The following is a 54,242-nucleotide window of genomic DNA, read 5'->3' on the forward strand; positions in this document are numbered from 1 at the left end:
GCGTCCTTCACTGCGGGGGTAACGTTCGAGGACGCGACGTTCGGTGGCGTCGCCCAGTTTACTGAGGCGTCCTTCGGCGACGATACCTCGTTCGAGAACTGCCTGTTCGAGTCGGCGGCCGTGTTCCCGGGCGTCGAATTTGCGGGTGGCGACAACGTCGAGGACGACGACCTCACGTTCAGGGACGCCACGATCAAGGGGCCGGTCGATTTCCGGCGGGGACAGTTCCAGTACGCGAACTTCGGTGGCGTGACGGTCGACGGGCCTGCCGACTTCTCGAACGCCGTCTTCGAACTCGAGGGTGATTTCTCGACGACGACGTGGAGTGACGAGGTGACGTTTCTGGAGGCGCGCTTCCGGAACGATGCTGACTTCGCCGGCGTCGCGTTCGCGACTGCCGCGGAGTTCCGCGGCACCGAGTTCCAGGGCGGGGCGAACAGTGAAGCGGACGATCTCTGTATGGCGGAGGCGACGTTTGGCGGCGTTGCCGACTTCGAGGCGGTCGAGTTCCGCTATGCCACCTTCCGGAACGCGGCATTTCACGGGACTGCAGAGTTCGCTGAATCGCGGTTCGGCGACGATGCGCAGTTCGAGGGCGCCGTCTTTGCGGGGGAAGTCGTCTTCGACGAAGCCCGGTTCACCGACGATGCGAGCTTCACGGACGTGCAGGTCCAGGGCGATGCCAGGTTTCGGGGCGCCGAGTTCCGTGGCGGCGCAAACATGCTTGACGACGATGCGACGTTCACCGACGCCGCCTTCGAGGGGAACGTAACCTTCGAGCAGGCGCTGTTCGGCTATGCGGATTTCACGAACCTGACGGTGGCGGGCGACGCCGTGTTCAGAGCCGCGACGTTCGACGGCGTCGCGACGTTCGAACACCAACGAGTTGCGGGGAAAACGGACTTCGACAGGGCGACGTTCACCGAGAACGCGACGTTCTCAGGCGTCCGGTACGGCGGAGAAGCACGGTTCGACCAGTGTCGCTTCGAAACCAACGTCGACTTCACCGCTGCGAGGTTCGAGGGACAGACGCTGTTCACCGGCACGAAGTTCGAAGGCAGTCCAACGGTACTGGCTGACGACGCAGACTTCCGCGAGGCCACCTTCGAAGCCCAGGCCGACTTCGACGAGGCCGAGTTCAAGTACGGGAACTTCGGCGACGCGACGTTCGAAGCGGCCGTCTCGTTCACGCGGACCGGGTTCGAGGACGGGGGTGCATACACCGATGCTGTCGTCCAGGGGGCGTTCGAGATGAGCTATGCGCAGTTCGCCGGTGACGCCGCTATCGACGACGTCGTGTTCCACGACGACGCGACCTTCGAAGGAGCGAAGTTCACCGGTGGCTCGAACACGCAGTCGAGGGACGCTGTGTTCGACAACAGCGAGTTCCGCTCCGGCGCGACGTTCTCCACTGCGGAATTCAACACGGTGAGCTTCGACGGGACGCGGTTCCATGCGGAGCCCGATTTCGACCGGGCCCGGTTCCTCGACAGGATGTACCTGCAGATCGCGCCGGCCGCCGACGCGATCAAAGTGAACCTGAGCCACGCCGAGCTCAACGGTGGCCGGATCGTCCAGCCAGCGAGCGGCGGGACGTTCTACGACCTCACGGCGGCGACGGTACGTGATGTACGGTTCGAGCCGAACGACAGCGAGCTCGAACTCCTCGACTACTTCCTGTTTCGGGAGACCGACTTCGACGGGTTCGATTTCTCCGAGCACTTGGAACTGCTGAGCCGGAACGACTGGAACATTCACGGCTTCAAGTACCACGAGTTCGCGGCCGACACGGACGAACTCGTGTTGGATCCGGCGACGCTGGAGCGGACCTACCTGATGGCAAAAAACAGTGCCAACGAGTTCGGCCACCGCAAGGCGGGCTCCGAGTTCTACATTAAGGAGTTCATCTACCGCCGCAAGAAAAACAAGGCAGTCTTTCAGGACGGGTCAGTGGACACACAGTCCCGCCTGAAAGCCAGCGGGAAGTGGTTCGGTAACTGGCTGCTCTATGAGACGTGTGGGTACGGCGAACGCCTCTGGCGTATCGTCTACATCTCCGGATTGGTTGTGGTAACGTGGGCACTGCTGTACGCGACAGTGACAAGGGGGACTCGTGGGCCGGGGAGTATCACCACTGAGGGGTTCGACACCGTTGCGGGGATCGTCAGCCCGGAGGGGATCCAGATTTTGGGGCGGACGTTGTACTTCAGCCTCGTCACGTTCACGACACTCGGCTACGGTGACGTCCAACCTGTTGGGCCCGTAGCGAGGACCCTCGCGAGTCTCGAGTCGTTCATCGGGGCGCTGTTGGTCGCACTGGTCGTATTCGTCATCGGTCGGCGGATGGCTTAACCGGTGACCTCTTCGTCCTCCTCGCCAGCGGCGTAGATGTTGAACTCGGTTTCGGCCTGAATGTGGTGGATGACGTAGAACGCCGCGATCAGGATCACCATCAAGAGGCCGTACGCCAGTGCCGCCATGATCGCATCGTCCTTCGTCGCGTACTTCCCGGTCCGGAAACTGATGATCTTTCGAGACATCGCGATGAGCGCGACGTTCAACACGATCGGCAGGATGTTGAGGTCCTCGACGTACGCGATGACCGTCCGGTAGATCTCGACGATGATCAGGAGGAGCAGGGCAGTGTCGATGATCTTCAGCACAGCATTGGGGTTAGTGTACTCGCCAGAGGTGATGAGGGTGACAAGTTTGAGCCCGAGATCGTACACCCCGATCGCGAACAGGATGATCATGATGACCGCCGTCGCCAACTCCAAGATGTCCATGAGTACGTCGGTCCGCTTCCCGGTTCGTTCGAGCACGCTCTCGAAATCCAGAATATTTCGATCGATTGTACTCTGAGTCTCTTGACTATCGGCCATGCTCAGGGGCTTAGCTGCCGAACAGAAATAACTGATCCCAGGATGACAATATCGCCTGGAAATTGTGCGTCGCTGGCTCCGATTTTGGAACTCCTGCTTTAGGAGCTAACGAACTGTTGTGTTGCGTAGAAGCCTATCGCATACATCCCAAACGCGAACGGCCCAACAGCAAAAATCCCGATCGAGAATATCCCGACTGAGAACACGCCGACTGAGAATACTCCGACCGAAAAAATCCCGGCGGACAACACACCGAGACTAAAGTTCCCAGCGGCGAGGAACCCGAACGCCGTTTGGCCGGCAGCTAACACCTCGTATCCGGCGATTGTTTCGATACCTGCGAGTGTCAACACCAACGCAATCACTAACAGGCTGATTGCGACGAGACCCCCGAATCCTGCCAGTCAATTCCCATATGTGAGAGAAACCGACAGTAACAACATTAATGTTCGTTATATTCCGAGTCGTTGGGAATACCCACAATCACTTACCGGGTGTTTCACCGCGAATAGTGCCGAAGTAATTAGGGGTTCAATAGAGCCGGAGTGAAGACCTACTCACGGTCTGGGGCACAGTCGAGTTCGTGACTGGGCGACAGGGACACCGCGAGGCGAGCAGCCAGTTTTTTGTACGCCCTGATGGGTGCGGCGCGTCCTGCACTGCCGGACACGCCGTGTTCAGTGGTGATTCCGATGGAGACCACCAGCGACGCATCGGTCTCCTTCGACGAGTCCGACACACGATCGGACAAGATGCACAGTACGATCGAGACGTTGGTCGACGGCACCGACCGATCGTAACACAAGGGCGAGCGCGAACCCGACGCGGATGTCGACGGGCGCTCCTGCGGACTCGACACTAGTGGCTCGACGTTCTACTTGGCCGCGTGGGAGCCGGTCGCCCCGAAGATTGGGCGTGATCGACGAGAACGCAGTAGTCAGATAATGCAGGAGGTCACTGACAAACTCATACGGAGGCGTCCGTTGTGTGCAATCGGCTCCTCCGGAACCTGGGTTCCGAGGCCGTCCGGAACCGCTCAGAACACGACGGGCGCCCCCTCGACGATCTCCAGCGTCGTTCGGTCGCCGACGGTGACGTCGGTCTGTCTCCCTTGAACGACCGCCTGAACCTCGTCGATCTCGGCGTCCGGTTCGACGACGTAGTTCGTCTGGTCGCCCTGGAAGTACCGCTCGCGGACGGTCCCTTGGAGTGCGCCCGAGTCGCCGAGTTCGAAGTCCTCTGGGCGGACCGAGACGGTCCCCTCTGTCGTCGAACCGGAGGCTGGGACAGTGAACCCGTCGTCGCCCCCGACCGTGGCGACCGTTTCTCCACCTTGCTCGTGGATCTCCGCGTCGAAGAGGTTCGTGTCCCCGATGAAGTCGGCGACGAAGGGGGTAGCGGGCTCGCGATAGATCTCTTCGGGACTGCCGATCTGCTCGATGTGGCCATCGTTCATCACGGCGATCCGATCGGAGAGCGTCATCGCGACCTCCTGGTCGTGAGTCACGTAGAAGAAGGCGCCCTGCGTCTTCTCGTGGATCTTCCTGAGTTCGACCTGCATCAGCTTCCGCAGCTTCCGGTCGAGCGAGGAGAGCGGCTCGTCAAGCAACAATACGGCGGGTTCGTTAACCAGCGCACGGGCGAGTGCGACCCGCTGTTGCTGCCCCCGGACAGCTCCGTGGGGTTGCGGTCCTCGAAACCAGAGAGGTCCACGAGATCGAGGTACTCCGAGATGCGCTCCTCGCGAATCTCCGCCTCCGAGCGGTCGTCGTCGACCGTTCCCGGCAGGCCTTTCTTTTTCAGCCCGTAGCCAACGTTCTCGGCGACGCTCAAGTGCGGGAACAGCGACAGGTGCTGAAAGACGAGGTTGGTGTCGCGGGCCTCCGGCGGGACCGCCGCCATTGAGAGCCCGCCGATACGCACATCGCCGTCGGTGGGCTGCTCGAAGCCACTGATCATCCGGAGGGTCGTCGTCTTGCCACAGCCCGAGGGACCGACGAGCGTGAAGAACTCGCCCTGGCGAACGGTAAAGTCGATCCCCTCAACCGCGACGAGGTCGCCGAACTCCTTGCGGACGTTATCTAACTCGACGAGTGTCTCGTCCCCTGTAGCGGTTTTCCCTTGTGACGACATGCCACGGGCTTTTCGAGGGGCGGTAATGAACTTACCGAATTTGTGAGTAGTGGTGACACAGGGCATAGCTTTATGAGCGAGGCGAAAAACCGCCTCGTTGAAATGTCTGACCAGCAGATTGACGGCGACCACGCAGCGGACAGTGACAGTCGAGTCTCGCGTCGGGCCTACCTAGCAGGCGCCGGTGCGGTAGGGTTGACGGGGACCGCAGGCTGCCTGGGCAGTATTACTGGCGGTGGTTCACAAACGATCAACATCCTGACCTGGGAGGAGTATGCGGACCCGGACATCAAATCCAGGATCGAGGACGAGCTGGGGGTCACCCTGGAGATTACGAAGTCGACCTCGTCCTCGAAGATGTTCTCCTCGTGGAACTCGGGCCAGCACGAGCAGTACGACATCGCGATCCCGAACAACAACTACGTGCCGAAGATGATGGACGCGGACCTGGCCGCGCCCGTCAACGAGGACGTGATGACCAACACCGGCGACATCTATGAGGTGTTCAAAGGCTTCCAGGACTCACAGTTCAGCAGCGGCGGTGACGTGTACGGGGTGCCGATCCGCTTCGGATGGTACGGCTACTCCTACGACTCACGGGAGATCTCTGAGGATCACGAGCAGAGCTACGACATGCTGTTCGATGAGGAGTACTCGGGGACATCATCATGTACGACAACCACTTCAAAGCGATGTCGGCTGCTGCGCTGTACCTCGGGTACCGCGATGCCTTCGACGGGTCTGCGGTCTCTCTCTCGGAGGACCAGATCGAGGAAGTGAAAAACACGATGATCGACCAGAAGGAGATGCTGCAGGGGTACATCGCGGCGGACCCGACCTACATCAAGCAGTTCAATCAGGAGAACTTCGTCATCGGCCAGTCCGGTCGCAACGAGATCGTCGAAATGTGGTCGAACGGCAAATCCTGGCCCAAGATGGCGGCACCGAAAGAGGGGTCGCTCGCGTGGTTCGAGTCCGCAGTCGTCTCGGAGGCATCCGACAACAAGGAGACCGCGTGGGAGGTCGTCAACGAGTACATTTCGCCACAGAACGGTGCGAAGCTCGCCGAAGTCGGGTTCTCCCCGTCGGTCAACCCGGAGACCCAACAGCACCTGAGCGACGAGCAGAACGATATGTTCGGCGCTATCGATCCCGCCCAACTGGAGTCGATGATCCCGTTCAAATCCGTCGAGAACGAGGACGCCTGGCTCACCGCGTGGGAGGAGATCAAGTCCGCGTAAGATGGCCACAAGCACGGACTCGGACGACCGGTCGCTGCTCCGCACGGCCAGGGGAAAGCTTGCGCTGACGGCCGGGCCGTCGACGATCTGGCTCGGCCTGCTGCTGTTGGCACCCCTGATGTTCATGGTGACGGTGAGCTTTATGAGCATCAACGAGGCGTACAACATCGTCTGGCAGCCGTCGCTAGACAACTACGGCCAGCTTGTCGGCCCTGGACAGCCCTGGGACGCCTCGTTCTGGAACACCTCGTTCATGGGGTCGCTGCTGCTCTCGTATCAGATCGCGATCGTGACGACCGTGCTGTGTTTCACACTCGCTTTCCCGCTCGCCTATCTGCTCGCGCGGAAGGGGGGCGGCTGTTCAAGGTCGTCATCTTCCTCGTGCTTCTCCCGTTTTTCACCATGTATCTGGTGCGGGCCTACTCGTGGCTGTTGATGTTCGGTCCCAACGGGGTGCTCAACGCGACGCTGCTGCAACTCGGGGTGATCTCCGAGCCCCTCGCCATGTTCAACTTCGGCGTCCCGGCCATCATCGTCGGCCTGACTCACGCGTACTTCCCGTACATGCTGCTGTCGCTGTACGCGAGTCTCGACGGCATCGACTTCTCGCTCGTCGAGGCGGCACGTGATCTCGGTGCGTCGCGTCCGGCGGTGCTCAAGGACATCATCCTCCCGCTCGCGCTGCCGGGAATCATCAGCGGAAGTCTGTTCGTGTTCGTTCCCGCCCTCGGGGCCTTCATCACCCCACGCTTCCTCGGGCAGGGGAAGGTGCTGATGATCGGCCAGCTGATCGAGGAGCGCATCAACTCGCTGTACGCCATCGGCTACGGCAGCGCCGGCTCGATGTTCATCGTCGTGACCATCGTCGTCGCGTTCGCGCTGGCGTTCCGCTACGTCGACGTCGACGAACTGGGTGGTGTCTGAGATGGGGACGAAAACCGAGAATACGGCCGACGTGACGACGGTCGAACGGTTCTTTGACCACCGGACCCGGGAGCGCTGGCTGCGCCGGGGGCTCTACGGGATCGCAGGGCTATTGCTCGTGTTCCTGTGGATTCCGCTCGCAGTGATGGTGCTCCTCTCGGTCGCACAGAACGCGAGCACGCTGTTCCCGTTCGAGGGTTTCACGCTCCAGCACTACGCCGCGACGTTCTCCGACCCCGGGTTGATGATGGCACTGTTCAACAGTGTTCAAGTCGCGACGGTCGCGGCATCCATCGCGACGGTGTTGGGTGTGCTCGCCTCGTTCGCGTTAGCGCGTCGTGAGTTCCCGCTGAAGCCCGCGTTCCGGACCTTCGGCATCCTGCCGATGATCGTCCCTGGCGTCGTTCTGGGCATCGCGTTGCTGATCTACTTCCGGACGTTGCTGTCCTCGATCCCGATTGTGGGCGATCTGTTCATCCCCGGGTTCGCGACGCTCGTGTTGACCCACTCCGTGTACGGGTTCCCGTTCGTCCTGCTCATCGTCTCTGCCCGGCTGTACACCTTCGACGAACAGCTGGAGGAAGCAGCGCGGGACCTTGGTGCGGGTCCGCTAGAGACGTTCCGGGAGGTGACACTACCGATCATCGCCCCGGCGGTCGGCGCAGGGTTCCTGTTCGCGTGGATTCGTTCGTTCGAGGACTTCATCCGCGCGTTCTTCGTGAAGGGAACGATGGACGTGCTGACGACCGCGATGTTCTCGATGATCAAGTACGGCGCCGCGCCGAAGATGAACGCGATCTCCGCGTTCATCGTCTTCGTCATCGCGATCATCCTCGCGGTGGCGATGAATCTCGGCAACGTCACCGACTACGTTGCCGGCGGGCCCGACGAGTAGGACTGGGCGTCCACTTCCTTTTTCGATTCAGCGAGGCACAGAGGTCACCGATGACGAACAGCAGTGTTGCGACCACGCTCTCTCCGGCGACGTTTCGGTCTCCTCCGACGTGCCCGACACACGATCCGACGAAATGCACAGCACGATCGAACAGTAGATCGACGGCCGATCAGGAACTGTCGCCACCCAGACCCGCTTGACCGACCACCGCTTTCTTGCCCGTCTGCCGAGAGAGTCGAGTCACGATGGTCCCGCCCTCCACCCCTCCCGCCGAGCGCTGCTGGCCGGCGTCGGCGCCGGCATCGCGACCGGGCTCGCCGGCTGTAGCGGTACAGAAACCAATCAGTCGTCGCCCGAGGACGGCACGCTCGTCACCGACTACGCCGCTGCGATCGCGCGGTTGAGCACCGACCGGCCGCCGATCACGCACGGGCCGACCGACGGCGACGAGGACGGCGACGACGCCGCATCGACGCCCAATCCGGTTTCCAACCGTGTCCTCGAGAGCGAGGACGACGCGTCGGAACTCGTGTACGCCGAGGACGCGACGAACGTCGACGCCATTCGGCGACTCGTCACGGAGACGACGTACGACAGCGAGTCCGTGTTCGTCTACCAGCGACCGATCGGCGAGTGTTACGAACTGCAGGTGAACTACGTCACCAGAGACGCCGACGGCGACCCGAGCGTCCAGCTCTGCCGCGTGATCCGCGACGCCGAGGTCGACTGCGAGCGCGACGTGCGGGATCACGTCGCCGTCGCGGTGCGGCTCCCCTTCCCCGCCGACGAGTACGGCGGGTTCAGTATCGGCAGCGGTGAGAGCTGTGACCCGGTCCCCGAGCGGTACCGAAACGAGAGTGATTCGGCATGAGTCGGCAGACGCGCCGTTCGCTGCTCGCCGCCGTCGGCACCGCACTCACCGGCGCGCTCGCGGGCTGTGGCGACCTGAACCCGCTTTCGGAGGAGACGCCCGTCGAGTACGACGACGACGCCATCGCCGCCCTCGCCGGCGACATCCCCGAGATCCCGCCCGCGGTCCCGGTCCAGCCGACCGACGAACACGTCGAGACTGCTCGTGAGCGGATCCGGACGCTGCTCGCCGACACGGATCTCTCCCGGATCCCGAACGCCGTCGTCCGCGACGTGCTTGCTCGGGAGCGCGAGGTCGCCCGGGACGCCCTCTCGGAGGACGAGGGGGAACATCGCATCGACGTGCTCCCGGGCCTCACGCACCCACGCTCGGAGGCGATGTTCGTCGACGCCGGCCTCGCCGCGTTCGACGACGAACTCACTGCGGCGGGCGTCGAGTCGCGCCGCGAGCGCCACCACCGCGACGCCGCGTCGTTCCTCGACGACTACTCGCCCGTCGGCCCCGCAGCCGATCCCGTGGCCGCGTTCGCGGAACACGCCCGGATCACCGACTGGGCCCGGACCGGCGCCCGGCTCACCGAACCGGCGACCCACCACGAGTACGAGAACACGGTCCTGCACGTCGCCGAACTCGCCCAGCGCCTCGAGTGGGGGCGGGCGTACGCCGCCGACGCCCGGCGGCTCCACGACCACTACGTGTCGACGCTGGAGGAGCCGCACGACTACGCGGAGCGGTTCGCGAGCGTCGCGGCGTCGCTCGTCGGCGATGTCGAAGCACACGCGACCCCGCCCGACTGGGACGAGTTGGCCAGCGATCTCGAGCGCGACGTGTCGGAGACGCCCGCCGAGCGACTGCTCGAAGAACTCGCCCGCAGCCGGTGGATCGGCGCCCAGAGCGCCGTCGAACACCACGAGGCGGGCGAACCCGTCGGCGCCATCCTCCCCGCGATGCGTGCGCTCGCGGCCGACCGCGCGTTCGCCGACGCCCGCGACGCCGTCTCGAACGGCGCGTACGGCGTGCCCGAGTCGGTCACCCCGATCGAGGACGAGCGCGCCGCCGCCGTGGAGGGCCTCCGGTCGGTGCTCGACACCGCGCCCGCGCTGCTCGCGCGCCGGCTCGCCCAGTACGCGTACTCCCCGATTCGGAACGCCGACCGGTCGGTCACCGACGGCACCATTACCGCAGACGGGCGCGACCTCTACGCGCAGTACGCCGTAGCGAACCGCTTCGCGGCCGCCGCGCCCGCGGTCGTCCAGCGTGTCGGTAGTGCGCTTCAGGGGTAAGTCCCCGACCCAGTCCTCGGACAGCGAAAAACGCGTCCCTCAGTCCAGCAGCGCGTCCACGTCGGCGTGCTGATGGAGCAGCTCCTGCATCGTCGCGACGGTCGCCTCGTCGCGCACCCGGCCGCCGTGGATCAGCGACTCGATGCGCTCGATCGTCGTGATCGTGTCCGTCTGGACCGTGACCACGGGCATCCCCTGCTCCTCGGCCTCGCCGAGGATCGCCCCGGACGGTCGGTGGCCGCCCGTGAGCACGAGGCAGTTGACGCCCGGCGCGTCGAGCGCCGCCGCCTGCACGTCCGCGCGGTCGCCACCCGTGATGACCGCGGCGTCTTTCGTCCGGCGGAAGTGACTCAGCGCGCTCTCGCCGGTCATCGCGCCGACGAGCACCCGCTCGATCAGGGCGTCGGTCGGCGCACCGGTGTGCGACTCCGCCCCCAGCTCCTTCGTCAGATCCGCGACCGTGACGCCGGCCATGGAGCGCTCCCAGGGGAGCACGCCCAGTACGGGCACGTCGCGGGACTCGAGGAACGGGACCACCTCGGTCTCGACTTCGTCGTAGGCGGCGCTGGTGACGGCGTTGAACACGACGCCGCGACAGCGGTCGCCGAGGGCGTCGACGGCCGCGAGGATACCGTCCACGTCGCCGGGCTCCTGGTAGCGGGCGACGAGCACCGCGTCGGTCTCCAGTAGGGCGGCGATGTCGCCGTCCGTGAGGTCGACGACGGCGCCCGTCGCGGGGTCGCCGGCGCCCTCGAGGATCATGGTCTCCTTCCCTTCCGCGAGCCCGTCGTACGCGTCGCGAACGCGCTCACGGAGCGCGGCAGTGTCCTCCTGGCCACGGATGGCGCCCGAGATGAACGTCGGCGAGTAGACGACGGGCTCCATCTCGTGCATCTCGGCGTCGAGGCCGAGCAGCTCCCGCGCCAGCATCGGGTCGGCGTCGAGCGTCTTGCCGACGTTGCTCTGCAGGCGGGTGCCTTTCGGTTTCATGTAGCCGACCGTCGCGCCGCGGTCGGCGGCGAGGCGCGCGAGCGCGAGCGTGACGGCGGTCTTGCCGGTGCCTTCGTCTGTCGAGGTTACGAGTAACGAGTTCATAGCTGGTCTGGGTCGATGGTCAGTCGTACGTCGAGCGCCTGCACGCCGTCTTCGGTGGCGAGCAGCGGGTTCACGTCGAGTTCGAGGATGGCGTTGAAGTCGGTCACGAGCTGGCTCAGCCGCTGGATGGCCTCCTCGACGGCCGCCTCGTCCGCCGACGGGCGGCCACGCGCCCCGCGGAGCAGCGGCGCCGAGTCGAGTTCGTCCACCATCTCGCCCGCCTCGCGGCCGGAGACCGGGGCGATGCGGACGCTCGTGTCCTCGAGCACTTCCACGAAGATGCCGCCGAGGCCGAACAACAGCAGCGGGCCGAACTGCGGGTCGCGGTTCATCCCGAGGATCGTCTCGGTGCCGGCGTCGACGTCGACCATCTCCTGGACTTGGACGCCGAGGATGCTCGCGTCGGGCTGGTAGTTCCGGGCCCGGGTCATCAGCGTCTCGTAGGTGTCGGCCACGTCCTCCTGGGCGACGCCGACGGCGACGCCGCCGATATCGGACTTGTGGAGGATGTCCGGGCTGACGATCTTCATCACCACGTCGCCGTCGATCGACGCGGCCGCCGATTCCGCGGCGTCGGGGGCCTCGACGAGTTCGGAGTCAGGCGTCGGCAGGCCGTACGCGTCGAGCAGCCCCATCGCCTCCACGCCGAGCCGTCTCGCGCCGCGGTCGGCGGCGTCGGTGAGGATCTCGCGGGCGCGCTCCCGATCCACGTCGAACGACTCGGGCGCCTCGTAGCTCCGGGCCTCCACGTCACGCTGGACCGACAGCGCGTCGAGGCTGCTCACCGCGCGGGCGGGGTCGAAGTAGTTCGGGATCCCCGCCTCGCCGAGCACGTCGGCCGCGGGTTCGGCCCGCTCGCCGCCCATCAGGCACGCGACGACGGGTTTGTCGTGTTCGAGCCGCCGCTCGGCGATGACGGCGGCGAGCTCCTCGTAGTCGACGATCGCCGTCGGCGCGGAGATGACGATCGCACAGCCGACGCTGTCGTCGGCGAGCACGGTGTCCAGCGCCGTCTCGAAGCGCTCGATGTCGGCGTCGCCGATCACGTCGACCGGGTTGTAGATGTTCGCCTCCTCGGGCATCGTCGCCTCGAGCGTCGAGAGCGTGTCGTCGGTGAACGACGCCATCGAGAGCCCCGAGTCGCCGACGGCGTCGGTCGCCATCACGCCCGGGCCGCCCGCGTTGGTGACGATGCCCACCTCGTCGCTGTCGGGCATCGGGAGCCCGTCAAGCGAGCGGGCGTAGTCGAACAGCTCCTGGACGTTCTCCGCGCGGACGACGCCCGCCTGTTCGAACGCCGCCTCGTAGGCCGCCTCGCTGCCGGCGATCGTGCCGGTGTGCGAGGACGCGGCGTCGGCGCCGGCCTCGGTGCGCCCGGACTTGACGACGACGACCGGGGTGTCCTGGGTCACGTCGCGGGCCGTATCGATGAACGCCCGGCCGTCGGCGACGCCCTCGAGGTAGCCGAGGATCACGTTCGTCTCGGGGTCGTCCCGCCAGTGGGTGAGGAAATCCGACTCGTCGAGGACGGCCTTGTTCCCCAGCGAGACGACGTCCTTGAAGCCGATCCCCTGGTCGTTCGCCCAGTCCAGCACGGCCGTGATGAACGCGCCGGACTGGCTCATGAACGACAGCGACCCCGGGAGCGCGTTCGACGGGCCGAACGTGGCGTTGAGCCCCGCCGGCGTCGAGAGCACGCCGAGGCTGTTCGGGCCGACCAGGTTGAGGTCGTACTCCGCGGCGACCGCGCGGAGCTCTTGTTCGCGCTGTGCGCCCTCCGAGCCGGTTTCGCTGAACCCGGCCGTGATCACGACGACGTTCCGGACGCCCGCCTCGCCGGCCTCCCGGACGGCGTCGACGGCGATCGGCGGCGGCACCACGACCACCGCGAGATCGACGGGCTCCGGCACCGAGGCGAGGTCCGGGTAGCACGGCTCCCCGAACACGGTGTCGCGACTCGGGTTCACCGGGACCACGTCGCCCGTGAAGTCGGCGAGGTTCTGGATGATGGCGGCGCCGATCGAGCCCTCCCGCTCCGTCGCGCCGATCACGGCGACGCGCTCGGGCGCGAACAGGCCACCTGTGTCTGCCTCCTCGTTCACGTCGATGCCGTCGCGCCGGCGGCGCTTAAAACCGGGCGTGGGTCTCAGTGGCTGGGAGTCGCCGCAGACCCCCGTCAGACCAGCACCGACACGGCGCCGGCCAACGCGATGGCCACGAGGACGCTGGAGAGCGTGCCGACGAGGAAGTACTCCGCGAACGCCTGTTGCTTGAGCTCCTCGAACCGCGCGATCGACTTCGCCGCCACAACGAGGCCGACCGACCCCCACAGGCCAGCCACCCCTAGGAAGAGGATCACCCACCGTTCGAGACTCCCGATGAGCGACCCCGCCTCGAGTTCGTCCTCCGAGTTGGGCGCGGGGTCCGGATCCGGGAGCACACCCCGGACGATGGCGTTCCCGCCATCGTGGGCGAACACGAACGCCGCGAGGTACACCGCCCCGGTGGTCACCTGGGCCCAGGGAAGTTCGGCCAGCCCACCGACGCCGACCAGTATCGGCGTGAGCGTCCACGCCCCGGGATCGACCAGGGTCCACGCACCGAGGATGACGAGGAGGTGAGCCACCTGGTCGGCGAGGAACAGCCGCGCCGAGCTCCCCGTTCGCCGTCGGAGCCGTGCCGAGACGGCGTCGATGGGGAGGTGCACGACGCCGATCGCGACCACAGTCAGCGCTGACTCGGCGGTCAAGAGGGGAGGAAGACGACCGCGTGGACGACGAAGACGATGGCGACGTGGGTGAGCAGCGGCCGGATTCGGTGCTTGGCCGCCGCGAGTTCGTCCGTCTGGAAGGCGAAGTCGCCGAGGACGTGCCCCAGCAGAAGCAGCGCGAGGGCAGTTCCCGCGGGGCCGAGCCCGGTCAACCACCCGCTCATCGTGTCTCGCCTCCGGATCGGGTTGTCTGTAACAACTCGCCCAGCGAGGCCTCGGCGGTGCGGACCTCCTGGACGTGGCCGGCGCTGAGTGACTCGCTGACGGTCGACTTCGCGACGTCGTACCGCTCGGCGACGCCCTTCTGGGTTCCCTCCTCCGCGAGGGCCCGGGCAAACTGAGCCTGCCGGTCCGTCCAGTCCTCTCGGAGGCACTGGACCACGTCGAACATCGCGTTGGCGTGGCTGTCGCGGGCGCTCGACCAGCCGCCGACGCGGACCCACGCCCCCTCGGCCTCGGCGTCGTTGATCGCCGCCCGGGCCCGGTGGAAGCACGGGCCGTCCATCCCGATCGCCTGCGCCGGGTTGAGCGCCGTGTCCAGTTCGCCCAGCCCGATCCCGAACCGGAGCTTGGCCGGGTGGAACCGGTCGCTGACCGAGACCGCGGCGTCGACGGCGACGGCCGCGTCGGTCAGGAGCACCTGGAACTCGTCGCCCGTCGTGACGGTGAACTGTGAGGCGATGGCCTCCTCCGGGAGGTCGTCGTTGAGGGAGTTCACCACCTGTTTGAACTCCTGCTGTGCCTCGCTCCGGTCGGGCAACTCCCGGGAGCCGCGGATGTCGCCGATGACGGCCACGTACTCGGTGTCGTCGGGGTTCTCGGTCATGTGTTCGCCCTCAGTGCCGAACTGGGACTGGGTTCGGTGTTTTCGGCGAATCAGTATCAAGATTGTGGCCGGAGGCGAGTTCGGCTACGAGGGCGAACAGACTGCGAGTTCGACAGTGGTGACGAACTACCCAGGCCAGGAGTTGAGACGCAGCGTACCTGGGAAGTGCCGAGCCGCAGTTGCCTCATCTTGAAGCACTCCCGGTGTCAATTGCTTGGTAATGGTGGACGATTCACATGGAAAAGCCGACGGGGCTGACCACACGCATCACGGCGAGGCCGCGGATAGTGGACGCGGTGACCACGAGAGTGGCGACGGCCACAGCGGCCACGGCGGCGACGGTGAACACGAGGGCCACGGCGACCATGACGGCCATGAAGACCACGACGGCCACGACGACCACGATGACCACGGCGGGATGCACGAAGGCCACGAGCAGATGTTCCGTCGGCGATTCTTCGTCTCGACGGCCCTGTCGATCCCCGTTCTCCTCTACAGCGAAGCACTGCAGGACTGGTTCGGCTTCTCCGTCCCCACGTTCCCGGGGAGTGAGTGGATCAACCCCGTGTTCGCCGTCGTCGTCTTCGCCTACGGTGGGGTGCCGTTCCTCCAGATGGCCGTTCCGGAGTTGAAAGACCGGTCGCCGGGGATGATGACGCTCATCTCGATGGCCATCACCGTCGCGTTCGTCTACAGCCTCGCCACCGTCGTCTTCCCCGAGCAGTCGGCGTTCTTCTGGGAGCTCGTCACGCTGATCGACATCATGCTGCTCGGCCACTGGATCGAGATGCGGTCCGTGCGCCGTGCCTCCAGCGCCGTCGACGAGTTGGCGAAGCTGATGCCCGACACCGCCGAGCGTATTCGGGACGACGGCGAGACGGAGGAAGTCCCGGTCAGTGACCTCGCCGAGGGGGATCTCGTGCTCGTGCGACCGGGTGCGAGCGTCCCCGCCGACGGGACCGTCGAAGAGGGGATTCGGCCGTCGAGGAGTCGATGATCACCGGCGAGTCGAAACCCGTCTCGAAGGCGCCCGGCGACGAGGTCATCGGCGGCACGATCAACGGCGACGGCAGCCTCCGCGTGCGAGTGGGCGCGACGGGCGAGGAGACGACGCTCGCGGGCATCATGCGGCTGGTCGAGGAGGCTCAGCAGAGCAAGTCGAAGACGCAGGTGCTGGCCGACCGGGCGGCCGGCTGGCTGTTCTACGTCGCCGTCGGGGCGGCGGTCGTGACGGCCATCGCGTGGACGATCGCCGTCTCGTTCAACGCGACAGTGATCGAGCGCGTCGTCACGGTGCTGGTCATCGCCTGCCCGCACGCGCTCGGGCTCGCGATCCCGCTGGTCGTCGCGATCAACACGTCGCTCGCGGCACAGAACGGGATGCTCGTTCGCGACCGGATCGCGATGGAGGAGGCACGCAATCTGGACGCCATCATCTTCGACAAGACGGGGACGCTCACCGAGGGCGAACACGGCGTCGTCGACATGGCGACCGTCGACGGCATCGGCGAGGACGAGGCACTCACGCTCGCAGCAGCCGTCGAGAGCGACTCCGAACACATGATCGCGCGAGCTATCCGCGAAGCCGCCGACGAGCGGGGTCTCACCCCGCCTGAGGCGTCCGGATTCGAGGCGATCAAAGGTCGGGGCGTCCGCGCGACCGTGGAGGGGACGAGGTGTACGTCGGCGGGCCGAACCTGCTCTCTCAGCTCGATAGTGCGGTTCCCGACCACCTCCAGCGCTTCGCCGACGACGCCGGCGAGAACGCACAGACGGTCGTGTATCTGGTTCGCGGGGGCGAGTCAAGCGATCCCTCGGACAGAACGAGCGGCGACGCCGCGAACCGCGAGGGAGAACTGATCGCCGCCTTCGCGATGGCCGACGTGATCCGCGAGGAGAGTTTCCGCGTCGTCGACGCCCTGCACGACTTGGGTATCGAGGTGGCGATGCTGACCGGCGACTCCCAGGACGTCGCCGACGCCGTCGCCGACGAACTGGGCATCGACACGGTGTTCGCGGAGGTCCTCCCGAAGACAAGGACAAGAAAGTGCAGGAGCTGCAGGACCAGGGCAAGCTCGTGGGATGGTCGGCGACGGCGTCAACGACGCGCCGGCGCTGACGCGCGCCGACGTGGGCATCGCCATCGGGAGCGGGACTGACGTTGCGGTCCAGTCGGCCGACGTGATCCTCGTTCAGAACAACCCGCTGGACGTGGTTCGGCTGGTGAAGCTCAGCAAGGCCAGCTACCGGAAGATGCAGGAGAACATCGTCTGGGCGGCCGGCTACAACGTGTTCGCGCTCCCGCTCGCAGCCGGTGTGTTGGCGCCGATCGGAATCCTGCTCTCGCCCGCTGTTGGTGCGCTGCTGATGTCGCTGAGTACGGTGATCGTGGCGATCAACGCGCAACTGCTTCGGCGCGTCGATCTGTCAATCCTGGAGATGTCGGGAACCGCATCATCGACGGCGGCCGAATCTGCAGACTGATCCGTCCGGGAGCTAGCCACGTCGGGGGGGCACCGCGAATCAGCACCCCAGCGGGTCATCCCGCAGTTGCTGGGCGTCGTAGACCGGTTGGAGCAACCTGTGCTGTGTGTCCGACCATGGCGAGACGGCTCGACCCTCGGGCGTTTTGAGGTGCCGATCACAGTCGGTGGGGGTATTGTCGATGAAATGTTTGTCGTGGCGTTCGACGAGAGACGGGTTACTACTTATTTGGTTTCCTGATTGTAGCCAGCTGAAACCGCGGCGTATCACCTTTGAACCTTCTATGACGGAATCCCTCTTGTATTAGGGTAATATTTATGTGCCTCTGATAATGTTGCTAGCTCGTATCATGGCAATCACCAACACGAAAGATCGGTTGATTGCGCTCGCGCTCGGGGTATTGATCGTGATGTTGGGGGCGATGCTCACCGGGGGACAGATCGGGCAGATCCTGTTCTCCTACACCATTATCGCCTTCTTCGGCCTGTACGTGCTGATCGGGACACGCGGCCAGGCCAGCGACGTCGACGCGCAGCCGTTCCTGAAGTTAACAGGCGGGCTCGTCACCCTTCTCGGCGTCCTGTTCGCCGCGCTCTGGTACTTCCACTTCCAGAACCCGACGTACACGGACCCGGTGTACTGGCTCGGCCTGCCCCGTGCGACGGCGGTGCTCGTGTACGGCCTCTGGATGCCGCCGGCGCTGTACATGATGTTCGCGTACCCGTACCTGTTCGATGAGTACATCTGGGACTCGAGCGAGGCTGCGGAGTTCCGCGAGATGGAGCGGCGGGAGGCTCCCGGAGCGACCGGAGGTGACGACTGATGGCGCTTGACCCACTCATCGTCGGCATCACCGTCCTCTACCTCTTGGCCGTCCTCGCGATCGGCGTCTGGGGGACGGCGGAGACGGAGAGCACCTCGGACTTCCTCATCAGCGGCAAGCGGTTCGGCACGTGGGCGGTCGCGTTCTCGGCGTTCGCATCGATCATGAGCGGGTTCGGTTTCATCGGCGGCCCGGGGCTGTTCTACTCCGGGGGGTACGCGTTCCTCTGGATCGCGATCGTCGCCCCGCTTGCGTTCCCGATCTCGTGGTTCGTGCTCGGGAAGAAGATGCGGCTGCTAGCCGAAGTCCGTGACATCCTCACGATTCCCGACGCCGTCTACGCCCGCTACAACAGCGATACGGCGCGCGTCCTCACCGCGGTTTCGGTGCTCCTCGGCGTCATCTCGTATCTCGCCGTGCAGTTGAAGGCGATGGGGTTCGTTTTGGGCGAAATCCTCGGAACGACCCAGCTGACGGCGGTGCTCATCGCGACCGCGATCATCGCGATCTACACCGTCGGTGGCGGGATGATCGCCGGCGTGATGACTGACCTCATCCAGGGCGGCGTGATGGTGGCCGGGAGCATCCTCGTGTTCTTCATCGCGCTCGACTGGGGTGGCGGCCTCGGCCAGATGAGCCGTGACATCGCCGTCAACGATCCGACGTTCGCGGGGGCCTTCGGGAGTTTCCCCGTGATGCTGGCGCTGTGTTGGTACTTCCTGTTCACGATCGGCAACTCCGGCCAGCCCCACATGGCGCACAAGCTGTACATGGTGCGTGACGTGAAACTCCTCAAGTGGGGCGCGCCCATCGCGGCGCTGTCGTACTTCGCGGCGTCGCTGATGATGCTCGGTATCGGCATCGGCGTCCGCGCCAGCGTCGAGACGGGCGCGCTGGACGCGCTGTCGAACCCCGACAACGCGGCGCCGTTCTTCCTGACGGAGTTCGTCTCGCCGCTGCTGGCGGGGATCGTGTTCGCCGCGGCGCTCGGCGCCATCATGAGCACCAGCGACGCGTTCATCAACATCGGTGCGGCGAACCTCGCGCGTGACATCCCGGTCGGGCTTGGCATCGAATACACTTCGGACAGCCAGGAGCTGTGGGCCCACCGTATCGGCAGCGCGATCATCATTATCGGATCGCTCGGGCTCGCGTACTACGCCGAGATCCTCGTCGGCCTCCTCGGCGTCGTCGGGTGGGCGCTGTTCGCGAGCGCGCTCGTCCCGCTGCTGGGCATCGGCCTGAACTGGGACGGGGCGTCCCGCGAGGGCGCCATCGCGTCCGCCGTGGTCGCGCTCGGCTCCAACCTGGGGCTGGCTGTCGCCGGCGAGTTCTACGGCTTCTCGCTGCCCAACAGCATCGTCATCGGCGCGTTCACGCTCGTCCTGGCGAGCATCACCCTCATCGCAGTGAGCTTCGTGACGAACTCCCACGCTCGCGACGCGATCACCGAGGACATCCGCAAGGTGGTGTCCGTCTAGTCGCGCTCGACGCCGCGACCTCAGGTCGCAACCGGCCTTTTTCGAACGTCAAAAGCAGGTTCGACACCCACTCGGGCGCACGTCACGGGAGAATCGACGGCGACGACTCGACGACGTCGACGTCGTACTGCGTCCGGAGTGCGTCCGCGAGCGAGCCCATATCCTGTGCGCGGTCCTTGTGGTAGAACTCGACGTCGCGGTCGGCTGTGGCGATGACGAGTTTCGGCTTGAACAGGAGCGAGCCGGCCCGGAGCCGGATCTCCGCGACGTCTTCGATCGAGATCGCGAAGCTACGCTCGTGAGCGAGTAGTTCGTCGGTCGGCTCGTCGAGAAGCGCACGCCCGATGCGAGCAGACTCCCGGTCGCGGCCGTCGCGCCGCAGCAGGAAGGACTTGAACGACTGCTCGGCGTACGTGCAGTTGATCTGGTCGGGATCGAAGAACAGCTCGTGGTGGACGAACGTCTCGGGGCGGACACGGTACCAGCCCGTCGCCCAGATTCGCTGCTGTCCGTTCCGATCGGTGACCACGACAGTCCGCCTGGCCACGTCCTCGTCCGGGTTCACGTCGGCTTCCGGCTCGGGTTCGTTATCGGCGTCAGTCATGCGTCCTCTCGTGGGGGAGTCGGCATTCGAGTAGCGCTGCGGCGTACGTCTTCCCCTGCGTGTCGTACCGAAGGCTGTGCTGCCCGCCGCCGTCGAGCGCGTCCTCACAGAGGAAGTTCAACGCGTTGATGTTCGGCAGTTCGTAGCGCGTGACCGACCCGTTGACGAGGCCGTCGAACTGCCGGGCGACGAACGCCGCGGTCAGTTGCTCGCGGAGCCGCTCGTAGGCGGCCGAATCGTCGGCGACGACGCCGATGTTCAGTCGGTTGCCCTTGTCGCCGGAGCGGCCGTGTGCGATGTCGGCGAGCAGCACCTCCTCGTCCGTGTCGTCACTCATGGACCGTCACCTCGGGCTGGATCGCGTCCCGCGGGACGAGTGTCGGCCACGTGTCGATGATCGGCGTCGGCGACGGCCGCCCCCGTCAGTCAGCCCAGTGACCGACGGCGGGCCGGCCATCGAGAGCGGGGCGAACTCCATGCCGAGCCGCCGCAGGTCGTCCCGCGAGGGGCCACGGGCCGCGAACCGCAGCATGATTTCGTTGTACGGTTCGCGGTCCGGTGCCGCCGGCCCGTGCGCGCCGTCGTGGCCGATGTAGTCCGCATGGGTCTCGTCGACATCGAGGCCGAGCGTCTCGATCCGGTCTTCGAGGATCGACGCCGCTCGGCGCGCTTTCTCGAGGGCGTCCGGTCGCGAGTACAGCAGCTCTCCGGCGAGCTTGAAGCCGTTCGGGTAGTGGACCGTCGCTTTGTAGTCTTCCGGCGGCGCAGTCCCCGTAACGCCCTCGACGCGGACGGCGTCGTCGCCGAGATCCTCGAGTCGCACGGAGGTGAAATCGGCCGTGACGTCCGGCGTCAGGTACGCCGACGGGTCGCCGATCTCGTAGACGAGCTGCTCGCTGACCGTTTCGGTTGTAACCGCACCCCCGGTGTCCGGCGGTTTCGTCACGGTGAACGCCCCGGATGGCTCGACCTCCGCGATCGGATAGCCCAAATTCGCAAACGAGAGGTCACGCCAGTCCCCGAGGAAGTTCCCGCCCGTTACCTGCGTCCCGCACTCGATGAGGTGGCCTGCGACAGTGCCCGCCGCCAGTCGGTCGTAATCGTCCGCCTGCCACTCGAACTCGTGGAGGAGCGGCCCGAGCGTCAGGGCCGGGTCGGCCACGCGGCCCGTGATGACGATGTCGGCGCCGCGGTCCAACGCCTCGGCGATGGGGAACGCGCCGGCGTACGCGACGGCGACTTGCGGCTCGACGGTCTCGGGGAAGGCCGCTCCCGTCTCGATGTTCGGCAGGCCCGGATCCGCCCTGAGTTCGTCGAGTTGTGCCGTGACTTCCTCACCGGTGACGGTCGCGACGGTCGGGTCGCGGCCACGGTCGGCTGCCAGTTCCTGCACGCGCTCGGCACAGGCCGTCGGCGCGACCCCGCCCGCGTTCGTCACGACGGTGATCTCCCGATCGAGGAGGGCGTCGACGTACTCCTCGGCGACGATGTCGACGAAATCCGTCGCGTAGCCCGGGCGGCCTGACTCCTGCAGTCGCGCGAGGATCCCCATCGTCACCTCCGCGAGGTATTCGAGCTGCAGGTAGTCGAACTCGCCGTGGGCCAACAGCCGTCCGGTCGCATCGGGATAATCTCCCCAGAACCCTGCCCCGGAAGCGATGCGCACGGTCATGAGAGTTCGTCGATGAGCGCCTCCGCCCGATCCTGCCGGATCGCGTCCTCCGCGACCATGCGCTCGGCGACCTCGTCGACGAGATCGCCCGAAGCGCCGGCCTGGATGGCGATGTTCTTCGCGTGGAGGTTCATGTGGCCGGTCTGGATCCCCTCGCTGACGAGCGCGCGGAGGCCAGCGTAGTTCTGGGCGAGCCCGACCGCCACGAACACGCCCGCGAGTTCGTCAGCCGACTCGACGTCGAGGATCTCCATCGCAGCCTGGGCCGTGGGTTGGAGTTGGGTCGCGCCGCCGACCGTGCCGACCTGGATCGGGACCTCGATGCTACACGCCAGGTTCCCGTCCGCGTCGACCTCGTAGCTCGTGAGCGGGCCGTACCCACCCATCGACGCGTAGGCGTGGGCGCCCGCCTCGATCGCCCGCCAGTCGTTGAACGTCGCGGTGGCCACGGCGTCGATCCCGTTCATGATGCCCTTGTTGTGCGTCGCGGCGCGGTACGGATCGGCTGCGGCGAACGCCCACGCGTCGACGATGCGATCTCGGACTTCTTCCCCGGAAAGTTCGCTGTCGTCGTCGGTGAGCGACTCCGGCTCGATCGTCGCCGTCGCCCGGGCCAACCGTCGGTCGGCCAGGTTCGAGAGGATCCGCAGAAGCACATCGCCGCCGGTCAGGTCCTCGATGCGGGGGGCCAGTGCTTCCGCCATCGAGTTGACCGCGTTCCCGCCCATCGCGTCCCGGACGTCGACGATCAGGTGAGTGACGACCATCGCGCCGCGTGCCGTGTCGACGACCCGGACTTCGACGTTCCGACAGCCGCCGCCGTGTTCGACGAGCGTCGGGTCCTCCGCGTTCGCGGCCTCGATGAGTTCGTCGGCGTGCTCCAGAATCCGGACTTTCGCGGCGTGTGGGTCGTCGACGTCGACGGCCTGGATCTGCGCGATCATCACCGGGCCGCTCACGTTGGTGGTGAACCCGCCCGTGGGCCGGGCCATCCGCGCCCCGTAGGAGGCCGCCGCGACGACGCTCGTCTCCTCGACAGCCATCGGAATCAGGCGGTCGTCGCCGTCGATCTGGAAGTTCGTCGCGATGCCGAGCGGGTGCTCGATAGTGCCGATGACGTTCTCGCTGATCGCGTCCGCCCGCGTGTCGTCAAGGCCGCCACTGATCGCCGAGACCGCCTCCTCGCTGAGGTCGCAGTGGTCGGCGACCGCCTCGCGTCGTTCGGCAACGCTCAGTTTGTAGAAGCCAGGAATCCGTGCGTCCATAGCCGAGAGAAGGCGTGGTCATTCACATAAAGTCTTGCGTACTGGTGACTCGCCACATGTACGGGTTCGCACGGCGCCTCGACGACCGTATGCCGCGTTCGTCATAGACGGCCCCTGGCCGTTCAGTCAGTCACGGGTGGTCTTTGGCCGTCGAGTTCAGCCACTTTCTGGAGTCCTGTTCGTCTCGAGAGCGAACTGCGAGAGGAACTCCTCCATGAACGCCCAGCGGGACTCCCCGAGGCGTCGGCCTGGGTCAGTGTATAACGCATCCAGCCGGTCACGCGCCCACTCGCGCACGATGTCGATGTCCGGCAGTTCTGCGTGGTCGGCGTTGAGTGTGGATGCGTCGTCGATTATCGCGTACTGCTCGCCGGTCCGCCCGGAGCGCTCACCGACGATGCAGGCGAGTCGAACGAGTCCGACGGCGCCAGTCGCATCGAGCTTGTCGGCGTCGAAGAGTAACTTGGCCTCAAGGGTCTCCGGCTCCGGGGAGCTTGCCCGGATACTGTGTGCTCGGAGGCAGTGCTCGATGGCGGTGGTTCGGGTCGTCGAAACCGCTTCTCCGGCAAGGAGCGTCGTGACTTCGTTGGCCGCCCAGTCGTCGTGGTCATCGATCTCCCCGATCCGTTCGAGGGGTCGGCCGATATCGTGAAACCACGCTGCCGCAGCCAACACCTCTCGGTCGACACTGTCGGGATGCTGGTCGGCAAGCTGGAGCGAGACATCACGCACTCGTTTTGCGTGGAAAATGTCGTGTGCGGGGAAGGCGTCCTCGTAGTACGGGCGTGAGAGTTCCCGGGCAAGAGAGCCGAGTCGGGGGGCCATTACTACGGGAACGCGTCGTGACCCGCTTAATTATTCTGACGGAGGAGACCAGTTGGGCGGTTCTGACGCCTATTCAGGTCCGGAGGTCAGAGACGGCGAATGCCTGCAGGAATTGTCCCCGCGAGTCGCCCGACGCCTCTGTTCCACGACTCCCGGAGTGAGCGATTACCCTGCCAACAATACACACATCGAGTCGCCCGTGGAGTTCTGAGACGCTTGATACCACTCATAGCAAGCGGTTTACTATTCCTGTCGGACAGATCAACCGATGCCCCTCAGTCGACGGTCGTACATCGGTGCCTCGTCCGCAGCGCTCCTCGCCGGGCTGGCCGGCTGCAGTTCCCTCGGGTCCGTTGGGTCGAACGGGTCGGGGGACGGTGAGACGTACACGGTCGGACACGGCGATTTCGAGACCGAAATCAACGCCTCAGCGTTCCCCGACATGCTCTACTTCTACTGTGTGCAGTCGGGGTGGATGAACTGGCCGACGGTCATGGAGAACTACGAGTCCGAGTACGGTCCCGCCGTCCACGACGACGACCGGTCCTCCGGGGAGGCGCTCCAGCACATGCGCTCGCACTCGGGCGACATGACCCACTCCGGCTACAACGGCGGCTACACCTACGGGATCGTCGCCCGCAACGACGGCTTCACGCAGGCGTACAAGCCCAAGGGCTGGGACAAGGTCCCCGACTCGCTGAAAACCGACGACGGCCACGTCACCGCCACCCGCCGCGTCACGACCGCCGTCACCTACCGGAAGGACATCTACGAAGAGCGTGGCCTCGACGCTCCCGAGACGTGGGAGGACCTGCTCAACCCCGAGATCACGCAGGACCTCGCGCTCCAGACCCCGCAGGCCGCGGTCGGTCTCGCCGCCGCGCTCTCGGTCAACAACGCCCGCGGCGGCTCGATGGACGACCTCCAGCCGGTCATCGACTACTACAAAGAGATCCAGGACGGCGGCGCCGAGTTCACCGACAACTTCCTCGCACAGTTCTCCAGCGGCGAGTACTCGACGTTCATCCGGTACGACTACTCCGGGCTCGACCTGAAGTACAACAACGACGAGATCGCCGAGGAGAACGTCGGCGTCGCCCTGCTGGGCGGCGAGAACGGCAACCAGGGCGCGCTCAACATGCCGTACGGCTACGCGCTGCTCGAGGACGCGCCGAACCCCGAGGCCGGCAAGCTGTTCATGGACTACGTCCTCTCGCTTGAGGGCCAGCAGCACTTCCTCGACGCGTACGTCCGGCCGATCCGCTCCGCGGAGATGGAGCTCCCGGACGAGTTCATCGACAGCGCGGAGTACGATCGGACCGAGTTCCAGGTCGACTACAACCAACTCGTCGACCAACAGGACGCGATCATCGAGGAGATCACCCGCGGCGCGAACATCTGATGGCGACGCCCGGCGATCACCCGGACGGCACCGGCTCGCGGCTCCAGGCGAGCGTCGACGCGCTGGGCGGGCTGGTCGACGCGATCCTCGACCCCACGACCGAGCGTGACCGGGAGCGTCGACGGATCGTGGCGCTGTGTGCGCCCTTCACCGCCCTGCTGGCGATCGCCGGCGCCTACCCGCTGGCGGAAGTTTTCCGCATCAGCGTCTCCGCCGAGCAGTACCGCTCGGTAGGATTCTCGCTGCAGGCCTACGAGACGCTCGTGACCGACCCGTACTACCGGACGGTGGCGTTCAACTCCATCTGGCTGGCCGGCGGGACGACGCTGGCGTCGGTCGGGCTGGCCATCCCGATCGCTCACGCGCTCGAGAAGTACGACCTGCCCGGCGAGGACGTGCTCGTGACGCTCGTCTCCTTCCCGATCAGCCTCCCCGGGATCGTCGCCGCGTTCATGATCCTCGTGTTGCTCGGCAACAACGGGCTGGTGACGAACGTCGTCGCCGTCCTCACCGGCCGCGAGCCGATCGACCTCGCGATCGCGGTCAGCGCGCCGGGGTTGTTCGTCGCGTTCTGCTACTCGATGATCCCGCGGGCGACGCTGATCCTCCGTGGCACCTACGCCGAGGTCGACCACGCCGCCGAGGAGGCCGCCCAGTCGCTCGGCGCGACGCCGTGGCAGACGTTCCGGCACGTGACGCTCCCACAGATCAGGCCGGGGATCACGGGCGCGCTCATCCTCACGTTCCGAACCGGGCTCGCGATCTTCGGGACGCTCATCGTGATCCAGACGGTGGTCGTCTGGACGCTCCAGATCTCTCGAGAGCTGTCGACCGGCTACGACATCCAAGTCGCCGGCGCGATGGCGACGGTGTACTTCCTGTTCACGTTCGCGTTCACGGCGCTGGGGCTTCGGTATACCGACGCGGAGGTGGGGCTGTGAGCGCCGCCCCTCCCGGCGGATCGGTCGCGGCCTGGTGACGGCGACGCTGCTGGTGGTCGTCGCCTTCCTCATGGTCCCGGTCGTGCTCACGTTCGTCGGCTCCTTCGCCAGCGAGTGGAGCGGCGTCGTCCCCTCGGGGTTCGTGACGCTGCAGAACTGGCGCGAGGTGCTCGGGCTGGCAGCATCGATCGGCTCCCAGCGCAGCATGGGCTGGGACACGCTGTTCTCGCTCGGTGGGGTCACCGTGGCCGTCCCCTCGGAACTGCTGTTCAGCGTCGGTCTCGCCCTCGGGGGCGTGTTCATCAACCTGCTCGTCGGCGTCCCGATCGCCTACGCGGTCGCACGCTACGAGTTCCGCGGCGACGAGTGGGTGAACGCCATCTCGGTCCTCCCGCTCGTCCCCGGCGTCATCCTCGGCGTCGCGTTCCTCCGGGCCTACCCGAACCTCTCGGGGACGAGCTTCGGGCTGATCGTTGGCTACTCCCTGCTGAAGGCGCCGTTCATGGTGATGGCCGTCCGAAGCGAGTTCGAGTCGATGCCACTCCGGCGCTTGGAGGAGTCGGCGCGCTCGCTCGGGGCGTCGTGGCCCCGCACGTTCCTCACCGTGATCGTCCCGAACGCGCGCTCGGGGATCGTCTCCGGGGCCATCATCTGCTGGACGCTCGCCGCCGCGGAGTTCAACTTCTCCTACATCGTGTGGGCGAAAGGGACCCAGCCCCTCGCACTGTTCCTCCAGCGGCACATCTCGAACAGCTCGTTCACCAAGGCCGCGGCGGCGGTGTCGATGTTCTTCTGCATCATCGTCGCCATCACCGTCCTGCTCCAGCAGGTCGGCTCCCGCGGGTTCGACACCAGAGGCTAACTCATGGCACGCGTCACCATCGACTCGATCCGGAAACGGTACGGCGAAACGACCGCCGTCGACGGCGTCTCACTCACCGTCGACGACGGCGAGATAGTCGGCGTCCTCGGCCCCTCGGGCTGTGGGAAGACGACCACGCTGCGAGCCGTCGCGGGCTTCGAGACGCCGAACGCCGGCACGGTGGCGTTCGACGACCGGGACGTGACGAACGTCCCGCCCGAGAACCGCAACGTCGGCCTCGTGTTCCAGGAGTACGCCCTCTTCGACAACATGACCGTCCGCGAGAACGTCGCGTTCGGCCTGAAGATGCGCGGGGTCGGGACGGCTGAGCGCCGGGACCGCGCCGACGAGCTGTTGGAGATGCTCGGCATCGGCGGGATGGCTGCTCGGGATCCGACGACGCTCTCGGGCGGCCAACAGCAGCGCGTCGGCCTCGCCCGGGCGCTCGCCATCGAACCGAGCGTGCTCCTCCTCGACGAGCCGATGACCGGCCTGGACGCGAAGCTGAAAGCCCGGCTCCGCGACGAGGTGGGCGAACTCCTGTCGGCGCTCGACGTGACCGGGCTCTACGTCACCCACGATCAGGAGGAGGCGATGCTGATGTGTGACCGCATCGCCGTGATGAACGACGGCCGGCTGGAGCAGGTCGGGACGCCGCGGGAGGTGTACGAGTCCCCGGCAACCGAGTTCGTGTCGGAGTTCGTGTCACTGGACGCGCCCGAGTTGCCCTTCGTCCAGTGGTAGCCTCGAAGCACCCCTCCCGCGACGTGACAGTGGTCGCCCACCGGGGCTTCGCTGGGGTGGCCCCGGAGAACACGCTCACAGCGGCACGCCGCGCCGGGCGGTTGGGCGCCGATATAGTCGAGTGCGACGTGGTCCCGACCGCCGATGGGACGCCGGTCGTGTTTCACGACCGTCGCCTTGACGGGCACGGATCGAGTCGCGGGATCACGGATGCGACCGGCGCCGTCGACGAGCGATCGACCGAGACGGTGACGAGTGCGCACGTCCTCGACACGGCACAGCAGATCCCGACGTTCGCGTCGTTCGTCGACGCCGTTCCGGACGGCGTCGGAGTGAACGTCGAACTCAAACACCCACGTCCCGGGAGTTCCGAGGGGGATCCCGACGCCACGCCGTACCGCGACCTGTGGGAGCCCCTCGTTCAGCAGGTGCTGGACGCGCTCGATCGGCACCCAGCGAAGGTTCTCTTCTCGTCGTTCTCGGAGTCCGCGCTCGCCACCGTCCGGTCATCCGCCCCCAGCGCCCTGATCGCGCCGATCGCGTGGGATCTCGACACCGCGATCAAGATGGCCGACAGGCTCGAGACGGCGATCGTTCATCCGTCGATCGACGGCCTCCGAACCGCGGACTGCGAGTCGCTATCGGCGTACACCGTGAACGCGTGGACCGCACGGCGGTGGCAGGACGCCCGCGACGCCGTCCAGCACGGCGCCGACGGCGTCATCGCCGATTACCCGTACCTCCTCGAGACAGTGCTGGATCGGACCGATGGGCCGTGACGCGACCACTCGACGACTGCGTGTCGGCAGCGCTGCTGTCGACGGTTTGACGGCGGCGCCGCGAATCCACACCAGTGCTAGCCGCTACCTCGTTCGTGTGCCGGTTCGGAGCGCTATATACTGCTCTCAGAGCTACGGACGAAAACTAGCAGCGACTAAGCCGGTTCCTGTCGAAGGCGCTACCGAGACAGATGACCCTCCCAACGGCTAACGGCGGCGATCGTTCCGACACGGCCACCGACGGTCGACGGTTCCTCACCCCGCCGGCTCCCGTCTTGCGGTTACAGTTCGTCGGTGGCGTCGCCGAGCCCGACCAGGCCACATTGTACCCGGCTGACGCGGCCGACATCGACCGAATGGAGACGTGGCTCACTATCGACGCGGGCGTCGTTCGCGAGCTCTCGAACTGTCGCTGAGAGCGCTATATAGCGGTAACGCCTGGTCCGTGGGAGGCTGTACCCCTCATATATTCGTTCAAGTCGCTCCACTTCGACAGCCCGAACGAAATGTGCGAGCCCACCAGCCTCGACCGGGAGCGGCTTGCGCAGCGGTTCGCCGCGCTCCGGGGAAGCCTCAGGACAGAACGGCGCCGAACCGCGGCCGAACGCCGAGCGTTCGAAACGTTCGCGGATCGCGTTTCGACCGTTGATTTCTCCGACCCCGGCTCGGGGTCCCCGCTCGCCGGTGGCGCGGGAGCGACCCACGGGGGACGGTGGTCTCGAACGGGCACACTGGCTCCGAGCGGGACGCCCCGATCGCGTCGATCCGGCGCGCCTACGAGGAGACGGTGATGGCAGTGTCGTTCTACGACGACGAGTACGGCGACGACTACCGAGAGAGCCTGGCGGCGGAGTTCGGCCCGGCGGTCGCGACGGCGCTGACCGACCCCAACTGCTTCGGGCCCGCCGCGAAGGCGCCGTTGACTGCCGCGATCAATCGGGCGATTCGTGAGCGGGAGCACCTGATCGAAACGTGTGCGCACGAGCGGGAGTCCGTCGACGCCGCCGCTAGCACACTGCTCCCCGTCGCAGCGGAACTCAACAGTATCGGGTCGCCCGATTCTGAAAGCGACTCCTTCGGCAGCCTCGAGGCTGACTGGAACCGGCTATCGCGCCTCGAAGAGCGCTGTGAATCGGCGGCAGCGGACAGGCAGTCAGCGATCAACGAGTGGCGGTCGCGTCACGACCGCCCCGTCGACGCTCCGGACGTCTGTGCGTACTTCTACGAGGCACAGGATTCGGCGTACCCGGTACTGGCAGCCTGTGCCGAGCTCGCTCAGCGGGCGGCGACGCTCCAGACGGCGTACGAGCGGGCGATGGCGGAGTACTGAACGTCGCGGTTCTACAGGCGGAGCAGGCCGAGTGCCTCGGGGCTTGACCCCGAGCGGTTCACCGGACGGTCGCCTACCAACTCACTGACGCCGAGATCGAGTGCCGACGCGGCGTGTTCTTCCAGCAGAAGACGACCGTGCCGTACAACCGAATCACCAACGTCGACGCTGCGCAGGGCCCGATCCAACGACTGGTCGACGCTGGCTCCGTCGGTATTCACACGGCAGGCTACGCTGGGCAGACGGGAGCCGAACTGACACTAACCAGCGTCAGCGACTACGACGAGACCAAAGGTCAGGTGTTGGCGAAACTGCGACGGCGTCGCCCGGCTGCTACCGAGGGTGACGACGAAACGCTCGACGACGAACGGGCCGTGGTCAACCGATCGTCGACGCTGGGCGGCGAAGAGTTGAGCGAACTGCGCCGCATTCGGGAGCTCCTCGAGGGGGAGTTCGACGGCTGAAGCAGGGTTCGATACGGTCGATGTGTCTGCTTCTCGAGTAGCTCATGCGTCAAAACTGTTCGAGACATCAGGGGAGTACGCAACCCCATCGACCAGAATCCGTGAATCGTGGGAGACCGTGACTTGGTGGTCGGAGAACTGGAACGTGAGGCTCCATTCCCTACGCTCCTGTTTAGCCAAGATAACCAACGCCTCCGGGTTGATGTACTCGTACAGCGGGTCGAGTTCGGTGGGATCGACGCCATCGGCGGCGGCCACGGCCTCGACGATCTCGGTGACGATATCGGGATCAGTCATCTGTCACCTGGTCCTTGAAGATCTTGCAGTTGTTGATCAGGGGCGTCGGGAGGTCGTCGATGGAGTCAGTCACTAGCTCGATGATGAATGCGGGCTCCTCGAACCGAGGGCCACGCTGGACGACGAACGGGTCATCGTCCCAGCGAACGTACCCCGCCCTCGCGAGCATCGGGAGATGGTGATGGCGCAAGAGGGTGCTCAGGGTCTCGACGTCCATCGGTTGGTTGGGGGATTCGGCAGCGTCCGGTAACGGCAGTCGTCGTCCGCGAGGTTCGTCCAACAACGAGGAGATGATCATCCGACGCGGCTCGGCCGATAGCGCCTCGTACAGCTCATCCCACCGTTCCGCCCAGTTCTGTTCTTCAGACGGATCGATCGGCATACAGTCCGTATCAGCTTTGGCTACTTGACTTTTTGTAGGGTGCGACCCGTGATCTCTATTGGACGCCACCTGAAGATGGTGCCGCGAACTGCCGAACACTGCTACTAGCGCGGTGCTCTCCAAATTCCTGCCGCAGAAATCGGACCAGCCTATCACTCCGGTTGACGAGGACGGTCAATTGATGTGGCGGCGTTGACTCTCGATATCGAAGCCACGGTTTCTACTACTGGAGAGTGATTGTGCGATTTATCGACAGAGAACTCTCCGAGAGTCACCCACCGACCGGTTTTGCCAGCCAGGTCGCACTTGGGAGTATGCTCCGTCGGCTCCGTGCGACCGCGCCCGCAGCGCTCGTGCCGCTGGCGTGGGGGTTCGCCGCCGCTACCCACACGGAACTGCTCACGGCACACACCGTCTTCGTCGGCCACGTCGTAATGACCACGCTCCTGATCGCCTTCGCCGGCCTCTCGTGGCGGGAGATGCGCACTGACCCAGTCTTACGGGTGTGGCTCGCCGTCATCGTCGCCGGGATTCCCGTCACGCTCGCGGGAGCATACGGGGTCGCGACGGGGAAGCCACTCGGTTTTCGACTTGCCGTGTTCGGCTGGATGCTGCTCCCGGCGCTCGCCCTCGTACCGATCGCGCATCGTGTGGGCGGCGCCGACGGCCTTGACCGACGGTACACCCTGGCGATGGGACTCGCCGCCCTCGGGGCGTTCGTGTTCTTGATCGGCGGCAGTTCGCTGGTCCTCACCGCGATCACGCTCGTCGCCGTGGGACAGACCTCTCGATCCTCGTGGCAGTGTGGGACGCGGAGCTCGCTGACTGATTCTGCATCGCCCAACGAGGGCCCCGCGTCGCCAGTACTACAGAGCGTCTACAGTCCGGAAACAGGCGTGAGCAAGCGCGTGTAGGCAGTCCCCCGGTGCCGTCGATGAAGCAAGGGGCAGTCACGCAGCAGTGGGCAACCATGCCGTGTTGTAGTCGGGCCGCCAGCAGCCCCAATCGCGTGGCCCAATAGTGACGTCGATGCAGAGCGGAGCACCACTCCCTCGATCGACCACACTGTAGCGGGACAGCGGTCCAACCCGGGCCCGCAAACCGTCGCATCAGGCGCGAGGAGCACGTTCTGAACCTGCCCGCCTTGGTCGGGGCGTCGACGCCGCCCAAGACACCCAGTCCTACTCGCGAGATGGGCACGCCCACGCTGTGGCTACACACCGGCGCCTCACTACACACCGACGCCTGCAGGCAGTTTGTCGACGCCAACCGCGACACCTCGATCGCTGGGCACTCCGTTGAGAAAGGCCAGCCACTCCGCACCGAGACGGCGTCGCGTGGACACACAGATCCGTCCAGCACCGTCGGCGACGCCACTCGCTCAACGACTCGAAACGCCGGCGACGCTGTTCTTGCGGACGATACAGCCTCTGTAGTTCCGAAATCGGTACCGATCCCCACCAAACGGGCAGTCTACCTCGGCTGCTCCGAATCAAGGAGCGTATCTCGGGCGTACTCGAACGTGTACACCGCCGTCAGCCCGGGCGTCTCGAGCCGGTACTCCCTGGGCGCCATGTTCTCACTGTACGTTCGCGAGACTCGGGACTCTCCATCAGGCGGATCGTTGAGTGCTCGCAACACTTGATGCCCGTCCCCACGGGTCTTGACCAGCCACCACGCAGCCTCGGGGTCACACGCCGCCATCTTGTCGAAGTCCGCGGGAATCGCTTCCCGGCGGTCGTTGTTGATGCGTTCGGCCTCGAGCGCCGCCACGACGGCATCGTCCGGATCGAGTACCGCCGCGTCCAGCCGGCCGTCATCGACGCCGTAGTAGCGTTCGACACGCGTGCCCGGCTGGTCGTCAGGGTCGACGAACTCCTCCGCGAGCAGTCGGGCGCCGACGGCGACCATCGCGACATGCAGACTCGATTCCGAGAGATCGCCCGTCCCGTCGCCGTAGGCAATCCCCTCCCGATGGCCGACGCCGATCGCGTCCCGGCCGTCAGGCGTCACCGTGTACAGCTTGTGCGGGCGGCGACAATCCACGCGCAAGAGCCCATCGTCAAGCAGCTCCTGCACCTCGTCCGTGTCGATCCCGACGTACGCCTCCAGGTTGGTCATGGAGTCCCAGACGATGTCGTACTCCAGTTGGTGGTCGAACCGCTGCTGGTGGGCCATGTAGACGGCCGCGAGCAGGCGCAGTTGCGCGTCACTGTACGGGCTGGCGGCGCGCTCCCCGCTCGTAAGCTGGAGATCGAGCGAGCAGATGGGGATGGCCGCTCGATCAACGGCGTCAAGCGAGTGGTGGCACGCGATCGCCCGCCGCATCCCCTCGGGCGTCGCGGCGTAGCGGGTCTCACACGTGTCACAGACGAGTGGGTACGGCGGCTCGTCGATGTAGGAGAGGCAGTCGGGGAACCGCTCCGTGTGCGGGATCGTGGCCGTCGCCGCCGCGAGCCCGGCGACCGACCCCTCGATCGGCCCCTCCGCAGCCGCGGGATCCGCACTCCCGCTGGCTGTACGCCCCACGGGGACGCCCACCGCCTCCCGAGTCCGGCGTTTCGCGTCGTCGAACGCCGCCTCGAACGCTTCCTCACGAGCGCCGGTGAGCGGGCTGTCACTCCCGGGTGACCAGTGGGCAGCGACGGCGACGTCACCGTGAACGGGCGGGGCTGGCGGTCGGCGAACGGGGCCGCGGGGCGGACGAGCCACTCCCCGCGCTGGAGGTCGCGAAGGCGGTCCGCGACCGCGTCCGCGTCGGCGTCACTCGTCGCCAGGCGCTCGGCCAGCCGGCGATCGACGCCGACGGGGCCCGTGATGATGGTGCCGACATCGTTGAGCAACTCCGCGTACACGCGCTGGTGGGACTCCCGGAGCTGTTCGGGGAACTGCATCGCGAGCGTAAGTGCGAGATCGAACGCCCGCCCCTGGGAGAGCAGCGTGTCGAGGACGCCCGTCGCCGCCAGCTCCGCCGCCTCCTCGATGTAGCAGTTGACGAGCGGATGCTCGGTCGCCGTCCCGAGCGCCTGCCGCCGCTGGAGGGCGCGCCAGAGCTGGGAGAGGATCGCGATCCCCAGTAACGTCCGCGAGCGGTCGCCGTACCCCGCAGGTCGAACACGATGACACAGTCCTCATCGAGCGCCGCGCGGAGATCGAACGTCGCCGTGCCGTGCTGGGCCTCGAACAGCGGGGCGAGCCGGGTGTCGTTGGTGGCGATGCCGATGCGCCGGGTGACGGCGCTCATGATGCTGTCGAACGTGGTGGGGTCGTTCGCGGCCGTGCTCGCGAGCTTCTGGTGGAGCGCGCCGTCGGAGACGGGTGGCGGGTTGCCAGTCTCGTGGAACTGCGCGGCGGCCGCCAGCAGCTCCTGCTGGCTGATGCTGTCGGCGCCGTGAACGGGGTCGAACAGCGCGCGGACGAGCTGCTGGATCACCTCGACGGCCGCCTCCGCACTGTAGAACTGCTCGGGGCCCATCGCCGCCGCCAGCAGGTCGATGTAGTGCTCGGCGACCGTGTTGACGGCCCACTCCCGGTCCAGGCCGGCGTCGAGCAGTGGCTCGATCGTCAGGAACGGGAGTGCGGGCAGGTACTCGGTGCAGTCGAAGTAGTAGACATCGTCCAGGTCGCCGTACCTGGCGAAGTGGGTGCGGGCGTACTCGGCGGGGGCGTCGTCGCCTTTCGCGTCGATGTAGATGGTGGCGCCCTCGGTCGCCGCGTGGTTCGTCAGGTGCATCGTCTGGCCGACCGCCGTTTTCCCGGCGCCGGTCGCCCCGAACAGGGCGGTATGGAGGGCTTGGATCGACGGCGGGAGCGACAGCGTCGCGTCGAGCGACTCTCGATCGGCCGTCTTCGGGTGGCCGACCGTCATCCCCGGCTGGTCGAGATAGCGGTCGAGGACGGTCCGCGGCGGGAGTTCGATCCCCGTGCGGTCGGTCGGCGTCGGTTCGAGCGCGCGACTCGCCGCAGGACCCAGTGCCGGCCCGTTCACGACACAGAACGCCGCAACGGCGCCCGGATCGGCGACGATGGCGGGGCTCGCGTTCGTCGTGCCTGGGACGAGGTGGGCGTAGCGTGTCGGCGACTGGTGGGTCCTGCGCTGGCAGAGGGCCGTGAACTGGTCCCGGGCCGCGTCGGCCCCGTACGCGTACTGCGTTGGGGTGATCCGATAGTCGTCGCCGCGAATGGCCTCGAAGCCTGTCGCCACCGACTCGGTCGTTTGGGTCGCCTTGGCGGCGTCACTGTCGAGGGCAATCGCCCGGGCGTTGACGGTGAACGATCGGCGGGCGTTGACTGTTTCGAGCGCCGCGATCCGGCGCCGGTTCGCCGGGGCGATCGACGCGTCCGTTGTGGCGTCGTCGGCCGCGTTGGTCGCCGTGTCCGTGTCGGCTGAGCTTGACGAGCCGAGGAGTGACTGGAGCAGCGCGTTGCGTCGCAGATCGCTGTTGAGTTCGAGGTCGATGATGCGATCCTGTTTGGTCGCGTGCCAGTTCGGCCGCGGCGTCACGAGCAGCTGGACGAGTGCAGGTGCATCGCTGGTCGCCAGCGCGTCGAGCAGGCCCGCGAGCGGCCAGTTGCCGGCCGCCGCCCCGTCTGTCTGTGGCGTGTCGTCGACGGCGAACGCGGGGAGCGAGGGGAGCGGACACTGCCAATCGTCGGGGCGGTCGCCCACGCCCTCCCACTCGACGGCGGCGACGTCCCAGTCAGGTTCCCCCGGGTCGTCATCCGGGTCGGAAATCGGCGGCTCATCGACGGCTTCGCGATACGTCGTGTCGGTCTCGACGAGGTCGACCGAATCCGGGAGTGTCTGGCGGAGCGTCCGTTTGACAGGATTCAGGGGGCCGTCACAGCCCACGTACCACTCGATATGCCGGTCGCCTGTGCTGTCGGCCGTGCCGGTGGCCGCGAACAGCCACTCGTACGTCGGCGGGTCGTCGCCGTCCCCGCCCGTCGTTCGGTGCAGCTGGGTGATCGCCTGTGGCACCTGCTCGGCGCGAAGCGGGTCGTCACTCGGCTGGATGCGGAGATACGACCGTTCGGTGGTGAACTCATCCGGGACCATGGATCCATCCTGCTGGCCGTCGGGCTCGTCGTCCGATTCGGCAGCTAATTACGGCTGGTTCGACGTATATTCTTTCCCGGATTTCGCATTCAGTTACTGCTGCCGACACGAGCGGCGATCAGCACGCGGCGGTTTTTCGCCCCCTGAGAGGGGTGCGGGGCGCGCCGACGTGGCGCGACCTCGTGCAGGTGAGTCCAATGCCCACGAGCAACATCTACGATCGCGGCTTCGACGAGGCCGTCCAGTGGGGGACAACCAACCCGTGTCCCGAGTGCGGTGGGGAGGTGCGGATGAACACGGCCGAAACCGTCTGCGAGGACTGCGGCCTGGTCATCGACGACCAGGCGATCGATCACGGCCCGGAGTGGCACGTCGACGACGAAGGCGAGCACCGGCGGACTGGCGCGCCGCTGACCGCCGCCCGGCACGATCGCGGTCTCTCGACACGGATCGGCTCGGGCCAGGACGCAGCCGGGCGCGAGCTCGACCCCGAGAAGCGTCGCCGCCTCGCCCGACTGCGCCGCGAGCACGCCCGCGCCAGGTGGCAGTCGACACAGGACCGGAACCTGGGGCACGGCCTCACGGAGATCCGGCGGATCGCGAGCGCACTCGGCCTGCCTGCGTCCGTCCGGGATCAGGCGTGTCAGCTGTTCCGGACGGCACAGAACGAGGGACTGCTGCCGGGCCGGTCGATCGAGGCGATGGCGGCGGCGAGCGTGTTCGCGGTCTGTCGCTGTAACGGACACTCGCGGCTCATCGCCGACGTGGCGCCGGTCGCCCAGGTCGCGCAGTCGCGCGTCGAGAACGCCTACACAGTGCTGAACGAGGCACTCGGGTTGCCCACGTCGCCGATGGCGCCGCCGCAGTTCGTGCCACGGCTGGCGTCCGAATTGGGGTGTACCGACGCCGTACAGCACGATGCGACACGGCTGGCTGAGCAGGCCGTCGACGCCGGCATCACGACCGGTGTGCATCCCGCCGGGTTCGCGGCTGCCTGCCTGTACATGGCGGCCTGTGCCAACGACGCACCGTTGACGCAAGCCGATGCGGCGACGGCCGCCGAGGTGACGATGGAGACGGTGCGGGCGCATCGCGATCGGCTCCTCTCGGTCGTGGAGTGACCGTCAAACCAGACATATGGCGGTGCTCAACGCCAGCGCTGCACAGGAGTAGCTCTTCTGGCTTCTCACCCGATCTCCGCTGACTCCCTGGTGTAGAAATACGTCGATACAGCTAATACATTCGCTGACAAAGGAATACACATGCCCATCGACATCGAGACTTTCGAATCCTCCTCGGAGGACCGCCTACAGCACTCCGGGGAGACGAACGCCGACCGCGTGATGCGGTTCCTCGCTGCGCATCCCGATCAGGCGTTCACCCAGAGCGAGATTCGGGACGCGACCGACGTGAACGCCGGGAGCATTAGCGTCGTCCTCTCACGGCTCGAAGATCGCGGGCTCATCCGCCACAAAGGGAACTACTGGGCGCTCGGCGAGGGTGACGAAGTGGCCGCCTACGCGAGTATCGTCGAGAGTACGCGCGCCGCAAACGACCGGTTCGGTGAGGAGGACATGGACGAGTGGCTGGAACACGCCGTCGACGACGAGGATCCTGAATGAGCTATCAGCGAGGTGATGTCGTTTGGGGGCCCGATCCGTTCAAGTCCGGTGAAAATCCACGGCCATGGCTGATCCTCAACAACGACAGCCACCCGTTCGGGGACGCGGAGGACATGACGGTCACGCTGACGACGACGCCCCACGATGAGGGGATTCCTCTCGACGACACCGACTGGGCTGAGGGCGGGGTGCCCAGGCAGAGCTACGCCTCACCGTGGGCAGTCGCGTCGCCAAAGCATGCCGCGATCGTTCGGCGGCAGGGTCGTCTCGAGGAGTCGTTCGTCCGGACCGTCGTCGACGCGCTCGGAACGTATCTCGAACCCTCGGCCGAGGAATGACCGGTTACGGGACCGTGGACGAAATCCAGGAACGAACTGGGAATACCCTGTTTGAGCAAAGCCTTAGTGGCTCTCGGCTCGAAACGTGGGTAGACCGACTCGAGGTCGACGCCGAGTATGCCCGACTCAAACGTGCCTGACGATCTGGACGCGAAACACGCCCGCAACCGCGAGCAGCGCATCGCGGCGATCAAACGTTGGGTGGCGTATATCGAGTCTGAACCCCCAGAGAAATGGGGGCCCCAGCAGAACGCGGTCGTCAACGATCAGCTCGAGGCGGCCCAGCGCGTCCAGACGTCGGCAGCGCACAAGCAGCACGTTACGGACGTGGCTGCGGATATCGCTGATGCCGCGGCCGATACTGACGACACCTAGCGGATCCGTATCGGCGAGGCGATACCGGCCTACGGCTGCCGTTCGCTAATTTCGGCGGCGATGCGGTCGCCGGGCTCCCGCAGTTCGCCAGACTCAACCTCGTACACGTACCCCGAGACAGCGGTGTCGTCCGGGATGAGCGCCGACTGGCGCAGGTACTCGACCTGTGCCGCACAGGCCTCATCGATGTCGTCGGTCATCTTGACCCAGTCGAGGAGGTCGGCGTCGCCGATGGTGAGTTCGGGGAGCGACGGGTCAAGGTCGACATCCTCAAGGTCGCCTGCTTGGGCTTCGAGTCCCTCCCGAACGGCCTCATCCGGGGCGCTCATCATCCCACAGTCCGTGTGGTTGATGACGATGATCTCGTCGGTCTCGAAGAAGTTCGTCGTCAGCGCCGCCGAGCGGATGACGTCGTCAGTCACTTTCCCGCCGGCGTTGCGGTAGATCTGGGCGTCGCCGAGCTCGAGCCCGAGGACGTCCTCCACGGGGATCCGTTCGTCCATGCAGGCGATGACGAGGAGGTTCTTGTTCGTCGGGATACCTTCGCGGCGACGCCGGGCCCAGTTCGAGCGCTCGGCGACTGTGTCGTCGACGTGGTCGTGGTGGTTGTGGGATTCTCCCATACTCGGGACAGCGGTCGTGGCAGCAGGAGCGTTGCGACAGTACGGAGCTTTGCCGCCGGCTATGACGCTGCACGGCGGGCGAACAGTCGATACTGCGTGACAGCCCACGAAATCGCCACCGGCGGCCGTTCATCAGTCGGCAGCGACGCGCCACCATTCGGGCCGTCGACGACCCTGCCACAGGAATCAGCGGCTGCATCCAGTCCCGTATCGGCCAGTCTTAACCAACAGGACTGGTCGGAACCATCACTGTGTTGGTTAACTTTCGGCTTGATTCACTCTCTCACCCCTACCCACTACACCACTTTCCGCATAAGCGTATTCTGGTGGTTCGTCAATCCGACAAGATACTGAACTGTCCATCAGGGGTGTTTATCTACGCCAGGAGGCGTGCAGCGCGCAACAGCGTGCGCTGCGTGACTCACCATGCCTGGTCCCGATCCGCACGACGACACGAGTCGCGACTACGAGCGATTCGAGAAAGAACAGCTCGCCCAGGACCGCGACGCCACCAGCGTCGACACGGCGGACATCGACGACGCGACGGCCCAGCGCCTAGTCAACGACCTCGTCGACGCGGCCGTCGTCACTCCGGTTCCTGAAGACCAAGTTCTGGTTCACGAGCCGAGCGGAACCACGTTCGACTCGACGACACAGCTGGCCGTCTTCCACTATGGCTGGACGGCCGACCGCGACGCCGACGCGGAGGGTGAGTGATGCAGCAGACCCTCGTCGGCTGTGCGTTTTGCGACGCGCCGCCCGGCGCCGAGACTGGCGAGGCCCACACCTGGGGCCAAGACGAACGAGTCACTCACCCGATCTGCGTCGACTGCGCGATTCAGACGGAACCGGATCCCGACGAGCGCAATCACGTTGCCTGTGACAGCTGTGGGCTGGTCGTCGACACGCTCGCGGCGTCGCCGGCGCACCGCGCCGGCTTCCAGCGGGACCTCCGGTCACGCCCGGCTCACGCGGTTCCGGGTCGAACTGGGGCATCTCGAGGGGCCGCTCCAACTGTGTGCTCGCTGTAGCCCTGGTGGGCTCGCGACGTACTGGACGCGCGACCTCACGGAGCATCTCGTGGCCGAGTGACGCTTGGCCGAGTGAGGCTCACATCGTACACACGAAAACGGCTAAGTGCGTTGGCTCACAATGTACACATCATGAGCACCGATAAGAAGCGCGTGCAGTTTCGGGCCCCCGATCGGCTCATCGACCGAGCCGACGCCCTCGCAGAGGTACTCGGCGAAGATCGAACAGACGTCCTCGTGACCGCGCTTCGGGAGTACCTCCAAGACGCTGCTCACGACGACGCACTCACCCAGGAGATCGCTGCCGCCTATTACGACGACGAGATCACCTTCGAGCAACTCAAAGCGCTCGTCGGCGCCGAAGAGGCGGCAAACCTCCGCGTGTTGAAACAGCAGTTGGACGAGGACTTCATCGACGAGGTCGCCGACGCATAGATGTCGCGGCTTATCGCAGACGCCTCCGCCCTCGTGAGTCTCGGGATCGTTACTGACGACGACCCCGATCCACTCGCACTTTGTCTCTCCCAGTACGAGGTCGTCGTCCCAACGGCAGTTATCGATGAACTCCGAGAGATCGCCTCCTACGATGACGTCCATGGACACGCCGCGTCCGCCGTCCTTGACCGGGTGGATGCATTTACGACACAGTCGGTGGACCTCGATGCCGAGTTCCCGCTCGATGACGGTGAAAACGCGGCGGTGACGCTCGCGAATAATCTCGATGCTGCGCTCTTCCTCTGTGACGAGTTCAATCAACTTGGCTTGATCCACGCCTCACTCGCAGATACCCGGCTCGTCACGACACCGACGCTGCTCTCGGTGCTCGTTCGAACTGAACACCTATCAGCTGCCGATGCGCGGCTGCTCCTCGATGCGATCAGTGAGGCCCGGAGTTGGGGCGCAAACAGCTACGTACAACGAGCTCGCTCGTTGCTCGAAGAGCCCTGACACCGTGGAGGATACTTCGAAGTGATTCGGAATGCCCGATACCGACGCTCTCTACGACGTTTGTGAACAAACGGGGAATCCAGCCCACGCATCGGTCGACGACGTGATCACACTCGTCCTTGATCGAGCACGGAAACCGCGTGAGAACCACCACAACGCACATTTCGACGAGGCTATGGCTGCTGTCGTCGATCAATATGGTGAAGGCGCCGTCCGGACCGTCATCCATCGCGTCCTCGTTGAGCACGATCCGTTTCGCACAGCTACGGTTGGGCTGGATATGCAGAACATGGATGGCATTCGGATCGGGACGACAGCCGGTAGGTTCCTCCGAGAATTGAACGCGGTACAAGACAGCTGAGACACCCCGCTTGAAACCCCTCGGCCGCTCGGCATCCCGCGACCCCCGCTGCGCTCCTCGGCCCTGCGGTGCTTGCGGGGCCAGGGGACGACCGAGACGGCCTCGTCCTTTCTGAGTCCGCCAGGACGGTAGCTGCCTCACCGAGCGACATAGCCGGCTGAGCAGGTGTGTCTGTGACGGCCCGCCCCGCTCGCCGCTGCCGCCCTTCGCTTGCTCGCGGGTCGCTGCTCGCGGCTCACTCCGTTCCCCGCTCGCTATCGTGGTCTCCCATTGGTCGACCACGCCCCGCTCCCCGCTCGCCGTCGAGGCGCTCCCTGCGGTCGCGCCTCGCTTCGCTCGCGACCGACCATTCCGGGCGTGCGGGCGCTCTCTGCACTGCCCGCGCCCGTTCCGGGCTCAACTGCATGTGCCCTCGGCGCCAGCGGGAAAGTGCGAGTGGTTGCGCGGCGTCGCTGCTCACTGCCTTCCCCCAAGCGTTATGAGTATGAATAGGGTATGAATATGCATGGGCAAGGGCGAACGTCGAAAAATCGGAAAACGAGGACAGGTGACGATCCCGAAAGATCTCCGGGAACGCTTCGGAATCAAGGGGGGAGACAACGTCGTGATCCGCGAAGAGGCAGGGAAGATCGTTATCGATCAATCCGCCACTCGTGAGGAGTTGGCCGAGGGGTACCGTCAGCGTGCCCAGCGGACCCGCGACCTCGCTGAGGAGCTAGCGGGCGTCTCGACGGAAGCTGATGCCCATCTCGGCGATGCCCCAGAGTGGTAGCGGATGGCACCGTCTGTCCGTCGAGGCGACATCGTAATTGTTGAACTCGACCCCACACAGGGATCCGAACAACGGGGAACACGTCCGTGTCTCGTCGTGCAGAACGACATCGGGAACGCAAACGCACCCACAACGATCGTTGTTCCGTTCACTACCTCGTTTGACGAGCAGCTCTATCCCTTCGAAGTACTCGTTCCAGCCGAGGAGTGTCCGCTTCAGGAGGACTCCGTTGCGCTCTGTAGCCAGATTCGAACCATCTCCATCGAGCACCGGATCAGCGAGAATCTCGGCTCGATCCCTCCAGAACGGATGGCCGAGGTTGATACCGCACTCGAACACAGTCTCGGCCTCACGGAGATCTGAGACGGGCTGGCGCCCGTTACAGGTAGCGAGCGGGAGCCCACCCCTTCAGGGGTTGGTGTAAGCGACAGCATAGCCCGGCAGGCTACGCGCTATTGCTCGTCTGGATGGTCCACTGCTTCCAACCCCGCTTCGATAATCACCTGATAGGCTTCTTCGAGGCACACGCTCACGAGTGAAGTCCTGAAACTGCAGAAACGCCTCCTGTGTGGCACCGATGTGGTGGGAATGTCACTTCGGGTTGCCCGCCCGGTCGCCAGGAAGGCTCGTTTCTGCTGTGTACGATACGGCTCGCCCCGCTCGCCGCTGCCGCCCTCCGCTTGCTCGCGGGTCGCTGCTCGCGGCTCACTCCGTTCCCCGCTCGCTATCGTGGTCTCCCGTTGGTCGACCACGCCCCGCTCCCCGCTCGCCGTCGAGGCGCTCCCTGCGGTCGCGCCTCGCTTCGCTCGCGACCGACCATTCCGGGCGTGCGGGCGCTCTCCGCACCGCCCGCGCCCGTTCCGGGCTCAAGTGCATGTGCCCTCGGCGCCAGCGGGAAAGCGCGAGGGGTTGCGCGGCGTCGCTGCTCACCCCCACGCTTTCTCCGCTGGTCGCTCGCTCCGGGCGGGTCGGCGCGCGGTGCTGGTTGGGGCCACCGCATGCAGGCGCGCTCTCGCTCGCGCCCAGGAGGGCGCTCGCGAAGGCGCGAGCGAGAGCGCGCAGCTGGTGCTGTCGGTCGATGTCGAAAATCCGCGATGTTGGAGCATCGCGGGAGTCGGCGCGTGAGCGCCTTCAGGAACTGAGTTGAGTTCCAATGTCCAGTAAGAAGTCGAGTCGAAAACGCGTTACGGTCGATGAACAGGCGTTCGAACAGGCAAATCCGGAGTCGGTTGCGGGCGACGATGCCCCGGTCGTCGACGACACGCCCCAGTTGGAGCCGGCGGTCGAGCAGGAGACCCAGGCGAAGGTGGATGCGAACCACCCGGACGGGATCGCGGACACGAGCAAGGATCGGATTCACGGTGTCACCCTCGAACAGGAGGAGCGCATTCGGGCGCGGGAAGCCGAACTGGAGCGCATCAGTGCCCAGGCCGAGCTGGGCACGCAGGACGGTCGCGAGCAGCGCACGCAAGAGGTCGCCGCTGAAGGGAGCAAGCAGCGCCGGCGGGAGTTCCAGAAGCGGGCCGCGAGCGTGGACCCGATGGCCGACCCGGAACGGGATGATCCCCGAGCGGAACTCTCCCAGGATGAACTGGCGACGGTGAACACGGAGGCAGACCGACTCGCGACGCGGGTGGATGGCTGGTCGCGGGCGGCGATCAGTCGACGCCTGGCCGAAGCAGTCGTCGATGGCCGGGACCTGACGAGTGCGGTCGTGCGGGTGTTCGAGGAGTTGCAGACGGCGCCCACCGGCTCGGTGCCCATCGACGCTCTCGAGGACGTCGATCGCGGCACGGTCACGATCGACGGTCGTGTGGAGACCCTCTGGGAGAGTGATTCGCCGGCCATCCAGCAAGTCGGGCTGATCGTGGACGAGAGCGGGCAAACGAAGGTGACGATCTGGAAGGCATCGGACGCGCCGTGGATCGAGGAAGGCGAGACGGTGCGCATCCACGAAGCGGCCACGAACTGGTACGAGGGCCGGATCTCGGTGGCCGTGACGGGGTGGAGCACCATCCACTTCCCGGAGCGCGGTCGCTGGTGGGACGCATAGCCAGTCGGCGCAGCCCTCTTTTTTTTTGCTGTGCGCCGGGCCGGCCCAAGCCCCGCCGCCCCACCCTCCGCTCCGTGCTCGCTCCTGCCGTCGCTGCGCGCGCAGCCACAACCTTGCTGATGCTGAAGGCAACGGATGCGACTGCGGTGATGTCTATACCGGGCCGAGATGGGTGACCCGTCCTGATCGGGTCTGATTCACCGATGAGTTTGGAAGTACTTGACCGCCACAGTGAGGCACTGTTCGCGTTCCTCTGGTGTCCGGTCTGCGGACACGAGGTGTTCAGCCACATCCCCTTCGAGGGGGTGTTCTGCAAGCACTGCAACACGCAGGTCGAACTGCAGGAGCCACTGGAGACACGCGGTCACGAAGACGCCGCCATCGCGCGCTTCACCACGGACACGACGTGGAACCTCCACGTCGACGAGAAACTCCGACGCGACCTCCCTGACGGCACAGCGCGAGCGAAGATCCTCGGCGCACCGGGAGCCTACGAGGTTGACTGGTGGAGTCCAGCGCAGGGGGAGGACTGGGAGCCGGTCGAGCGTGGCGAGTTCGACGACGTCGACGAGCCGGAGGCAGTTGCCCACCTGGCGTAGCGGTCCCGCTTCTCAGCCTCGCCAGGATGGTCGAAACCAGCACCCCGCATTCACGCAGGATGGACCAACCACCACTCGCGGAATTCGATCCGTCGGATCGTGTGCGCAAGCGTGCCCAGTACGAAGCCTTCGCGTTCTCGCTACAGGCCGGCGACGTCCGCGTTCGCAACGAGAGTCACCTCGATCCAGCGGACCACGAGTACCGTGTCTCGGTCGTCGACGGCCTTCCGGTCAGTTGTACGTGTCCCGCCGACGAGCGGGACGACGACCCGTGCAAGCATCGCGTCGCCGTCGCGATCCGCCCGAAGATCCTCGAGATCGCGATGGCGATGCAGGCCATCAGCGACTGCGGGCGGTGATTTTCACCCCCAGGTAGGGGTGCGGGAGTGCTCGCGTTGCCTCTCGCAATCCACTATGAGTGGAACGATCGACGAGCCCACGACGGCACAGTCGACGACCGAGAGGACCGAGGTTCGGTACGTCGGGACGCGCGTTCGGGGCGGTGTCCGCGTGCGGACGTATCCCGGGAAGCAGGACCTTACGCCGAGCCGTAGCCTTGAGGTGGTGAGCCACAGCCCCTCAGGCTTCGAGTGGGGATATGGCGGGAGTGGGCCCGCCCAACTCGCCCTCGCGATCCTGCTCGACTACACCGACGATCAAGAGGTTGCCCAGTCGCACTACCAAGCGTTCAAGTGCGAGATCGTGAGTCAACTCGCATGTACGAGGGGTGATGGGATGTGGACGCTCACGGCTGGCAAAATCGAGCAGTGGCTCCCCGACGACTAGCGATGGCGTCAACTATAATCAAGAAACGTATTTATACGATCGGGTGTTAGAGTATACACAGATGATCTCAAAGGCCGGACTCGCCGTAATCGACGCACTGAGTACCGGCCGCGAAGCGACGCCAGACGATCTCGCAACTGAAACGGGGTATTCACAGACACACATCTACGCGGTGCTCGATGACCTGCTTGATGCGGGGCTCCTAGTCGAACGGCGTGGGCCCAACAACCAGCGGTACGTCCGTGTCGCGGACCACCCGGTCATTGAATCGTACCGGACGCTACGGACGGAGCTCAGTCACGTTGACTGGGCTGAGCTTCTCTCGCCTGCCACTCTCCGAGTATGCTGGTTTCTCGATGAACCCCGTCGAGTATCCGAGATAGCAGAGCGACTGGCGATTACTCGACAAGGCGTTCACAAGGCGCTGTCGCCGCTCAAAAACCGGGCGATGCTGTCCTCGTCCGGCCCCGAGTACGCGGGGAGTGAGGACCTCGCGCCGCTGCTGGCGTTCGCTCAGGCCATCGTGACCCACGAGCACCGATCGCGAGCCCGGGAGATCGCGCCGAGTGCGACTGTCGAGTGGTGCGACCCGAAACGCGCACTCGTCCGCGTACAGACCGCCGCGGATACAGACGCATTACTGGAGACGCCTGATTGGCAGGTGACTGGGCTCGGTCGGTTCGAGGAGTACGGTTTGCAGTTCTTCCTTGCAGGTGAGCCTGCATTCTGGTATGCGCCCGACGAGGGACTCACGCCGAGCGAAGTGGTGTGCCACACGCTCGTTCTCGATAGTGGCTCCCGCCGGGTTAGCTATGCGATGCTGTTGATCGAGGCGTTGGATATCGATCAGGAGACGCTCACAGACACTGCAACGTGGTACGATCTGAAACCCACGGTCGCTGCGATGTACCAGGCACTGCAGGGAAGGGTTAAGGACTCGGACGAGCTCCCAGTCGTCCTTCCAAGTGAATCAGAATTTACGGCACTCAAAGAGCAGTACGGTGTCGCATGACGGTATTCAAGGGTGGCGATGCGATCAAAGAGTTCCTCGAGGAGTTCGACAGCTGGCTGTCGGAGTCCGTGACGGTGTATCTCCTCGGCGGATCTGCGATGACCGCCCGTGGGCTGAAAGACCAGACCGAAGATATCGATCTCGCGGTGGGTGTAGTGTCCGAATTCGAGCACGTCTACCAGACGCTCACGTCACAGGGATTCACGGTTGTCGACGAACCAACGGAGTCGTTCGAAGGTGTCGGAAAAACCATCGAACTGCATCACAACGGGCGCGGGTTTCGGATCGATCTCTTTGAACGGCAGATCGTCGGGAAAGTCTGGATCACCGACCGGATGCACGACCGGGCCGAAGAGTTCTGGACCGGGCGGTGCGTAACCGCATTCATCCTCTCAGATGAGGATATGTTTCTGCTCAAAGCGGTCTCGGGCGGTGACCTCGCGAGTGGCCGTCGACGAGACATTGAAGATATGCGGAAATACGCCCAGCGTGGGCTGGACTACGAGTCGATTCTCACCGAAATCGACGAACAGCGACCGTTCAATACTGGTACGACTGAAGCACGGCAGATTCATGATCGTTCGCATCCTCTGTTCACAATCGAGATGGCCGTGAACTCACTATCCGGGCTTCCGGATACGTTCACCGGCCGTATCGCAGCGTTTGCAACTGAGTTCGAAATCGAGTATACCGTTCTAGATGCTGTTGAGGGTGGAGTCGACGATATCGAAGCAATTCGGGAGCGGGTCCTTGGGAATGTGCGAGCACTGTCGGACGACCAAGCAAGCGCCGTCGACGAAGCGATTGATCGACTCGTTGCAAAGCAGGTTCTCAAGCGCGACGGGGATACGATTCGAACCCAGTAAGACCGCACTCCGGCTCTGTTTGTTGAACCCTCGAAGGGGTTCAGGGTGTTGTTTGTGTGCCCTCGTAGAGGGCGAGGGCTCCTTCGAAAGCTCTCAGAGGTGGCTTCCAGTGAGTCAACAACAGAGTCCCGACAACGTCTCGATCGACGAGATTCCGGTCGATATCGACAACACGCAATCAGCGGAGGTCGATCCCGCCGACATCCCCGACGAAATCGAATCCATCACCCGTGGGCTCGCCGGTGAGCAACCGCCGACGAATCCACTGGTCGTGCTGAAAGCGGCCCGATGGTGGTACATTCACGGCAAGGGCGGCACGGATCCCGCCTTCCAGTGGGCCATCGAGTGGGCGCGTCACCTTGTGACCGACACGCCCAGCGACGTCGAGCGGTTCGACGCATACCTTGAGTACCTCGTCACGGTTGGCTTGGCGGACGACCGCCACGAACTCCGCTAACCGACAGACTCGGTTTTTGAACGCCCCTGAAGGGTGCGGCGCAGGCTGAACAGACGCAGTCGCCGTGAACGTGATTCGGTGAACACAATGACTACGACCAGCGACGCGTCGGTCTCCTTCGACGAGACCGACACACGTTCCGACGAGATGCACAGTACGATCGAACAGTGGATCGACGAGCTCGTCGCCGGCGTCGACGACGCGCAGGCCAGCGCAGAGTTCCAGGAGTGGCTTGACGTCCAGAGTCGGTTCCACGACTATTCCTACCGCAACACGCTCCTCATCAAGCGCCAATGTCCCGAGGCGAGCCGGGTTGCGGGCTACCGGACGTGGCAGGAGAAGTTCGACCGGCACGTGACGGAAGGCGAGTCGGCGATCTGGATCTGGGCGCCGATCATCGCCAAGCGGTGCCCCGAGTGCGAGAACTCGCCGAGCTACCACGAGGACAGTGACTGTGAGTACGACGAGACGCCGCCCGAGGAGTGGGCCGAGGGTCTTGTCGGGTTCAACCCCGCGCCGGTGTTCGATATCTCCCAGACCGAGGGCGAGCCGCTCCCCGACCTCGACACGGAAGCAACTGGGGACGCCGGCGACCTCGTCGACCAGTTGACTGCCGCCGCTGACGACCTCGGCGTGACGGTCCAGATCGTTCCGAAAGCGGAGTGGACTCACGGCGAGGCGAAGGGCATCTGCGAACAGCTGAGCCTCGTCGACGTCCAGCCGCTCGTCAAGGTGCGTGATCGGGAGAACGAGGCCGACCTTGCAACGACGCTGATCCACGAGTACGCGCACGCCCTGCTCCACTTCGACGTCGACGACGACACTGAACGATCCAAGCGGGAAGTCGAGGCTGAGGCGGTCGCGTACGTCGTCGGGCGCTACTGTGGGCTGGACACGAGCGGGTCGGCGTTCTACCTCGCTGCGTGGGAGTCGGACGATCCCGAAGTCGTTCGCGACCGGTTCAGGCGAATCAGTCGGACAGCCGAGGAGCTCATCGACGTTCTGGAGGGCGAATCCTCGTCCGAACTCAGTTAACCAACGGAGTAGGGGATCACTTCCGTCCTGTTGGTTAAGTTTTCAGCGCCCGCAGAGGGGCGGAGGTACAATTCGACCTCCGTCGATTGATCTCTGAACTAATCTCACGACGATCGGGGGCCAGCGTTTCAGACAGACCCGCAACTAGAGGAATATAGAACTACACCAAAGTACTATATTCTTTTGATTCGTGTGTTTCCACATGACCGACCGAAGTCCGCCAGCGGAGTTCACCGACATCAACGAAGCGGTCGGTGAGGAATGGGAATCCGAAACGACCCCATATGAACGCATTCGCCGCGTTATTGCGCATACGTACAGCCCTGCCGCAGCTGATGCGGTCGCCGCCGATGCACGGACCACTCCGAAAACCGCACGAAAGCACTTGAACATACTCGCCGATGAGGGGTTTGTCGAGACGACGCCTAGTGAGCAGGGCGGCACGCTCTATCACCGCTCCCCCGAATCGCTCGTCGTCGAACAGGCTGCCGACATCCTCGACAACGTCTCGACCGACGAACTCGTCACGCGAATCCAAGAGATGCGCGACCAGCTTACCGAGTACCGAGCTGAGTTCGGGGTCGATTCCCCTGAAGAGTTGGCTGTCACCCGGACAAATCAGGCTCTCGCCGAATCCGAGTCCCCACAGAACGAGATCGATCCAGAGACGATCCGTGAGTGGAAGACGCTCCGTCGGAATCTCGCATTCGCGAACGCTGCCCTCTCAATCAGTAACGCGGAGCAATTCGTCGAGGGCGATCGTCGGTCGACTGACGACAGTGTCCCTGCCTGAGTAATGCAGGATTCTCCTGACCAAGCGGAGGCCCATTCCCTCCGTGGGGCAACGGACCGGCCAGCGCTGCTCACAATTCGCGATATTGTCGAAGAGATGGAACCGCTTGCGACAGCCCAATTCGACGACTATCTCCATCCTACTGTGCTTGAGGTTACACTCGACGATGGATTGTGTGCTGCGGACACGGCCCGGATCGATATCCAGTGGACAACACGAGATGACTACAAGTTCCACTACACGGATACGGAGGGTGTGGATTTCCGGTGGGGAAAGCATCCACATGCGGGGGACTACATCCACGTCCCCGGGTTAGAGCACTACCATCCACCACCCGATGCGAGTTCTGAGCGCGACGAGGTCGAAGAGTCCTGCATCTCGCAGTCACCCGAAGAATTAGTCACTCGAGCGGTCCTCAAACTCTGGCGGGTAGCCTACCACAGGGGGTCGTATACATCTCTGAACAAAGGGCGTAACCCGCCATAGTCTGCCACCCTCTCGTCGCCTTCTTCGCACCGGTTAGGTTTCGAACGACTCGAGTTTCTGAACGATCTTCGTGTATACGTCGGGTGCGCAGTACCATCCGTTATCGATCATCGCGTCGATGATCGTTCGTGCGTCGTCGCCGCTAATCACCCCCTGCTTTGTGAGTTTCAGAATCAGGTACGCTGTCCCCGGGTCGTAACGCCTTCAGCGGCGGCAACGTCCCGCCTGTACGTCTCGTCCATCACGGCCACTCCGTCATGCGTGTCGGCGTAGGCCAGGACAGCAGCGTCAGCGTCACTGAGGCTGGGATTCTCCCGAAGTCGAGCCATGAATGGCGAAGCGTCAACCGTGACGACGTCGAACCGGCCAGCGTCGACGGCCCGTTCGATTCGGCGAGCATCTGGATACCCCTCTTCGAGGCCGGTCGCGACGACTTCATCGTAGACGCGCTCGGGGATCACACACGACGCTTCGAGGTTGTGGACGAGTGCGAGTCGATCAACTTTCGCGAGATAGATGAGCGGTGTGGCATCGAACACCCACATTCACAGCGCCTCGAGGTCCGCGTCGACGTGGTCGTCGGCGACCCAGCTGATGTCGCGTTCCTTTGCGAGCTGGGCGAAGTCCCAGACGGACATCCCGGCCAGCTCAGCCGCCTTGCTGAACGTGATCGACCCCGCCGCGAGTTGCTCAAGTGCCTGTTCGCGACGCCACTCCTCGAGTCCCTCGGAGAGGAGCTTTCGAACGGCCGTACTCCGATCCAGGTTCTCGTCCTCGAGATACGCGTCGAGCTCCGCTTCCAGTTCATCGGGGACCCGCGCCGAGATCGTTCCCATAGTGTATACATTGTACTCGATGTATACAAACACTCCGGTGGTCCCCAACTGAACGATACTCCAGCGGGTCCGTGTCGTCTCGGGAGGACGACAGCACCCGTACCGCTACCGCGAGATCGGCGTCGTGGCCCACGCATACCGTACTGATTTTCTTAGTCATCCATTCTCTCCAAACCCGTGTTGGTTTTCTATTTTGACAAAAGAAATAAGGCCCAACTATGTATATAGTTACCGCGCACCGATACCCAACTAACACACACCCCCGCCACACGTATGATCACCCGCTCAGTCACCATCGAGGCGATCGATGAACTGTATCTCCAGTGGCACGACCACATCAATGCCTCAGCCCTCTATCGGCGTGCACTCCGCGAGGAGATGGCCGTTCGCGGTGTCGACAGTGACGAACTCCGAGACCTCCTGGAGCGGGCCCAGGAGCAGGGGTACACGCTCGAGGAGATCGCGTCGGAAACCAACCGGTTCGCGGATCTGGAAGCACTCGTCACCGACCAGGAGCGCGAGTCACCGACGGCCGACACCAGGCCGGAGTGATCACGATGGCCCAGCCCACCGCTCCCGACGACCCGGCCTCGAGTTCCGACGACGCATCGGCACCGCTGCATCGACGCACGCAGCAGGCGGCCCTCATCGTCGTCCTCCTCAGCGTCGTCGCCGTCGACCCCGTCGCCGCCCAGGAGAACGCGGTCTGCAGTGCGGACAACCTCCCCAGCATGATCGAGGGGTTCTTCCAACTCACGACGGCGCTGGGGATCGTCGGCCTGGTCGTGGTGTGGCAGGCCGACTCCCTGCTCGAGATGTTCACCATCGACCGCGAGCAGAAGGAGCGCTTCAAACGCCACAAGCGCTCAGCGATGAAGTCCGCGGTGATCCTCGTCGTCCTCGGCCCGTTGTACACCGTCGCCGGGTCGATGATGGGCCTCCCGCTGGCCGAGTGCGTGAATCTCGTCCCCTGGTAATCGCTTGATCGGTGCCTCATGGCGTCCCGCGCCCCAGTCGTGCTGACGGCCGTGCTCTGTCTCGCGGCAGGAGTGTCGGCTGTCGGGAGTGCGCCATCGGCGCCGAGCAGCGAGGCCAACGGCCTCACCGAGAACGAGTCCGCGACGCTGTGGTCCCGCGACGCCGACGACTACATGGCCGAGAACGAGTACCGCCAGCGATACGGCGAGACCCGGTCGGCGATGGCGCAGCTCGCCAACGGGACAGACATCACGTTCACGCGGCCGCCGTCGACGGCCGCGACGTGGACGCGGAACGATTTCGCCGATCTCGAGGCCGGCGGCGCGAACTCCTCGATCTCTCCGAGCAACGCGACGCTCAAAGACGGGACGCTGATCGCCGACGCCCACGCGACGATCTTCGCCGCCCAGCCGTCGACGCGTGGCCACCTGGGGCCGAACCGGACCGTCAACTACGTGGCGCCGAACGGCACGCTCCGCGGATTCGTCGACTACCGGGTTCGAGTGCCGAACGCGAGTTCGGACGGCAACCGGACGACCGACTGGTCGCTCGTCGCCCACGAGATCGAGACCGTGCGCCTGCTCGTCGACGGCGAGCCGGTCGTCGAACGCGAGGGGACGCACACGCCGGTGCTGCAGTACGCGCTCGGCGACGACGGCCAAGTGACCCTCACGCTCGAGGCCGAGATCCACGTCCGCCTGCGTGGCACCACTCGGGCGAACAGTTCCGGCCCGGTGCTGAACACCACCACCCGGGCCGAGACGCTCACCGTTCGCGACTCGCTGGCCGTCGAGGTGTACGACCTTTCGGCGTCTGTCTACTACGCCGACTACCCCAACGGCGACACGGGCGTCGCCGTCTTCCAGTCCCAGCCGTGGCAGGGGTACACCCTCACCGCGAACCGCTCCGCGCGAGTTCGTGGCGTCTGGCGGTTCTACACGGCCCGGGACACGAGTTGGGACACGCTCGTTCGGACCAACGCGACGGCGACTGAACGGCTCGAGTCGGACGCGATTCCCGTGTTCGTTCACGCCTACCCCTCGCGGATCGGCCCGCGAGCGGAGCCAGTGCGGGATGGCCCCGGCATCCTCGAAACGTGGGGGACCAACGTATCGTCGCCGGCGGCGTCACTCGGGAAGCACATCCACGTCGACGTCGTGAATCGCTCGTACACGGCGAGTCACGGCGTCGCCGTGCGGGCAGATCGGGTGGCGCCTGCCGCGATCCAGGTTGCGGGCATCGTCCGCGGCGTGAACGCCTCGATCACCGAGCCGGACAACGGGTTCGAGCGCCCGCTCAGCCGGAGCAACCTGACGGCTGTCGTCCTCGAACAGAACCAGTCCGGAGCCCGCGTTCGCCTGACGCTGCGGAGTGCTGCCTCGGGCGAGCCGATCGTCCTCGACGACAGCGCCCGCGAGGTGCCTGCGGACGGGCCCGACCGGAACGGCTACCTCACGATCGCCGACCAGCGCGTCGAGACCAACGCGTCGGGCGTCGCCGTCGTGACGCTCGACCGCCCCGGCATCTACACCGCCCGGTACCACCCCGGCTCGTGGGTGTCCCAGACGTCGGCGTACGTCGGCGACACGGCGACCGTTCGGTGGCACCCACTCACCACGCTGGATGGCTGGGTCGCACTGGCGGTCGAGGTTGGCTGGCAGCTGCTCCCGTTCGTCGTCGCGCTCTACGCTGGGCGTCGCGTCCTGCTGTTGCTCAGTCCCACACGGAGGTTCGCTGACAGACCATGACCGCGAACAACACCCCCGTCGATCGACGTACTGCCCTCCGAACGCTTGCCGTCGGCGCCGTCGTCGGCGTCAGCGGCTGCGCCGCCGAGGACGGGCCACTCCCCGGGCCGGATCCCGGGACGGACGGTACTGGCACGAGTGACGGGCCGTTCAGGAACGTGGGCGTCGAGGGGACGACCCTCGTCGTCG

The 54,242-nt window shown here is 65.3% G+C and carries 61 protein-coding genes and 7 pseudogenes (2 of these 68 running past the window's edge); 47 read left to right on the plus strand and 21 right to left on the minus strand.

What is annotated here, in order from left to right; all coding sequences use genetic code 11:
- Nucleotides 1–2,352, plus strand: partial view of a pentapeptide repeat-containing protein gene (locus SY89_RS00315; protein WP_054582675.1) — the 3' portion only. Its footprint begins 1,089 nt before the window's first position; only the last 2,352 of its 3,441 coding nucleotides appear in the window; its start codon lies off the left edge, out of view; it ends in the stop codon at nt 2,350–2,352.
- Here the strand turns inward: SY89_RS00315 and SY89_RS00320 are convergent.
- Nucleotides 2,349–2,822 carry a phosphate-starvation-inducible PsiE family protein gene (locus SY89_RS00320; RefSeq protein WP_204374401.1) on the minus strand — a complete coding sequence of 158 codons (474 nt, stop codon included), beginning with the start codon at nt 2,820–2,822 and terminating at the stop codon, nt 2,349–2,351. The genes SY89_RS00315 and SY89_RS00320 overlap by 4 nt on opposite strands.
- Before the next feature lie 158 nt (nt 2,823–2,980).
- Nucleotides 2,981–3,247: a hypothetical protein gene (locus tag SY89_RS00325; protein WP_204374402.1), complete on the minus strand. Its 267-nt coding sequence runs from the start codon at nt 3,245–3,247 to the stop codon at nt 2,981–2,983.
- Nucleotides 3,248–3,520: 273 nt separating this feature from the next.
- Here SY89_RS00325 and SY89_RS16935 point away from each other — a divergent pair, with 273 nt between their 5' ends.
- Nucleotides 3,521–3,682 carry a hypothetical protein gene (locus SY89_RS16935; protein ID WP_189319188.1) on the plus strand — a complete coding sequence of 54 codons (162 nt, stop codon included), beginning with the start codon at nt 3,521–3,523 and terminating at the stop codon, nt 3,680–3,682.
- A 236-nt stretch (nt 3,683–3,918) separates the two neighbouring features.
- Here SY89_RS16935 and SY89_RS19420 read toward each other — a convergent pair.
- Nucleotides 3,919–5,015, minus strand: a pseudogene (locus SY89_RS19420) (ABC transporter ATP-binding protein).
- Between the two features lie 195 nt (nt 5,016–5,210).
- On the opposite strand from SY89_RS19420, the gene SY89_RS17965 reads away from it, so the two are divergent.
- The 7 genes from SY89_RS17965 (at nt 5,211) to SY89_RS00355 (ending at nt 10,229) form a co-directional block, all read left to right on the plus strand.
- Nucleotides 5,211–5,795 carry an ABC transporter substrate-binding protein gene (locus SY89_RS17965; protein WP_239685475.1) on the plus strand — a complete coding sequence of 195 codons (585 nt, stop codon included), beginning with the start codon at nt 5,211–5,213 and terminating at the stop codon, nt 5,793–5,795.
- Entirely contained in the window at nt 5,708–6,256 is a 549-nt protein-coding gene (locus SY89_RS17970) for an extracellular solute-binding protein (protein ID WP_239685476.1), read from the plus strand. Before SY89_RS17965 ends, SY89_RS17970 begins: the two co-directional genes overlap by 88 nt.
- A 1-nt stretch (nt 6,257) precedes the next feature.
- Nucleotides 6,258–6,692, plus strand: coding sequence for a hypothetical protein (locus tag SY89_RS17975; protein WP_239685477.1), 435 nt, complete (start codon nt 6,258–6,260; stop codon nt 6,690–6,692).
- Nucleotides 6,659–7,180, plus strand: coding sequence for an ABC transporter permease (locus SY89_RS17980; protein ID WP_239685478.1), 522 nt, complete (start codon nt 6,659–6,661; stop codon nt 7,178–7,180). Before SY89_RS17975 ends, SY89_RS17980 begins: the two co-directional genes overlap by 34 nt.
- Before the next feature lies 1 nt (nt 7,181).
- Nucleotides 7,182–8,075, plus strand: coding sequence for an ABC transporter permease (locus tag SY89_RS00345; RefSeq protein ID WP_054582677.1), 894 nt, complete (start codon nt 7,182–7,184; stop codon nt 8,073–8,075).
- A 196-nt stretch (nt 8,076–8,271) separates the two neighbouring features.
- Nucleotides 8,272–8,946, plus strand: coding sequence for a hypothetical protein (locus SY89_RS00350; protein ID WP_054582678.1), 675 nt, complete (start codon nt 8,272–8,274; stop codon nt 8,944–8,946).
- Nucleotides 8,943–10,229 carry a hypothetical protein gene (locus SY89_RS00355; protein WP_054582679.1) on the plus strand — a complete coding sequence of 429 codons (1,287 nt, stop codon included), beginning with the start codon at nt 8,943–8,945 and terminating at the stop codon, nt 10,227–10,229. Before SY89_RS00350 ends, SY89_RS00355 begins: the two co-directional genes overlap by 4 nt.
- 39 nt (nt 10,230–10,268) lie before the next feature.
- On the opposite strand, the gene SY89_RS00360 is transcribed toward SY89_RS00355, so the two are convergent.
- From SY89_RS00360 to SY89_RS16940, 6 genes are all read right to left on the minus strand, one after another.
- Nucleotides 10,269–11,324, minus strand: a complete 1,056-nt coding sequence (locus SY89_RS00360; protein WP_054582680.1) for a phosphotransacetylase family protein — start codon at nt 11,322–11,324, stop codon at nt 10,269–10,271.
- Complete coding sequence (gene acs / locus SY89_RS00365) at nt 11,321–13,426, minus strand: acetate--CoA ligase alpha subunit (protein WP_054582681.1); 2,106 nt, start codon at nt 13,424–13,426, stop codon at nt 11,321–11,323. Before acs ends, SY89_RS00360 begins: the two co-directional genes overlap by 4 nt.
- Before the next feature lie 74 nt (nt 13,427–13,500).
- Nucleotides 13,501–14,073, minus strand: coding sequence for a DUF3307 domain-containing protein (locus SY89_RS00370; RefSeq protein ID WP_054582682.1), 573 nt, complete (start codon nt 14,071–14,073; stop codon nt 13,501–13,503).
- On the minus strand, nt 14,070–14,258 hold the full coding sequence (locus SY89_RS18905) for a DUF3307 domain-containing protein (protein WP_054582683.1): 189 nt from the start codon (nt 14,256–14,258) through the stop codon (nt 14,070–14,072). Before SY89_RS18905 ends, SY89_RS00370 begins: the two co-directional genes overlap by 4 nt.
- Nucleotides 14,255–14,920, minus strand: a complete 666-nt coding sequence (locus SY89_RS00380) for a SatD family protein (RefSeq protein WP_054584632.1) — start codon at nt 14,918–14,920, stop codon at nt 14,255–14,257. The genes SY89_RS18905 and SY89_RS00380 overlap by 4 nt, the downstream gene beginning before the upstream one ends.
- 232 nt (nt 14,921–15,152) lie before the next feature.
- On the minus strand, nt 15,153–15,353 hold the full coding sequence (locus tag SY89_RS16940; RefSeq protein WP_054582684.1) for a hypothetical protein: 201 nt from the start codon (nt 15,351–15,353) through the stop codon (nt 15,153–15,155).
- On the opposite strand from SY89_RS16940, the pseudogene SY89_RS00390 reads away from it, so the two are divergent.
- From SY89_RS00390 to SY89_RS00400, 3 genes and pseudogenes are all read left to right on the plus strand, one after another.
- Nucleotides 15,339–17,404 (plus strand): annotated as a pseudogene (locus SY89_RS00390) (heavy metal translocating P-type ATPase). The gene SY89_RS16940 and the pseudogene SY89_RS00390 sit on opposite strands and share 15 nt — an antisense overlap.
- A 349-nt stretch (nt 17,405–17,753) precedes the next feature.
- The gene (locus SY89_RS00395; RefSeq protein WP_144427098.1) at nt 17,754–18,227 is read left to right on the plus strand and encodes a hypothetical protein; all 474 of its coding nucleotides are present in this window, start codon (nt 17,754–17,756) and stop codon (nt 18,225–18,227) included.
- Nucleotides 18,227–19,708, plus strand: a complete 1,482-nt coding sequence (locus SY89_RS00400) for a sodium:solute symporter family transporter (RefSeq protein ID WP_054582686.1) — start codon at nt 18,227–18,229, stop codon at nt 19,706–19,708. Before SY89_RS00395 ends, SY89_RS00400 begins: the two co-directional genes overlap by 1 nt.
- Before the next feature lie 82 nt (nt 19,709–19,790).
- On the opposite strand, the gene SY89_RS00405 is transcribed toward SY89_RS00400, so the two are convergent.
- From SY89_RS00405 to SY89_RS00425, 5 genes are all read right to left on the minus strand, one after another.
- A complete protein-coding gene (locus SY89_RS00405) occupies nt 19,791–20,312 on the minus strand; it encodes a hypothetical protein (protein ID WP_054582687.1) in 522 nt (173 codons plus the stop codon).
- Nucleotides 20,305–20,649, minus strand: a complete 345-nt coding sequence (locus SY89_RS00410) for an AtuA-related protein (RefSeq protein ID WP_054582688.1) — start codon at nt 20,647–20,649, stop codon at nt 20,305–20,307. Before SY89_RS00410 ends, SY89_RS00405 begins: the two co-directional genes overlap by 8 nt.
- Nucleotides 20,650–20,655: 6 nt before the next feature.
- Entirely contained in the window at nt 20,656–21,984 is a 1,329-nt protein-coding gene (locus SY89_RS00415) for an acyclic terpene utilization AtuA family protein (RefSeq protein WP_080506542.1), read from the minus strand.
- Nucleotides 21,981–23,249 (minus strand): hydroxymethylglutaryl-CoA reductase, degradative, encoded by a 1,269-nt coding sequence (locus tag SY89_RS00420; protein ID WP_054582690.1) that lies wholly within the window; start codon nt 23,247–23,249, stop codon nt 21,981–21,983. The genes SY89_RS00415 and SY89_RS00420 overlap by 4 nt, the downstream gene beginning before the upstream one ends.
- Nucleotides 23,250–23,405: 156 nt before the next feature.
- Nucleotides 23,406–24,074, minus strand: a complete 669-nt coding sequence (locus SY89_RS00425; RefSeq protein WP_054582691.1) for an HD domain-containing protein — start codon at nt 24,072–24,074, stop codon at nt 23,406–23,408.
- A 268-nt stretch (nt 24,075–24,342) separates the two neighbouring features.
- Here SY89_RS00425 and SY89_RS00430 point away from each other — a divergent pair, with 268 nt between their 5' ends.
- The 9 genes and pseudogenes from SY89_RS00430 to SY89_RS00465 all read left to right on the plus strand — a co-directional run.
- The gene (locus SY89_RS00430; protein ID WP_054582692.1) at nt 24,343–25,476 is read left to right on the plus strand and encodes an extracellular solute-binding protein; all 1,134 of its coding nucleotides are present in this window, start codon (nt 24,343–24,345) and stop codon (nt 25,474–25,476) included.
- The gene (locus SY89_RS00435; RefSeq protein ID WP_080506543.1) at nt 25,476–26,417 is read left to right on the plus strand and encodes an ABC transporter permease; all 942 of its coding nucleotides are present in this window, start codon (nt 25,476–25,478) and stop codon (nt 26,415–26,417) included. Before SY89_RS00430 ends, SY89_RS00435 begins: the two co-directional genes overlap by 1 nt.
- 70 nt (nt 26,418–26,487) lie before the next feature.
- Entirely contained in the window at nt 26,488–27,279 is a 792-nt protein-coding gene (locus SY89_RS00440) for an ABC transporter permease (RefSeq protein ID WP_144427231.1), read from the plus strand.
- Between the two features lie 3 nt (nt 27,280–27,282).
- Nucleotides 27,283–28,023, plus strand: a complete 741-nt coding sequence (locus tag SY89_RS00445; protein WP_080506544.1) for an ABC transporter ATP-binding protein — start codon at nt 27,283–27,285, stop codon at nt 28,021–28,023.
- Nucleotides 28,017–28,802: a glycerophosphodiester phosphodiesterase gene (locus tag SY89_RS00450; RefSeq protein WP_080506545.1), complete on the plus strand. Its 786-nt coding sequence runs from the start codon at nt 28,017–28,019 to the stop codon at nt 28,800–28,802. The genes SY89_RS00445 and SY89_RS00450 overlap by 7 nt, the downstream gene beginning before the upstream one ends.
- A 191-nt stretch (nt 28,803–28,993) precedes the next feature.
- Nucleotides 28,994–29,218, plus strand: coding sequence for a DUF7511 domain-containing protein (locus SY89_RS00455; RefSeq protein ID WP_054582695.1), 225 nt, complete (start codon nt 28,994–28,996; stop codon nt 29,216–29,218).
- A 90-nt stretch (nt 29,219–29,308) separates the two neighbouring features.
- On the plus strand, nt 29,309–29,593 hold the full coding sequence (locus SY89_RS19770; protein ID WP_463467448.1) for a DUF7260 family protein: 285 nt from the start codon (nt 29,309–29,311) through the stop codon (nt 29,591–29,593).
- Nucleotides 29,509–30,132 (plus strand): annotated as a pseudogene (locus tag SY89_RS00460) (DUF7260 family protein); the annotation flags it as partial. The gene SY89_RS19770 and the pseudogene SY89_RS00460, both read left to right, overlap by 85 nt.
- Nucleotides 30,133–30,206: 74 nt before the next feature.
- Nucleotides 30,207–30,596, plus strand: a pseudogene (locus SY89_RS00465) (PH domain-containing protein); the annotation flags it as partial.
- Between the two features lie 42 nt (nt 30,597–30,638).
- Here the strand turns inward: SY89_RS00465 and SY89_RS00470 are convergent.
- Together SY89_RS00470 and SY89_RS00475 are read right to left on the minus strand one after the other, a co-directional pair.
- Nucleotides 30,639–30,893 carry a HalOD1 output domain-containing protein gene (locus SY89_RS00470; RefSeq protein WP_054582698.1) on the minus strand — a complete coding sequence of 85 codons (255 nt, stop codon included), beginning with the start codon at nt 30,891–30,893 and terminating at the stop codon, nt 30,639–30,641.
- Nucleotides 30,886–31,275, minus strand: a complete 390-nt coding sequence (locus tag SY89_RS00475) for a hypothetical protein (RefSeq protein ID WP_189319079.1) — start codon at nt 31,273–31,275, stop codon at nt 30,886–30,888. The genes SY89_RS00470 and SY89_RS00475 overlap by 8 nt, the downstream gene beginning before the upstream one ends.
- A gap of 314 nt (nt 31,276–31,589) precedes the next feature.
- Here SY89_RS00475 and SY89_RS00480 point away from each other — a divergent pair, with 314 nt between their 5' ends.
- Nucleotides 31,590–32,189, plus strand: coding sequence for a hypothetical protein (locus tag SY89_RS00480; RefSeq protein WP_054582699.1), 600 nt, complete (start codon nt 31,590–31,592; stop codon nt 32,187–32,189).
- 559 nt (nt 32,190–32,748) lie between these two features.
- On the opposite strand, the gene SY89_RS00485 is transcribed toward SY89_RS00480, so the two are convergent.
- Both SY89_RS00485 and SY89_RS00490 read right to left on the minus strand, forming a co-directional pair.
- Nucleotides 32,749–33,816: a hypothetical protein gene (locus SY89_RS00485; RefSeq protein WP_189319080.1), complete on the minus strand. Its 1,068-nt coding sequence runs from the start codon at nt 33,814–33,816 to the stop codon at nt 32,749–32,751.
- A 112-nt stretch (nt 33,817–33,928) separates the two neighbouring features.
- Nucleotides 33,929–36,334 carry a type IV secretory system conjugative DNA transfer family protein gene (locus SY89_RS00490; protein ID WP_054582701.1) on the minus strand — a complete coding sequence of 802 codons (2,406 nt, stop codon included), beginning with the start codon at nt 36,332–36,334 and terminating at the stop codon, nt 33,929–33,931.
- A 197-nt stretch (nt 36,335–36,531) separates the two neighbouring features.
- Here SY89_RS00490 and SY89_RS00495 point away from each other — a divergent pair, with 197 nt between their 5' ends.
- The 4 genes from SY89_RS00495 to SY89_RS00510 all read left to right on the plus strand — a co-directional run bounded on the left by SY89_RS00495 (nt 36,532) and on the right by SY89_RS00510 (nt 38,669).
- Nucleotides 36,532–37,455 (plus strand): transcription initiation factor IIB, encoded by a 924-nt coding sequence (locus SY89_RS00495; RefSeq protein ID WP_054582702.1) that lies wholly within the window; start codon nt 36,532–36,534, stop codon nt 37,453–37,455.
- A gap of 141 nt (nt 37,456–37,596) precedes the next feature.
- Entirely contained in the window at nt 37,597–37,956 is a 360-nt protein-coding gene (locus tag SY89_RS00500) for a helix-turn-helix transcriptional regulator (RefSeq protein WP_054582703.1), read from the plus strand.
- Nucleotides 37,953–38,294, plus strand: a complete 342-nt coding sequence (locus tag SY89_RS00505) for a type II toxin-antitoxin system PemK/MazF family toxin (protein ID WP_054582704.1) — start codon at nt 37,953–37,955, stop codon at nt 38,292–38,294. Before SY89_RS00500 ends, SY89_RS00505 begins: the two co-directional genes overlap by 4 nt.
- 117 nt (nt 38,295–38,411) lie before the next feature.
- On the plus strand, nt 38,412–38,669 hold the full coding sequence (locus SY89_RS00510; RefSeq protein WP_054582705.1) for a hypothetical protein: 258 nt from the start codon (nt 38,412–38,414) through the stop codon (nt 38,667–38,669).
- Between the two features lie 29 nt (nt 38,670–38,698).
- On the opposite strand, the gene SY89_RS00515 is transcribed toward SY89_RS00510, so the two are convergent.
- Entirely contained in the window at nt 38,699–39,292 is a 594-nt protein-coding gene (locus SY89_RS00515) for a beta-class carbonic anhydrase (protein WP_054582706.1), read from the minus strand.
- A gap of 426 nt (nt 39,293–39,718) precedes the next feature.
- On the opposite strand from SY89_RS00515, the gene SY89_RS00520 reads away from it, so the two are divergent.
- The 17 genes and pseudogenes from SY89_RS00520 (at nt 39,719) to SY89_RS19425 (ending at nt 50,491) form a co-directional block, all read left to right on the plus strand.
- On the plus strand, nt 39,719–40,009 hold the full coding sequence (locus SY89_RS00520) for a hypothetical protein (protein ID WP_054582707.1): 291 nt from the start codon (nt 39,719–39,721) through the stop codon (nt 40,007–40,009).
- Nucleotides 40,009–40,384, plus strand: a pseudogene (locus tag SY89_RS15505) (DUF7558 family protein). Before SY89_RS00520 ends, SY89_RS15505 begins: the two are co-directional and overlap by 1 nt.
- Nucleotides 40,385–40,455: 71 nt before the next feature.
- On the plus strand, nt 40,456–40,758 hold the full coding sequence (locus tag SY89_RS00525; RefSeq protein ID WP_054582708.1) for a hypothetical protein: 303 nt from the start codon (nt 40,456–40,458) through the stop codon (nt 40,756–40,758).
- Entirely contained in the window at nt 40,759–41,271 is a 513-nt protein-coding gene (locus SY89_RS00530; protein ID WP_054582709.1) for a hypothetical protein, read from the plus strand.
- A gap of 31 nt (nt 41,272–41,302) precedes the next feature.
- Entirely contained in the window at nt 41,303–41,632 is a 330-nt protein-coding gene (locus tag SY89_RS00535; protein WP_054582710.1) for a hypothetical protein, read from the plus strand.
- Nucleotides 41,633–42,137: 505 nt separating this feature from the next.
- Nucleotides 42,138–42,404 carry an AbrB/MazE/SpoVT family DNA-binding domain-containing protein gene (locus SY89_RS00540; protein WP_054582711.1) on the plus strand — a complete coding sequence of 89 codons (267 nt, stop codon included), beginning with the start codon at nt 42,138–42,140 and terminating at the stop codon, nt 42,402–42,404.
- 3 nt (nt 42,405–42,407) lie between these two features.
- Entirely contained in the window at nt 42,408–42,767 is a 360-nt protein-coding gene (locus SY89_RS00545) for a type II toxin-antitoxin system PemK/MazF family toxin (protein WP_054582712.1), read from the plus strand.
- Nucleotides 42,768–43,557: 790 nt separating this feature from the next.
- A complete protein-coding gene (locus SY89_RS00550) occupies nt 43,558–44,457 on the plus strand; it encodes a hypothetical protein (RefSeq protein ID WP_054582713.1) in 900 nt (299 codons plus the stop codon).
- A 203-nt stretch (nt 44,458–44,660) separates the two neighbouring features.
- Nucleotides 44,661–45,056 carry a DUF7567 family protein gene (locus SY89_RS00555; protein ID WP_054582714.1) on the plus strand — a complete coding sequence of 132 codons (396 nt, stop codon included), beginning with the start codon at nt 44,661–44,663 and terminating at the stop codon, nt 45,054–45,056.
- A 59-nt stretch (nt 45,057–45,115) separates the two neighbouring features.
- Nucleotides 45,116–45,409, plus strand: a pseudogene (locus SY89_RS00560) (SWIM zinc finger family protein); the annotation flags it as partial.
- A 61-nt stretch (nt 45,410–45,470) separates the two neighbouring features.
- A complete protein-coding gene (locus tag SY89_RS00565; protein ID WP_054582716.1) occupies nt 45,471–45,842 on the plus strand; it encodes a DUF6166 domain-containing protein in 372 nt (123 codons plus the stop codon).
- 61 nt (nt 45,843–45,903) lie between these two features.
- Nucleotides 45,904–46,854: a hypothetical protein gene (locus SY89_RS00570; RefSeq protein WP_054582717.1), complete on the plus strand. Its 951-nt coding sequence runs from the start codon at nt 45,904–45,906 to the stop codon at nt 46,852–46,854.
- Nucleotides 46,851–47,720 carry a hypothetical protein gene (locus tag SY89_RS00575; RefSeq protein ID WP_054582718.1) on the plus strand — a complete coding sequence of 290 codons (870 nt, stop codon included), beginning with the start codon at nt 46,851–46,853 and terminating at the stop codon, nt 47,718–47,720. The genes SY89_RS00570 and SY89_RS00575 overlap by 4 nt, the downstream gene beginning before the upstream one ends.
- A gap of 109 nt (nt 47,721–47,829) precedes the next feature.
- Nucleotides 47,830–48,177, plus strand: coding sequence for a hypothetical protein (locus SY89_RS00580; protein ID WP_054582719.1), 348 nt, complete (start codon nt 47,830–47,832; stop codon nt 48,175–48,177).
- An 87-nt stretch (nt 48,178–48,264) separates the two neighbouring features.
- Nucleotides 48,265–49,212, plus strand: a complete 948-nt coding sequence (locus SY89_RS00585) for an ImmA/IrrE family metallo-endopeptidase (RefSeq protein WP_054582720.1) — start codon at nt 48,265–48,267, stop codon at nt 49,210–49,212.
- 202 nt (nt 49,213–49,414) lie between these two features.
- Nucleotides 49,415–50,005, plus strand: a complete 591-nt coding sequence (locus SY89_RS00590; protein ID WP_054582721.1) for a DUF7342 family protein — start codon at nt 49,415–49,417, stop codon at nt 50,003–50,005.
- 3 nt (nt 50,006–50,008) lie between these two features.
- Nucleotides 50,009–50,491 carry a hypothetical protein gene (locus SY89_RS19425; RefSeq protein ID WP_080506548.1) on the plus strand — a complete coding sequence of 161 codons (483 nt, stop codon included), beginning with the start codon at nt 50,009–50,011 and terminating at the stop codon, nt 50,489–50,491.
- Nucleotides 50,492–50,524: 33 nt separating this feature from the next.
- Here the strand turns inward: SY89_RS19425 and SY89_RS00595 are convergent.
- Nucleotides 50,525–51,036 (minus strand): annotated as a pseudogene (locus tag SY89_RS00595) (PIN domain-containing protein).
- The gene (locus SY89_RS00600; protein WP_054582722.1) at nt 51,037–51,327 is read right to left on the minus strand and encodes a UPF0175 family protein; all 291 of its coding nucleotides are present in this window, start codon (nt 51,325–51,327) and stop codon (nt 51,037–51,039) included.
- A gap of 273 nt (nt 51,328–51,600) precedes the next feature.
- Between SY89_RS00600 and SY89_RS00605 the strand changes: the two genes are divergently transcribed.
- The 4 genes in view from SY89_RS00605 to SY89_RS00620 are tightly spaced (at most 18 nt apart) and all read left to right on the plus strand, a layout consistent with a single transcriptional unit that may run on beyond the window.
- A complete protein-coding gene (locus SY89_RS00605; protein ID WP_054582723.1) occupies nt 51,601–51,879 on the plus strand; it encodes a hypothetical protein in 279 nt (92 codons plus the stop codon).
- A gap of 5 nt (nt 51,880–51,884) precedes the next feature.
- Nucleotides 51,885–52,304: a hypothetical protein gene (locus tag SY89_RS00610; RefSeq protein WP_054584635.1), complete on the plus strand. Its 420-nt coding sequence runs from the start codon at nt 51,885–51,887 to the stop codon at nt 52,302–52,304.
- 18 nt (nt 52,305–52,322) lie between these two features.
- Nucleotides 52,323–54,053 (plus strand): hypothetical protein, encoded by a 1,731-nt coding sequence (locus SY89_RS00615; RefSeq protein WP_080506549.1) that lies wholly within the window; start codon nt 52,323–52,325, stop codon nt 54,051–54,053.
- A protein-coding gene (locus tag SY89_RS00620) for a hypothetical protein (RefSeq protein ID WP_054582724.1) crosses the window boundary here: on the plus strand, nt 54,050–54,242 show its start. Its footprint extends 647 nt past the window's final position; the window shows 193 of its 840 coding nt (coding positions 1–193); it begins with the start codon at nt 54,050–54,052; its stop codon lies off the right edge, out of view. The genes SY89_RS00615 and SY89_RS00620 overlap by 4 nt, the downstream gene beginning before the upstream one ends.

This window comes from Halolamina pelagica (genome assembly GCF_001307315.1).
Lineage (GTDB): Archaea > Halobacteriota > Halobacteria > Halobacteriales > Haloferacaceae > Halolamina > Halolamina pelagica_B.

Excerpts from the sequence above, each read along its gene's own strand:
- SY89_RS00490 (WP_054582701.1), bottom strand. The coding sequence starts at position 36,334 with ATGGTCCCGGATGAGTTCACCACCGAACGGTCGTATCTCCGCATCCAG.
- SY89_RS00565 (WP_054582716.1), top strand. The coding sequence starts at position 45,471 with ATGAGTGGAACGATCGACGAGCCCACGACGGCACAGTCGACGACCGAG.
- SY89_RS00505 (WP_054582704.1), top strand. The coding sequence starts at position 37,953 with ATGAGCTATCAGCGAGGTGATGTCGTTTGGGGGCCCGATCCGTTCAAG.
- SY89_RS19770 (WP_463467448.1), top strand. The coding sequence starts at position 29,309 with ATGTGCGAGCCCACCAGCCTCGACCGGGAGCGGCTTGCGCAGCGGTTC.
- SY89_RS00525 (WP_054582708.1), top strand. The coding sequence starts at position 40,456 with ATGAGCACCGATAAGAAGCGCGTGCAGTTTCGGGCCCCCGATCGGCTC.
- SY89_RS00345 (WP_054582677.1), top strand. The coding sequence starts at position 7,182 with ATGGGGACGAAAACCGAGAATACGGCCGACGTGACGACGGTCGAACGG.
- SY89_RS00455 (WP_054582695.1), top strand. The coding sequence starts at position 28,994 with ATGACCCTCCCAACGGCTAACGGCGGCGATCGTTCCGACACGGCCACC.
- SY89_RS00615 (WP_080506549.1), top strand. The coding sequence starts at position 52,323 with ATGGCGTCCCGCGCCCCAGTCGTGCTGACGGCCGTGCTCTGTCTCGCG.
- SY89_RS00515 (WP_054582706.1), bottom strand. The coding sequence starts at position 39,292 with ATGGGAGAATCCCACAACCACCACGACCACGTCGACGACACAGTCGCC.
- SY89_RS00360 (WP_054582680.1), bottom strand. The coding sequence starts at position 11,324 with ATGAACTCGTTACTCGTAACCTCGACAGACGAAGGCACCGGCAAGACC.
- SY89_RS00380 (WP_054584632.1), bottom strand. The coding sequence starts at position 14,920 with ATGACCGAGAACCCCGACGACACCGAGTACGTGGCCGTCATCGGCGAC.
- SY89_RS00510 (WP_054582705.1), top strand. The coding sequence starts at position 38,412 with ATGCCCGACTCAAACGTGCCTGACGATCTGGACGCGAAACACGCCCGC.
- SY89_RS17980 (WP_239685478.1), top strand. The coding sequence starts at position 6,659 with ATGTATCTGGTGCGGGCCTACTCGTGGCTGTTGATGTTCGGTCCCAAC.
- SY89_RS00480 (WP_054582699.1), top strand. The coding sequence starts at position 31,590 with ATGCTCCGTCGGCTCCGTGCGACCGCGCCCGCAGCGCTCGTGCCGCTG.
- SY89_RS00435 (WP_080506543.1), top strand. The coding sequence starts at position 25,476 with ATGGCGACGCCCGGCGATCACCCGGACGGCACCGGCTCGCGGCTCCAG.
- SY89_RS00440 (WP_144427231.1), top strand. The coding sequence starts at position 26,488 with ATGGTCCCGGTCGTGCTCACGTTCGTCGGCTCCTTCGCCAGCGAGTGG.
- SY89_RS00545 (WP_054582712.1), top strand. The coding sequence starts at position 42,408 with ATGGCACCGTCTGTCCGTCGAGGCGACATCGTAATTGTTGAACTCGAC.
- SY89_RS00470 (WP_054582698.1), bottom strand. The coding sequence starts at position 30,893 with ATGACTGATCCCGATATCGTCACCGAGATCGTCGAGGCCGTGGCCGCC.
- SY89_RS16935 (WP_189319188.1), top strand. The coding sequence starts at position 3,521 with ATGGGTGCGGCGCGTCCTGCACTGCCGGACACGCCGTGTTCAGTGGTG.
- SY89_RS00550 (WP_054582713.1), top strand. The coding sequence starts at position 43,558 with ATGTCCAGTAAGAAGTCGAGTCGAAAACGCGTTACGGTCGATGAACAG.
- SY89_RS00500 (WP_054582703.1), top strand. The coding sequence starts at position 37,597 with ATGCCCATCGACATCGAGACTTTCGAATCCTCCTCGGAGGACCGCCTA.
- SY89_RS19425 (WP_080506548.1), top strand. The coding sequence starts at position 50,009 with ATGCAGGATTCTCCTGACCAAGCGGAGGCCCATTCCCTCCGTGGGGCA.
- SY89_RS17975 (WP_239685477.1), top strand. The coding sequence starts at position 6,258 with ATGGCCACAAGCACGGACTCGGACGACCGGTCGCTGCTCCGCACGGCC.
- SY89_RS00430 (WP_054582692.1), top strand. The coding sequence starts at position 24,343 with ATGCCCCTCAGTCGACGGTCGTACATCGGTGCCTCGTCCGCAGCGCTC.
- SY89_RS00530 (WP_054582709.1), top strand. The coding sequence starts at position 40,759 with ATGTCGCGGCTTATCGCAGACGCCTCCGCCCTCGTGAGTCTCGGGATC.
- SY89_RS00445 (WP_080506544.1), top strand. The coding sequence starts at position 27,283 with ATGGCACGCGTCACCATCGACTCGATCCGGAAACGGTACGGCGAAACG.
- SY89_RS00605 (WP_054582723.1), top strand. The coding sequence starts at position 51,601 with ATGATCACCCGCTCAGTCACCATCGAGGCGATCGATGAACTGTATCTC.
- SY89_RS00495 (WP_054582702.1), top strand. The coding sequence starts at position 36,532 with ATGCCCACGAGCAACATCTACGATCGCGGCTTCGACGAGGCCGTCCAG.
- SY89_RS18905 (WP_054582683.1), bottom strand. The coding sequence starts at position 14,258 with ATGAGCGGGTGGTTGACCGGGCTCGGCCCCGCGGGAACTGCCCTCGCG.
- SY89_RS00590 (WP_054582721.1), top strand. The coding sequence starts at position 49,415 with ATGACCGACCGAAGTCCGCCAGCGGAGTTCACCGACATCAACGAAGCG.
- SY89_RS00570 (WP_054582717.1), top strand. The coding sequence starts at position 45,904 with ATGATCTCAAAGGCCGGACTCGCCGTAATCGACGCACTGAGTACCGGC.
- SY89_RS00405 (WP_054582687.1), bottom strand. The coding sequence starts at position 20,312 with ATGACTGACGCCGATAACGAACCCGAGCCGGAAGCCGACGTGAACCCG.
- SY89_RS00410 (WP_054582688.1), bottom strand. The coding sequence starts at position 20,649 with ATGAGTGACGACACGGACGAGGAGGTGCTGCTCGCCGACATCGCACAC.
- SY89_RS00395 (WP_144427098.1), top strand. The coding sequence starts at position 17,754 with ATGGCAATCACCAACACGAAAGATCGGTTGATTGCGCTCGCGCTCGGG.
- SY89_RS00585 (WP_054582720.1), top strand. The coding sequence starts at position 48,265 with ATGACTACGACCAGCGACGCGTCGGTCTCCTTCGACGAGACCGACACA.
- SY89_RS00425 (WP_054582691.1), bottom strand. The coding sequence starts at position 24,074 with ATGGCCCCCCGACTCGGCTCTCTTGCCCGGGAACTCTCACGCCCGTAC.
- SY89_RS17970 (WP_239685476.1), top strand. The coding sequence starts at position 5,708 with ATGTCGGCTGCTGCGCTGTACCTCGGGTACCGCGATGCCTTCGACGGG.
- SY89_RS00400 (WP_054582686.1), top strand. The coding sequence starts at position 18,227 with ATGGCGCTTGACCCACTCATCGTCGGCATCACCGTCCTCTACCTCTTG.
- SY89_RS00520 (WP_054582707.1), top strand. The coding sequence starts at position 39,719 with ATGCCTGGTCCCGATCCGCACGACGACACGAGTCGCGACTACGAGCGA.
- SY89_RS00610 (WP_054584635.1), top strand. The coding sequence starts at position 51,885 with ATGGCCCAGCCCACCGCTCCCGACGACCCGGCCTCGAGTTCCGACGAC.
- SY89_RS00600 (WP_054582722.1), bottom strand. The coding sequence starts at position 51,327 with ATGGGAACGATCTCGGCGCGGGTCCCCGATGAACTGGAAGCGGAGCTC.
- SY89_RS00475 (WP_189319079.1), bottom strand. The coding sequence starts at position 31,275 with ATGCCGATCGATCCGTCTGAAGAACAGAACTGGGCGGAACGGTGGGAT.
- SY89_RS00575 (WP_054582718.1), top strand. The coding sequence starts at position 46,851 with ATGACGGTATTCAAGGGTGGCGATGCGATCAAAGAGTTCCTCGAGGAG.
- SY89_RS00535 (WP_054582710.1), top strand. The coding sequence starts at position 41,303 with ATGCCCGATACCGACGCTCTCTACGACGTTTGTGAACAAACGGGGAAT.
- SY89_RS00540 (WP_054582711.1), top strand. The coding sequence starts at position 42,138 with ATGGGCAAGGGCGAACGTCGAAAAATCGGAAAACGAGGACAGGTGACG.
- SY89_RS00415 (WP_080506542.1), bottom strand. The coding sequence starts at position 21,984 with ATGACCGTGCGCATCGCTTCCGGGGCAGGGTTCTGGGGAGATTATCCC.
- SY89_RS00355 (WP_054582679.1), top strand. The coding sequence starts at position 8,943 with ATGAGTCGGCAGACGCGCCGTTCGCTGCTCGCCGCCGTCGGCACCGCA.
- SY89_RS00420 (WP_054582690.1), bottom strand. The coding sequence starts at position 23,249 with ATGGACGCACGGATTCCTGGCTTCTACAAACTGAGCGTTGCCGAACGA.
- SY89_RS00555 (WP_054582714.1), top strand. The coding sequence starts at position 44,661 with ATGAGTTTGGAAGTACTTGACCGCCACAGTGAGGCACTGTTCGCGTTC.